Annotated in this window: 53 protein-coding genes and 2 tRNA genes (1 of these 55 only partly in view); 36 read left to right on the top strand and 19 right to left on the bottom strand. The window is 61.8% G+C overall.

The window, feature by feature from the left end:
• Positions 1–9: 9 nt before the first annotated feature.
• From PZ897_RS10340 to rnhA, 7 genes are all read left to right on the top strand, one after another.
• Positions 10–618, top strand: coding sequence for a cytochrome c oxidase assembly protein (locus PZ897_RS10340; RefSeq protein WP_275752188.1), 609 nt, complete (start codon positions 10–12; stop codon positions 616–618).
• Between the two features lie 61 nt (positions 619–679).
• On the top strand, positions 680–1,555 hold the full coding sequence (locus PZ897_RS10335) for a cytochrome c oxidase subunit 3 (RefSeq protein ID WP_275752187.1): 876 nt from the start codon (positions 680–682) through the stop codon (positions 1,553–1,555).
• A 93-nt stretch (positions 1,556–1,648) separates the two neighbouring features.
• Positions 1,649–2,032 (top strand): DUF983 domain-containing protein, encoded by a 384-nt coding sequence (locus PZ897_RS10330; RefSeq protein WP_275752186.1) that lies wholly within the window; start codon positions 1,649–1,651, stop codon positions 2,030–2,032.
• Positions 2,022–2,771, top strand: coding sequence for an SURF1 family protein (locus PZ897_RS10325; protein WP_275752241.1), 750 nt, complete (start codon positions 2,022–2,024; stop codon positions 2,769–2,771). The genes PZ897_RS10330 and PZ897_RS10325 overlap by 11 nt, the downstream gene beginning before the upstream one ends.
• 154 nt (positions 2,772–2,925) lie before the next feature.
• Positions 2,926–3,924, top strand: coding sequence for a 4-hydroxy-3-methylbut-2-enyl diphosphate reductase (ispH, locus tag PZ897_RS10320; protein ID WP_275752185.1), 999 nt, complete (start codon positions 2,926–2,928; stop codon positions 3,922–3,924).
• Between the two features lie 2 nt (positions 3,925–3,926).
• The gene (locus PZ897_RS10315; RefSeq protein WP_275752184.1) at positions 3,927–4,898 is read left to right on the top strand and encodes a homoserine kinase; all 972 of its coding nucleotides are present in this window, start codon (positions 3,927–3,929) and stop codon (positions 4,896–4,898) included.
• A 4-nt stretch (positions 4,899–4,902) separates the two neighbouring features.
• Positions 4,903–5,355 carry a ribonuclease HI gene (gene rnhA / locus PZ897_RS10310; protein ID WP_275752183.1) on the top strand — a complete coding sequence of 151 codons (453 nt, stop codon included), beginning with the start codon at positions 4,903–4,905 and terminating at the stop codon, positions 5,353–5,355.
• A gap of 78 nt (positions 5,356–5,433) precedes the next feature.
• On the opposite strand, the gene PZ897_RS10305 is transcribed toward rnhA, so the two are convergent.
• Both PZ897_RS10305 and PZ897_RS10300 read right to left on the bottom strand, forming a co-directional pair.
• Entirely contained in the window at positions 5,434–5,919 is a 486-nt protein-coding gene (locus PZ897_RS10305) for a peroxiredoxin (RefSeq protein WP_275752182.1), read from the bottom strand.
• Between the two features lie 93 nt (positions 5,920–6,012).
• Positions 6,013–6,885: a protein-disulfide reductase DsbD domain-containing protein gene (locus PZ897_RS10300; RefSeq protein ID WP_275752181.1), complete on the bottom strand. Its 873-nt coding sequence runs from the start codon at positions 6,883–6,885 to the stop codon at positions 6,013–6,015.
• Between the two features lie 163 nt (positions 6,886–7,048).
• Between PZ897_RS10300 and PZ897_RS10295 the strand changes: the two genes are divergently transcribed.
• Positions 7,049–7,657, top strand: a complete 609-nt coding sequence (locus PZ897_RS10295; RefSeq protein ID WP_275752240.1) for a YqgE/AlgH family protein — start codon at positions 7,049–7,051, stop codon at positions 7,655–7,657.
• 90 nt (positions 7,658–7,747) lie between these two features.
• On the opposite strand, the gene PZ897_RS10290 is transcribed toward PZ897_RS10295, so the two are convergent.
• The 4 genes from PZ897_RS10290 to thrC are packed head-to-tail and all read right to left on the bottom strand — an operon-like array spanning position 7,748 to position 14,037.
• Positions 7,748–10,678, bottom strand: a complete 2,931-nt coding sequence (locus PZ897_RS10290; RefSeq protein WP_275752180.1) for an EAL domain-containing protein — start codon at positions 10,676–10,678, stop codon at positions 7,748–7,750.
• On the bottom strand, positions 10,675–11,298 hold the full coding sequence (locus PZ897_RS10285) for a GNAT family protein (protein WP_275752179.1): 624 nt from the start codon (positions 11,296–11,298) through the stop codon (positions 10,675–10,677). The genes PZ897_RS10290 and PZ897_RS10285 overlap by 4 nt, the downstream gene beginning before the upstream one ends.
• 20 nt (positions 11,299–11,318) lie before the next feature.
• Positions 11,319–12,617, bottom strand: coding sequence for a pitrilysin family protein (locus PZ897_RS10280; protein WP_275752178.1), 1,299 nt, complete (start codon positions 12,615–12,617; stop codon positions 11,319–11,321).
• Positions 12,618–12,621: 4 nt separating this feature from the next.
• Positions 12,622–14,037, bottom strand: a complete 1,416-nt coding sequence (gene thrC / locus PZ897_RS10275) for a threonine synthase (RefSeq protein ID WP_275752177.1) — start codon at positions 14,035–14,037, stop codon at positions 12,622–12,624.
• Positions 14,038–14,193: 156 nt separating this feature from the next.
• Between thrC and PZ897_RS10270 the strand changes: the two genes are divergently transcribed.
• Positions 14,194–14,757: a hypothetical protein gene (locus PZ897_RS10270; RefSeq protein WP_275752176.1), complete on the top strand. Its 564-nt coding sequence runs from the start codon at positions 14,194–14,196 to the stop codon at positions 14,755–14,757.
• A gap of 48 nt (positions 14,758–14,805) precedes the next feature.
• On the opposite strand, the gene PZ897_RS10265 is transcribed toward PZ897_RS10270, so the two are convergent.
• Positions 14,806–15,495 (bottom strand): HAD family phosphatase, encoded by a 690-nt coding sequence (locus PZ897_RS10265; protein ID WP_275752175.1) that lies wholly within the window; start codon positions 15,493–15,495, stop codon positions 14,806–14,808.
• 256 nt (positions 15,496–15,751) lie between these two features.
• Here PZ897_RS10265 and PZ897_RS10260 point away from each other — a divergent pair, with 256 nt between their 5' ends.
• From PZ897_RS10260 to PZ897_RS10245, 4 genes are all read left to right on the top strand, one after another.
• The gene (locus PZ897_RS10260; RefSeq protein ID WP_275752174.1) at positions 15,752–16,885 is read left to right on the top strand and encodes a site-specific DNA-methyltransferase; all 1,134 of its coding nucleotides are present in this window, start codon (positions 15,752–15,754) and stop codon (positions 16,883–16,885) included.
• A gap of 273 nt (positions 16,886–17,158) precedes the next feature.
• A complete protein-coding gene (locus PZ897_RS10255; protein ID WP_275752173.1) occupies positions 17,159–17,341 on the top strand; it encodes a CsbD family protein in 183 nt (60 codons plus the stop codon).
• Positions 17,342–17,419: 78 nt separating this feature from the next.
• Positions 17,420–18,538, top strand: a complete 1,119-nt coding sequence (locus tag PZ897_RS10250) for an AI-2E family transporter (protein WP_275752172.1) — start codon at positions 17,420–17,422, stop codon at positions 18,536–18,538.
• Between the two features lie 78 nt (positions 18,539–18,616).
• Positions 18,617–18,775: a DUF3309 domain-containing protein gene (locus tag PZ897_RS10245; RefSeq protein WP_275752171.1), complete on the top strand. Its 159-nt coding sequence runs from the start codon at positions 18,617–18,619 to the stop codon at positions 18,773–18,775.
• 234 nt (positions 18,776–19,009) lie between these two features.
• Here the strand turns inward: PZ897_RS10245 and PZ897_RS10240 are convergent, their stop codons facing one another.
• Together PZ897_RS10240 and mutY are read right to left on the bottom strand one after the other, a co-directional pair.
• On the bottom strand, positions 19,010–19,627 hold the full coding sequence (locus PZ897_RS10240; RefSeq protein ID WP_275752170.1) for an HAD family phosphatase: 618 nt from the start codon (positions 19,625–19,627) through the stop codon (positions 19,010–19,012).
• Complete coding sequence (gene mutY / locus PZ897_RS10235; protein WP_275752169.1) at positions 19,624–20,721, bottom strand: A/G-specific adenine glycosylase; 1,098 nt, start codon at positions 20,719–20,721, stop codon at positions 19,624–19,626. The genes PZ897_RS10240 and mutY overlap by 4 nt, the downstream gene beginning before the upstream one ends.
• Before the next feature lie 170 nt (positions 20,722–20,891).
• On the opposite strand from mutY, the gene PZ897_RS10230 reads away from it, so the two are divergent.
• The 5 genes from PZ897_RS10230 (at position 20,892) to PZ897_RS10210 (ending at position 27,095) form a co-directional block, all read left to right on the top strand.
• Positions 20,892–21,404 (top strand): DciA family protein, encoded by a 513-nt coding sequence (locus PZ897_RS10230; protein ID WP_275752168.1) that lies wholly within the window; start codon positions 20,892–20,894, stop codon positions 21,402–21,404.
• A gap of 176 nt (positions 21,405–21,580) precedes the next feature.
• Positions 21,581–22,339 (top strand): DsbA family protein, encoded by a 759-nt coding sequence (locus tag PZ897_RS10225; RefSeq protein WP_275752167.1) that lies wholly within the window; start codon positions 21,581–21,583, stop codon positions 22,337–22,339.
• Positions 22,340–22,426: 87 nt separating this feature from the next.
• Entirely contained in the window at positions 22,427–25,891 is a 3,465-nt protein-coding gene (smc, locus tag PZ897_RS10220) for a chromosome segregation protein SMC (RefSeq protein WP_275752166.1), read from the top strand.
• Between the two features lie 101 nt (positions 25,892–25,992).
• Entirely contained in the window at positions 25,993–26,418 is a 426-nt protein-coding gene (locus tag PZ897_RS10215; RefSeq protein ID WP_275752165.1) for an antitoxin Xre-like helix-turn-helix domain-containing protein, read from the top strand.
• Positions 26,415–27,095, top strand: a complete 681-nt coding sequence (locus PZ897_RS10210) for an RES family NAD+ phosphorylase (protein ID WP_343217453.1) — start codon at positions 26,415–26,417, stop codon at positions 27,093–27,095. The genes PZ897_RS10215 and PZ897_RS10210 overlap by 4 nt, the downstream gene beginning before the upstream one ends.
• Before the next feature lie 33 nt (positions 27,096–27,128).
• On the opposite strand, the gene PZ897_RS10205 is transcribed toward PZ897_RS10210, so the two are convergent.
• A complete protein-coding gene (locus PZ897_RS10205) occupies positions 27,129–28,271 on the bottom strand; it encodes a DegT/DnrJ/EryC1/StrS aminotransferase family protein (protein WP_275752164.1) in 1,143 nt (380 codons plus the stop codon).
• A 456-nt stretch (positions 28,272–28,727) separates the two neighbouring features.
• Here PZ897_RS10205 and ppdK point away from each other — a divergent pair, with 456 nt between their 5' ends.
• Together ppdK and PZ897_RS10195 are read left to right on the top strand one after the other, a co-directional pair.
• On the top strand, positions 28,728–31,400 hold the full coding sequence (ppdK, locus tag PZ897_RS10200) for a pyruvate, phosphate dikinase (RefSeq protein WP_275752238.1): 2,673 nt from the start codon (positions 28,728–28,730) through the stop codon (positions 31,398–31,400).
• 158 nt (positions 31,401–31,558) lie between these two features.
• On the top strand, positions 31,559–32,647 hold the full coding sequence (locus PZ897_RS10195) for a YeeE/YedE family protein (RefSeq protein WP_275752163.1): 1,089 nt from the start codon (positions 31,559–31,561) through the stop codon (positions 32,645–32,647).
• Here the strand turns inward: PZ897_RS10195 and PZ897_RS10190 are convergent.
• The 3 genes from PZ897_RS10190 to PZ897_RS10180 form a co-directional block, all read right to left on the bottom strand.
• A complete protein-coding gene (locus tag PZ897_RS10190) occupies positions 32,631–33,050 on the bottom strand; it encodes a DUF126 domain-containing protein (protein WP_275752162.1) in 420 nt (139 codons plus the stop codon). The two genes, PZ897_RS10195 and PZ897_RS10190, sit on opposite strands and share 17 nt — an antisense overlap.
• A complete protein-coding gene (locus PZ897_RS10185) occupies positions 33,047–34,288 on the bottom strand; it encodes an aconitase X catalytic domain-containing protein (RefSeq protein ID WP_275752161.1) in 1,242 nt (413 codons plus the stop codon). The genes PZ897_RS10190 and PZ897_RS10185 overlap by 4 nt, the downstream gene beginning before the upstream one ends.
• 200 nt (positions 34,289–34,488) lie before the next feature.
• Complete coding sequence (locus PZ897_RS10180) at positions 34,489–34,935, bottom strand: hypothetical protein (protein WP_275752160.1); 447 nt, start codon at positions 34,933–34,935, stop codon at positions 34,489–34,491.
• A gap of 114 nt (positions 34,936–35,049) precedes the next feature.
• Between PZ897_RS10180 and PZ897_RS10175 the strand changes: the two genes are divergently transcribed.
• Positions 35,050–36,036: a DUF1499 domain-containing protein gene (locus tag PZ897_RS10175; RefSeq protein ID WP_275752159.1), complete on the top strand. Its 987-nt coding sequence runs from the start codon at positions 35,050–35,052 to the stop codon at positions 36,034–36,036.
• Between the two features lie 36 nt (positions 36,037–36,072).
• Here the strand turns inward: PZ897_RS10175 and PZ897_RS10170 are convergent, their stop codons facing one another.
• Positions 36,073–36,987 carry an MBL fold metallo-hydrolase gene (locus PZ897_RS10170; protein ID WP_275752158.1) on the bottom strand — a complete coding sequence of 305 codons (915 nt, stop codon included), beginning with the start codon at positions 36,985–36,987 and terminating at the stop codon, positions 36,073–36,075.
• Between the two features lie 178 nt (positions 36,988–37,165).
• On the opposite strand from PZ897_RS10170, the gene PZ897_RS10165 reads away from it, so the two are divergent.
• The 5 genes from PZ897_RS10165 to PZ897_RS10145 all read left to right on the top strand — a co-directional run bounded on the left by PZ897_RS10165 (position 37,166) and on the right by PZ897_RS10145 (position 39,899).
• Positions 37,166–37,747 carry a biotin transporter BioY gene (locus PZ897_RS10165; RefSeq protein ID WP_275752157.1) on the top strand — a complete coding sequence of 194 codons (582 nt, stop codon included), beginning with the start codon at positions 37,166–37,168 and terminating at the stop codon, positions 37,745–37,747.
• Positions 37,748–37,962: 215 nt separating this feature from the next.
• A tRNA-Gln gene (locus PZ897_RS10160) sits at positions 37,963–38,036 on the top strand.
• A gap of 233 nt (positions 38,037–38,269) precedes the next feature.
• Positions 38,270–38,629: a cupin domain-containing protein gene (locus PZ897_RS10155; RefSeq protein WP_275752156.1), complete on the top strand. Its 360-nt coding sequence runs from the start codon at positions 38,270–38,272 to the stop codon at positions 38,627–38,629.
• Between the two features lie 177 nt (positions 38,630–38,806).
• Positions 38,807–39,214, top strand: coding sequence for a hypothetical protein (locus tag PZ897_RS10150; RefSeq protein WP_275752155.1), 408 nt, complete (start codon positions 38,807–38,809; stop codon positions 39,212–39,214).
• A 169-nt stretch (positions 39,215–39,383) separates the two neighbouring features.
• Positions 39,384–39,899, top strand: coding sequence for a copper chaperone PCu(A)C (locus tag PZ897_RS10145; RefSeq protein ID WP_275752154.1), 516 nt, complete (start codon positions 39,384–39,386; stop codon positions 39,897–39,899).
• A gap of 317 nt (positions 39,900–40,216) precedes the next feature.
• Here PZ897_RS10145 and PZ897_RS10140 read toward each other — a convergent pair whose 3' ends face one another.
• Genes PZ897_RS10140 through PZ897_RS10130 form a run of 3 tightly spaced genes read right to left on the bottom strand, consistent with a single transcriptional unit; the run spans position 40,217 to position 44,530 of the window.
• Positions 40,217–41,428, bottom strand: a complete 1,212-nt coding sequence (locus PZ897_RS10140; protein ID WP_275752153.1) for an HlyD family efflux transporter periplasmic adaptor subunit — start codon at positions 41,426–41,428, stop codon at positions 40,217–40,219.
• A 4-nt stretch (positions 41,429–41,432) separates the two neighbouring features.
• Positions 41,433–43,793 carry an FtsX-like permease family protein gene (locus tag PZ897_RS10135; RefSeq protein WP_275752237.1) on the bottom strand — a complete coding sequence of 787 codons (2,361 nt, stop codon included), beginning with the start codon at positions 43,791–43,793 and terminating at the stop codon, positions 41,433–41,435.
• Positions 43,794–43,804: 11 nt separating this feature from the next.
• Positions 43,805–44,530, bottom strand: a complete 726-nt coding sequence (locus tag PZ897_RS10130; protein WP_275752152.1) for an ABC transporter ATP-binding protein — start codon at positions 44,528–44,530, stop codon at positions 43,805–43,807.
• Between the two features lie 197 nt (positions 44,531–44,727).
• Between PZ897_RS10130 and PZ897_RS10125 the strand changes: the two genes are divergently transcribed.
• The 3 genes from PZ897_RS10125 to mog all read left to right on the top strand — a co-directional run bounded on the left by PZ897_RS10125 (position 44,728) and on the right by mog (position 47,804).
• Entirely contained in the window at positions 44,728–45,453 is a 726-nt protein-coding gene (locus PZ897_RS10125; RefSeq protein WP_275752151.1) for a Crp/Fnr family transcriptional regulator, read from the top strand.
• Positions 45,454–45,604: 151 nt separating this feature from the next.
• Positions 45,605–47,203 (top strand): GMC family oxidoreductase N-terminal domain-containing protein, encoded by a 1,599-nt coding sequence (locus PZ897_RS10120; RefSeq protein WP_275752150.1) that lies wholly within the window; start codon positions 45,605–45,607, stop codon positions 47,201–47,203.
• Between the two features lie 73 nt (positions 47,204–47,276).
• Positions 47,277–47,804 carry a molybdopterin adenylyltransferase gene (mog, locus tag PZ897_RS10115; protein ID WP_275752149.1) on the top strand — a complete coding sequence of 176 codons (528 nt, stop codon included), beginning with the start codon at positions 47,277–47,279 and terminating at the stop codon, positions 47,802–47,804.
• Positions 47,805–47,845: 41 nt separating this feature from the next.
• On the opposite strand, the gene PZ897_RS10110 is transcribed toward mog, so the two are convergent.
• Positions 47,846–51,052, bottom strand: coding sequence for an efflux RND transporter permease subunit (locus PZ897_RS10110; RefSeq protein ID WP_275752148.1), 3,207 nt, complete (start codon positions 51,050–51,052; stop codon positions 47,846–47,848).
• Entirely contained in the window at positions 51,049–52,017 is a 969-nt protein-coding gene (locus PZ897_RS10105; protein WP_275752147.1) for an efflux RND transporter periplasmic adaptor subunit, read from the bottom strand. Before PZ897_RS10105 ends, PZ897_RS10110 begins: the two co-directional genes overlap by 4 nt.
• 315 nt (positions 52,018–52,332) lie before the next feature.
• On the opposite strand from PZ897_RS10105, the gene PZ897_RS10100 reads away from it, so the two are divergent.
• From PZ897_RS10100 to PZ897_RS10070, 7 genes are all read left to right on the top strand, one after another.
• Complete coding sequence (locus tag PZ897_RS10100) at positions 52,333–52,575, top strand: hypothetical protein (RefSeq protein WP_275752146.1); 243 nt, start codon at positions 52,333–52,335, stop codon at positions 52,573–52,575.
• 180 nt (positions 52,576–52,755) lie between these two features.
• Positions 52,756–52,832: transfer RNA gene (locus tag PZ897_RS10095), tRNA-Pro, on the top strand.
• Between the two features lie 401 nt (positions 52,833–53,233).
• Positions 53,234–54,385, top strand: a complete 1,152-nt coding sequence (locus PZ897_RS10090; RefSeq protein ID WP_275752145.1) for an HlyD family secretion protein — start codon at positions 53,234–53,236, stop codon at positions 54,383–54,385.
• A 9-nt stretch (positions 54,386–54,394) separates the two neighbouring features.
• Positions 54,395–55,432, top strand: coding sequence for an FUSC family protein (locus PZ897_RS10085; RefSeq protein WP_275752144.1), 1,038 nt, complete (start codon positions 54,395–54,397; stop codon positions 55,430–55,432).
• Between the two features lie 393 nt (positions 55,433–55,825).
• Positions 55,826–56,128 carry an urease subunit gamma gene (gene ureA, locus PZ897_RS10080; protein ID WP_275752143.1) on the top strand — a complete coding sequence of 101 codons (303 nt, stop codon included), beginning with the start codon at positions 55,826–55,828 and terminating at the stop codon, positions 56,126–56,128.
• Between the two features lie 233 nt (positions 56,129–56,361).
• On the top strand, positions 56,362–56,673 hold the full coding sequence (locus tag PZ897_RS10075; RefSeq protein WP_275752236.1) for an urease subunit beta: 312 nt from the start codon (positions 56,362–56,364) through the stop codon (positions 56,671–56,673).
• Positions 56,666–56,814, top strand: the 5' portion of a protein-coding gene (locus tag PZ897_RS10070) for an urease subunit alpha (protein WP_275752142.1). Its footprint extends 1,561 nt past the window's final position; 149 of the gene's 1,710 nt are visible here — the first part of the coding sequence; its start codon is at positions 56,666–56,668; its stop codon lies beyond the right edge, outside the window. Before PZ897_RS10075 ends, PZ897_RS10070 begins: the two co-directional genes overlap by 8 nt.

Below are 56,814 nucleotides of genomic sequence, written 5' to 3'. Positions count from 1 at the left end.
GAGCAGGCAGTGAACAGGCATCAATCCGACAGCAGCAAGACCAGGATCAGCGCCAATATGCGGATCGTTGTCGTCTGCTCGGCCTTTGTCGTCTCGATGGTCGGCGTTAGCTATGCTGCGGTTCCGCTGTATCAGTTGTTTTGCCAGGTTACCGGTTACGGCGGCACAACGCAGCGGGTCGAACAGATGTCCGACACCATCCTCGATCGCTCGATCAAGGTGCGGTTTGATGCCAATGTTGCCAGTGACCTTCCCTGGGATTTCAAACCGGTTGAGCGCGAGGTCGAACTCAAGATCGGCGAAACCGTCCAGATCGGCTACAAGGCGCGAAACACCTCGAGCGAATCGACCTTCGGTCAGGCGACCTTCAACGTGACTCCGGTGTCGGCTGGTGCCTTCTTCAACAAGATCCAGTGCTTCTGCTTCACCGAGACCGAGTTGAAGCCGGGCGAAACCATGGATATGCCTGTCGTATTTTTTGTCGATCCGGCGATCATTGACGATCCGGACGCCAAACACGTAACAACAATCACGTTGTCCTACACTTTCTTCCCTCACGCATCGGAAAAACCCGTTGCGGCCGTGGCGGAGCCGGTACAAGACAGCAACACTTTGTAAGACCAAACTGCGCCGGACGGGTGGTCCGGGGCGGGAATGATGACCATCGGGGAAAACTGACATGGCCGACGCACATCAAAATCACCACGACTATCACATCATAGATCCCAGCCCGTGGCCGCTCGTCGGTTCCATCGGTGCGCTGGTCATGGCCTTTGGCGCTATCGGCTGGATGCAGGGGCTGAGGGGAGCGGATTCGCTTCTCGGGCTGCCAGTCACCAATCCGGTCACGTTCCTGGTTGGGGTGGCGATCGTGCTCTACACCATGTTCGGGTGGTGGAGTGCGACCGTCAAGGAAGCTCATGAGGGGCACCATACCCGCGTGGTCGGCCTGCATTTGCGCTATGGCATGATCATGTTCATCACGTCCGAAGTGATGTTCTTTGTCGCCTGGTTCTGGGCATTTTTCGATGCCAGCCTGTTTGCTGATGAAGCCCACCAGGTCGCCCGCGTCGCGTTTACAGGTGGCCAATGGCCACCGGCCGGCATCGAGGTTCTCGATCCGATGCATTTGCCGCTCTACAACACGCTCATCTTGCTGTTGTCAGGCACCACCATTACCTGGGCGCACCACGCGCTGCTGAACAACAATCGCAAGGGCCTGATCAATGGTCTGGCCCTGACCGTTGCGCTCGGCATCCTGTTTTCCTTTGTTCAGGTCTATGAGTACGGGCATGCGCCCTTTGCCTTCAAGGATTCGATCTACGGTGCGACCTTCTTCATGGCCACCGGTTTCCACGGATTCCATGTTCTGGTCGGAACCATCTTCCTGATTGTCTGCCTGATCAGGGCGATGAAGGGGCATTTCACGCCGCAACAGCATTTCGGCTTCGAAGCCGCCGCCTGGTACTGGCACTTTGTTGACGTGGTCTGGCTGTTCCTGTTTTTCTCGATCTACGTCTGGGCATCCTGGGGCGCGCCGCTTTACCAAGGCTAGGTCTGGCCTGAAGCCGAGTATGATATGGGGCGACGGGGAAACCTGTCGCCCTGTGCTTTTGTGCGGTACCTGAGGTGAGAAAAGGAAAGCTCGATGAGCAAAGATGAAGCGCATTACCCTCCCGTTGATACGCTGTCTGTTGGACTGCGTGGTCGCTGCCCCCGATGCGGCGAGGGCGCTTTTTTCAGCGGCCTTCTCACGATCAAGCCCGAATGCGGGGTCTGTGGGCTCGACTACAGTTTCGCCGATACCGGCGAGGGGCCTGCCGTCTTCGTCATGCTCATCATCGGCTTTCTTGTTGTTGGCCTCGCCTTGTGGCTTGAGGTCAATTACAGCCCGGCCCTCTGGGTGCATCTGATCCTGTGGATCCCGCTTGCGACTGTGCTGTCTTTGTCGCTGCTCCGGGTCCTGAAGGGGGTGATGGTCGGGCTACAGTACCGTCACAAGGCCGGAGAAGGCCAGATTGATCGTGACTGAGCGGGCAAGAACAGATCCACCGCGCCGGGCGACCCGTTTCTGGGTTGGGCTTGTGCTGCTGCCCGTGGCGCTGGCCATCCTGCTTGCGCTCGGAACCTGGCAGGTCAAGCGGCTCTACTGGAAACAGGATCTGCTTGCCGGCATCGAGCAACGTAGCCAGGCGCAGCCTGTAGAGCTCGATCAGGTCCTGGCGGCGCTGACCGCAGGCGAGGCGATCGATTACCGGGCGGCCCGCGCCTCAGGCCGCTATCTGCACGACAGCGAACGCCACTTCTTCGCAACATTTGAAGGCCAGTCGGGCTATTATGTCTACACGCCGCTGCAGCTTGAGGATGGCCGTTATCTTTTCGTCAATCGCGGCTTCGTGCCCTATGACCTGAAAGAGGCGACGACACGGCCTCAGAGCCTGATCGAAGGCGAACAGCAGGTCACCGGCCTGGCACGCGCCAAGCTGATGGAAAAGCCGTCTTTCCTGGTGCCCGAAAACGATGAGGCCGGCAACATATTCTACTGGAAGGACCTCGATCGGATGGCCGCCAGCACCGGGTTGCCGGCGGATCAGGTGTTGCCGTTTTTTCTCGACGCGGACGCAACGCCGGTCGCCGGCGGACTGCCCAGAGGCGGTGTGACTGTCATTGCCTTGCCCAACAGTCATCTCCAATATGCTGTAACCTGGTACGGATTGGCCCTGGCTCTGATGGGCGTTAGTGTTTTTGCCTGGTTGCGACGAAAATCATGAGGAGGGCTGGCACGTGACTGCGCTGACATGGTACCTGCGGCCACACCGGAATTGAAGCACTGCTGGACGGTATTGGCGGCACTGATTCTGGTTGCAGCCGTTGCGGTCTTGCCTGCGGGTTGAATTCGTGCCCGTTGAACCCGAGATTGATTTCATGAACAAAACCTCCCTGACAATCAGACTTTGCGGCCCGCGCGGATTTTGCGCCGGCGTGGACCGGGCCATCCAGATCGTGGTGCTGGCGCTGAAGAAGTATGGTGCGCCGGTCTATGTCCGCCATGAGATCGTCCACAATCGCTTTGTGGTCGAAGGGCTGGAACAGCTTGGAGCCATTTTCGTTGCCGAACTGGATGAAATTCCGGCGGAACATCATACCCAACCGGTGATCTTCTCTGCCCATGGTGTCGCCAAGTCTGTGCCCGCCGACGCCGATGCCCGCAACCTGTTCTATCTTGACGCGACCTGTCCGCTGGTCTCCAAGGTGCACAAGCAGGCCATGCGGCATGAGCGGCTGGGCCGGCATGTCGTGCTGATCGGCCACAAGGGCCACCCCGAGGTGATCGGCACCATGGGGCAATTGCCCCCCGGTGCCGTCACGCTGGTGGAGACTGCGGCTGATGTCGATGCCCTGGAGCCCGCCGATCCTGCCGCGCTCGGATTCGTCACTCAGACAACGCTGTCGGTGGATGATACGGCAGACGTGATTGCCCGGCTGAATGCCAGATTTCCGCAGATCACCGCACCGGCAGCGGAATCGATCTGCTACGCCACCACCAACCGTCAGGATGCCGTCAAGCAGGCGGCTCCCGGGTGCGATTTGTTCGTGGTTGTCGGTGCTCCCAACTCCTCCAATTCCAAGCGGCTTGTTGAAGTGGCGCTGAAAGCCGGTGCGAAGAAATCGATTCTGCTCCAGCGTGCCCACGAGATCGACTGGGACGCCATCGGCGATATCGGTCTGCTCGGATTGTCTGCGGGGGCGTCTGCGCCCGAGGTGGTGGTGGCCGAAATCATTGACGCCTTCAAATCCCGGTTTGATGCCACCATCGAACTGGCCGAGACCGTTCAGGAAAACGAGAATTTCATGGTCAACCGCGAACTGCGAGATGTTGAACTGACCCCCGCCGATATGGCCTTTGTCAACGGAGCCGGCTGAGCATGGCAGTCTATACCGACGTTAACGAGGAACAACTCAAAGCCTTTCTGACCGAGTATGATGTCGGCACGCTGCTGTCCTACAAGGGGATTGCGGAAGGGGTGGAGAACACCAATTTTCTGCTTCGCACCACCGGCGGCACTTTTATCCTCACGCTTTACGAAAAACGGGTCAATCCCGACCATCTGCCGTTCTTCCTTGGCCTGATGGATCATCTCGCGCTCAAGGGATTGAGCTGCCCGCTGCCAATTCACCGCCGCGATGGCGGCCATCTCGGCGAGCTGGCCGGACGGCCGGCGGCAATGGTGTCGTTTCTCGATGGCGCCTGGCTGCGCAAGCCGCAAGCCCCGCATTGCCGCGAAGTCGGTCGGGCGCTTGCGGCCATGCATGTCGCCGGCGCTGACTTCGCCATCCGCCGTGCCAACGGCCTGACGGTGGCCAATTGGCGCCCATTGTGGGAGGGGTCGCGGGACCGTGCCGATGAGGTTCAGCCGGATTTGAAAGCTGAGATCGATCAGGAATTGACCTTCCTTGAACAGCACTGGCCCGGGCGTCTGCCTGAGGGGGTCATCCATGCTGATCTGTTTCCCGACAATGTGTTTTTCATCGATGACCGGTTGTCCGGGCTGATCGACTTCTACTTTGCCTGCAATGACTTCCTTGCCTATGACGTCGCCATCTGTCTCAACGCCTGGTGTTTTGAAGCCGATGGCGCTTTCAATCATACCAAGGGCATGGCGCTGATCGATGGTTACGTGTCCATTCGCCCCCTGGAGGCGCGCGAAGCGGCAGCCTTGCCGCTGCTGGCGCGTGGAGCGGCGTTGCGCTTCTTTCTCACACGCCTGCATGACTGGCTGACCACACCGGACGGTGCACTGGTGGTTAAGAAAGATCCGCTGGAATATCTGCGCAAGCTGCGGTTCCACCGGCAGGTTGCATCAGGCGCCGAATATGGTCTGCGGACGGGGAATTGACATCGTGAAGCACATTGAGATTTTCACTGACGGTGCCTGTTCCGGCAATCCCGGTCCTGGCGGCTGGGGCGCAATCCTGCGCCATGGCGAGATGGTCAAGGAATTGTCGGGCGGTGAGGCCGAGACGACCAACAACCGCATGGAACTGCTTGGCGCGATTTCGGCGCTGAATGCGCTCAAGAGCGCCTGTGAAGTCGATCTCTACACCGACAGCAAATATGTCATGGATGGCATATCCAGATGGATTTTCGGCTGGAAGAAGAATGGCTGGAAGACCGCTGCCCGAAAGCCGGTGAAAAATGCCGAATTGTGGCAGGCGCTGGATGCGGCCAATCAGCGTCACAAGGTCAAATGGCATTGGGTCAAGGGCCATGCCGGTCATCCGGAAAACGAACGTGCCGATGAGTTGGCGCGCGAAGGCATGGCGCCTTTCAAGGCCGGGACCGCGCGCGGATAGGGCGCCGTCCCGGAGGTGTCGCATTTGGCCAGGCTGCACTGACAGATCTTGTCCGTGCAGCCTGGTCTTGTCAGCTGATCAGAGTTGCTCGAGGAGCGCCACTGCGCCGGAGGTGACGGCCTGTCCCGGCGTGTCCTCGACGTTGAGCGACACCACCTTGCCATCTTCGACAATCATCGAATAGCGTTTCGAGCGAATCCCGAGAGTTCCCGCCGATAGGTCGGTATCCATGCCAATCGCCTTGGTGAAGCTGGCGTCCCAATCCGACAGATAACGCAGCTTGCCGGTGCCATTGGTGGCTTTTTCCCAGGCGCCCATGACAAAGGCATCATTGACCGAGATCACAGCGATTTCGTCGACACCCTTGGCCAGAATCGCGTCTCGGTTCTCAAGGAATCCCGGAAGATGGTTGAGATGGCAGGTCGGGGTGAACGCGCCAGGCACCGCAAAAACCACCACTTTCTTGCCGGCGAAGAGTTCGCTGACCTTGGTCTCGGCCATTCCGTCGGCGGTTTTCTCCTTGAAGGTGGATTCGGGCAGTTCGTCTCCGATTGCAATAGTCATGTCAGCGCTCCCTTTCGTGCCGTTAATGTCAGATCCAATTTAGTCAGCACGAAAAAGAATGCGAGGCTTGCTGGCAACAAAGGAGGCCACGGTTCACTTTGTCGCAGCGAGATTGACATCGATACGTTGCTCAATTGCGCGTGGACCCAGCGTGACGACGATATCCAGCGGCATGGCCGCGTCGCCGGAGAGAGGGGGAAGGTTTTCTGTCTGCACCGACCATCGCACATTCGCACCATCGTCCCGTTCCAGCACCGGCGTGGCAAAGGCGGCGCCGGCCGGTCCGGCGACGAACACGTCCGGTGTGGTCCCTGAGGGCCTGAAGGCAGGAAGACTGGCCTCGATTTCCAGAAGTTTTGTGTCAGCATTGATGGCGACAGGGCCAAGCTTGAAATCCGCAGCGGGCGGTTCAGGCAACAGCGCAAATGCGCTGTCAACTGCCGGCTTGGCAGCATCCTGTCCGATCAGCTCTTCGGGCAGTTCGACAACCAGCTCACCCTGGAACGGCACGCAGATCTTCTCGCAGATGCCGATAAAGGCCAGAGCTCGGATCTCGGCTTCGCCTGAGGCGGTGCGGCGGAACGTCAGCGGAAACCGCACCGGCGCAGTATAGCCCGCCCAGATCGCGTAGCCGTCGTCCACCCGCACCGGCGGCGGGTAGGCCATCTCCTCGAATGCAATGCCATGGCTTTGAGAGAAATCCAGAACTGGCGGAATGCCTGCGCTGCCGGGATCACGCCAATAGGTTTTCCAGCCGGGCTCCAGAACAATGTCGAGAAAGCCCGCAATGGCCCCATCCTGACGCGGCGTCGGATCGATCACCAGCCGCATGCGGCCGCCTTCGGTCTCGGCCCAGTCGCTTTCAAGCGACGAAGCCGGAGCCAGAGAAAGGGCCATTGCAATCGAAAATCCGCCGATGGCGACGGCCAGCCTGCTCGGCGCGGGAGAGTTTGTCTGCTTGATCATTGGGATAGTGTAGCGGATACGATGGTTTCAAATCCATTCAATCCATCCATCACACGTGTCATTTTTGCGTGACCGTCCCTCCCTGCGGCAATTGCCGCTGGGCGAGCAGCCTATTTGGCCTTTCCAAAACGCTGAAACTTGTTAGGCTTGCCTCATGGACGGCATTGCAAACCATTTGACCCAGCGCAATCGGGGATGTCTGGACGGGCATTTCCTGATCGCCATGCCGGGAATGAACGACGAGCGCTTTGAGCGCAGCGTCATTTTTGTATGTGCGCATTCCGATGAAGGCGCCATCGGCTTTATCCTCAACCGCCCGCAGCCCTTGCAGTTTGCGGAACTGCTTGAGAACCTGGATCTTGACAGCCAGCCATGCCCCAAGGAGGGCCCGTCGACAAACCACAATGTGAGTGATTTCCCAATTCAGCTTGGCGGGCCGGTCGATGCCGGCCGCGGCTTTGTGCTTCACTCGGACGACTATATGAGCCGGTCGACCATGCCCGTCAGCGACGATTTGTGCCTGACTGCGACCGTGGATATCCTGCGCGCCATCAAGGAAGGTCACGGTCCCCGGCGCGGGATCATGCTGCTCGGCTATGCCGGCTGGGGGCCGGGTCAGCTCGAGAGCGAAGTCTCGGCCAACACCTGGCTAAGCTGCCCCGCGCTGGACGATCTGGTTTTTGATCAGGATCATTCCGGAAAATACGACCGCGTCCTGGGCCATATGGGCATCACCCCGGCCATGCTTTCGACCCAGGCTGGTCACGCCTGACCCGAAGCTTGGCATAACGCGGCTCAACGGCTCAACGGCTCAACGGCTCATGCGGGTCGCAGCTGCGCCTATACTTCAGTCTGCGTGTTGTCAGTTGGGTTTGGCCACCGGAAACCGCTCCTTGAGCAGTTTTTGAACCGAGTCTGCACCAATCGGCGGGCCAAACAGGAAACTCTGGCCATAGTCGCACCCCATCTCGGACAGCCTGACCGCATCAGCTTCGGTGGCAACGCCTTCGGCAACCACCTGCATCTCCAGCATCTTGGCCAGGGTAACGATTGAACGGATCAGAATGCCGCCCTTGTCCGAAGGGTCGATCACCAGCGACTTGTCGATCTTGATGGTCTTGAACGGGAACCGCGTCAGATAGGCCAGCGACGAATGGCCGGTGCCAAAATCATCAAGCGTCAGCCCGATTCCGGCATCGGCAAGCCGCTGCAGGGTCATCAGCGCCTGTTGCGGATTGTGCATCACCAGGGTTTCAGTCAGTTCGAGCCGGAAATGCTGCGGGTTGCCCTGGCTGGCAGATATCATTTTGATCACATCGTTGCACAGATCGCTCTTGAGCAATTGCGCACTCGAAAGATTGACCGACATGAACACCGGAATTTCGCCAATCGCCTGCCGCCACTGCGACAGGTCTTCCGCCGCCTTCTTGAGCGAATACATGCCGAGTTCGAGGATCAGGTCGGAAGCCTCCGCCACCGGAATGAATTCCGACGGAGGAACCGTGCCGCGTTTCGGATCCTCCCAGCGCAGCAGGGCTTCAAAGCCGGCGATCTCGGCATCCTTCAACTCGACAATCGGCTGATAGACCAGGGTAAGCTCGTTGCGCTCGACCGCGCGCCGCAAATCGCTCTCCAGTCTTTGCCGGTCCGATCCCACGGTTCGAAATGCCGGGCGGAAAGGTTCGATCCTGTTGCCGCCGAACCGTTTGGCCTGATACATCGCCAGCTCGGCGTCCTTCATCAGATCGTCGGGGACAGCGTTGTTTTCCACCCAGGTGAGGAGGCCGATGGAGGCGGTGAGACGTATTTCCTGTCCGGCAAAATCAATCGGCGCCGAGATCGCTTTGGAAATCGCTTCAGCCAGCGCTGCCACCTTGGTCGCGTCCTGTTCCGAGACAAGCACCAGTCCGAATTGGTCGCCGGAAATGCGCGCAAGCGTGTCCTGCGGCTTGAGCAGCCGCTTGAGGCGGCGCGTGATCGCCAGAAGGATGGTGTCGCCCACCGACATCCCGAGTTTGTCGTTGACCTGCTTGAACCGGTCGAGATCGATCATGAACACGCTGGGGCGAATGTCCGAGTTGAGTTCGGCCACGTTGATCATGGTCTGCAGCCGGTCGCGGAACAATTGCCGGTTCGGCAGTCCGGTCAGGTTGTCGTGCACCGCATTGTGCAGCAACCGGTCTTCGGAGGACTTCTGTTCGGTGACGTCAATGACGGTGCCGACACAGCGAATGACTTCACCATTCGACCCCAGCACCGGACGCGCTCTGAGCGCCATCCAATGATAGTGCCCATCCTCGGCGCGCATCCGGAACTGGTGATTGAGACGGCCCTTCTTGTGCTCAAGCAACACATCAAGCGTCGTGCGAAACCGGTCGCGGTCATCGGCATGAATGCGCGGCAACCAGTTGCGGGCCGGGCCCGCCAGCGAACCCGGTGACAACCCCAATTGCGGCGACAGGTCGGGAGAGGTGATGACACGGTCGCGGGTCACGTCCCAGTCCCAGACAGTATCACCCGAGCCCGCCAGCGCCATTGCCTGTCGCTCCATGTCGGAAAACAGACCCTGATGATAGGCACCGCCGGCAAAGGCATGCTGCATCACCGTAAACCCCATCAACAGCACGATCAGCACCAGACCGCCGCCCAGTGCGGGCTGTACGATGTCGTTGGCCAGTTGTCCGGTCACGGTTAACCAGGCCCCAAACAGCCAGCACAGGATGAGTGCCCAGGTCGGGATCAGCATCACAGCCCTGTCGTAGCGGTTGAACCCGAGATAGGTGATCAGCGCCACACCGGCGAGAGCTGTGGCGGAAAACGAAATTCGTGCGATTCCCGAGGCAATCGGCGGGTCATAGATCGCCACGGCGAAAAGCCCGCCCAGTCCCAGGATCCAGGCGACCGTCACATAGGACAGGTTGGTGTGCCAGCGATTGAGATTGAGATAGGTGAACAGGAAGACTACGAGCCCGGTCGCCAGCAGAACTTCGGTCCCCGATCGCCAGATCCGCTCGTCGCCGGGCGTCACGCTGATGAGTTTGGACAGAAAGCCGAAATCGACCGAAACATAGGCCAGCACCGCCCAGGCCAGCGCCGCAGTCGCCGGAAGCATCGACGTGCCCTTGACGACGAACAGGATGGTGAGGAAGACCGCCAGCAGCCCGGCAATGCCCAGCACGATGCCGCGGTAAAGCGTATAGGCGTTGACGGTGTCCTTGTAGGCGTCGGGTTCCCACAAATAGATTTGCGGCAGTTCCGGCGCAGCCAGTTCAGCCACGAAGGTAATGACGGTTCCGGGGTTGAGCGTAATGCGGAAGACGTCGTCTTCACTGCTTTCGACACGGTCGAGGGCGAAGCCTTCGCTGGGGGTAATGCCGAGAATGCGGGCTGAGCCGAGATCAGGCCACAAAATGCCTGACCCGACAAGCCTGAAATGCGGCGCGACAATCAAGCGGTCGATCTGCTCTTCGGTAACATTGGCCAGAGCGAAGACGGCCCAGTCCCCCGAATGTTGCGGCGAACTCGCCCGCACCTCGATGCGCCGGACGATGCCATCCGCGCCCGCAGCGGTGGAAACCTGGAAGGCTTCGCCGCGGCGCTTGTAGATTTCTGTCGTTGCCGTCAGATCAAGCGCCGTGTCGTCACGGTTGATCTTGACCGGTTCGATGGCCTGGGCGGCCGGGACGAAGGCCAGCAGGGTGCAGATGACGACCAGGCCGAAGACGGCCGCAGCACGATCAAGCGCCAGGGCACGCAAGTGCCTGATAGAACTGAAACGGGAACTCTGCTTCATCCGCCGGAACCGGATCCTTTCACGCGCCTCGACTGCCAGTCCTCGGCAATCAGCGCGTAGAGCAAGTGGTCACGCCATGCGCCGTTGATTTTCAGGTAGCCGTTCAAGTATCCCTCACGCCGAAACCCGGCCTTTTCAAGGAGCCGCTGGCTTCTTTGATTATTCGGAATACAGGCCGCCTCTATTCGGTGCAACCGCATCCTGCCAAACACATGGGGAAGGAGGCTGTTGAGCGCGTCGCTCATCAGGCCTTTACCTGCATGTTGCTCTCCCATCCAGTAGCCAAGCGAGCAGCATTCGGCCACGCCGCGCCGGATCGAGCCGAGCGTCACGCCGCCGACAAGCCGGCCATTGGATTTGTGACAGACGAACAAGGGCAGCGCCACGCCTGCGCTCCGGTCAGCATCGTAGCGGCGGATCCGATACCTGAATGCCGCGCGCGTCAGGTCGTCCTCGGACCAGAGCGGTTCCCAGGGTTCCAGAAATGCCTTGCTTGCAGAGCGCAACTGGCTCCATTCGGCATAATCACCGATGACCGGTGTGCGGAGATAGGTCTTGTGCCCCTCGATCCGGAACTCTTCCTGGGTCCGGGTGCGGAAGCGAAACACCGGAGGCGCCATTGCAGGGGTATTCCTTGAATTTACTCGGCAGCAGCGGTTCGTCCGCCGTGCTGGCCAAGTGTCTGAGCCATGTCCGAGATCGAAAGCAGATTGTCCACTGGTCCGATCGCCGACACCGTGATCGGCGTGTCGAAAAACAGCCGGCCCGCCAGTTCGGAAAGCCGTTGCGGTGTCAGATTGGCCAGTCGTTCCATCAGTTCTTCATTGCTGACTGGGCGGCCGAACAGCAACATCTGGCGCGCAATCTGGCTGGCGCGCGCAGCCGGACTTTCCTGCGCCATCAACAGTCCAGACCGGACTTGCGCCCGCGACCGGTTGATTTCCTGCTCCTCGACACCGTCGGCAGTTTTTGCCAGTTCGGACAGGATCACCGGAACAAGCTCGGCAAGGTCCTCCGCACCGGTGGCGGCGTGAACCCCGAACAGGCCTGAATCGGAAAAGCCCCAGTGAAAGGCGTAGACCGAATAGCAAAGGCCGCGCTTTTCCCGGACCTCCTGAAACAGCCGCGATGACATGCTGCCGCCAAGGATATTGGCAAGCAATTGCGAGCAGTAGAAATCCCGGACCTGGAAGGCCCGGCCTTCAAGGCCGATCAGCACTTGCGCGTCCATGAGGTCGCGCTTCTCCCGATAGTCGCCGCCAGTGTATTTCGCCGTCGGAATGGCGCGCAACTGCGCACCGGTCGGCTTGATGGACTGACCGAAGCGGTCGTCAATGAGCTTGACGAATTCCTCATGATCGACCGCACCCGCGGCCACCACAACGATGCGGTCTCCCGTATAATGACGTGCAAGATAGCTGCGGACCTGGTCAGGGGTGAAAGCCTTGACCGTTTCGGGCGTGCCCAGAATGGCCCGGCCAATGGTCTGATCCTTGAAAGCCGCTTCTGTGAACCGGTCATAGACGACATCGTCAGGCGTGTCGTTTGCCGCCCCGATTTCCTGCAGGATGACGTTCTTCTCGCGGGCGAGCTCGTCTTCGTCGATCACCGAATTGGTTAGAATGTCATGCAGGATGTCCACCGCCACAGGGACGTGATCCCGGAGAACCCGGGCGTAGTAGGACGTGGTTTCTGTTGAAGTCGCGGCATTGAGTTCGCCGCCGACATTTTCGATCTCCTCGGCGATCTGGCGCGCCGTGCGCTTGTGGGTTCCCTTGAACGCCATATGTTCAAGCAGATGTGCGATGCCATGTTCTTCAGCGGTCTCGTCGCGGGAGCCGGATTTCACCCAGACCCCGAGAGCCACGCTCTCAAGATGTGGCATTGTCTCGGTGACAACGGTGACGCCGTTGTTCAGACGTGTTGTTCTGACTGTCATATTGTCACTTTCCCCGGTCCATTGTGGCCCGTGTCAATGACAGGATATGGGCTTCCACCGCGTCCTGTTCATTCGGCACTGTGCTGAACCGTTCCTCCCGTTTCATCAGGTCAGAGAGCCACGACGGGAGCGCGGGGTCAATACCACAGGCTTGTTTTACGGCGTCCGGAAACTTGGCCGGATGCGCGGTTGCGAGCGTAATCATCGGTGCGGATGGCTTTTCCATCCGGGCGGCGACGTGAACGCCGACCGCGGTGTGTGGATCAAGAACATACCCGGTTTTTGCCTGAACCTCACGAATGACGGCCTTGACCTGGCTTTCGCTGGCCCGGCCCGCCCGGAATTCCTTGCGAATGGCCTTGAGCGCCGGCGCGGCAATATCGAAGGCGCCCGATTGCTTGAGACTGGACATGGCGCGGCGCACGGCTTCGGGATCACGGGCATTGGCGTCAAACAGCAACCGCTCGAAATTCGACGAGATCTGGATGTCCATGGATGGTGACGTGGTCGGACTGACGCCACGCATCTCGTAGCGGCCGGATTTGAGCGCACGCGCCAGGATGTCGTTCTGGTTGGTGGCAATCACCAGCTTGTCGATCGGCAGGCCCATGCGCTTGGCGCAATAGCCCGCAAAAACATCACCGAAATTGCCGGTCGGAACTGAAAACGAGACCTTCCGGTCCGGGGCGCCAAGTGAAACCGCGGAGGTGAAATAATAGACGATCTGGGCCATGATCCGTGCCCAATTGATCGAATTGACGCCCGAGAGGCGCACCTGATCGCGGAAGGCGACATGGTTGAACATGGATTTGACCAGATCCTGGCAATCGTCAAAATTGCCCTTGAGCGCCATCGCATGCACATTGGCCGCCTTTGAGGTGGTCATCTGCCGCTGCTGCACCGGTGAAACCCTGCCTTCGGGAAACAGGATGAAAATATCGGTCCGGTCGCGTCCGGCAAAGGCTTCGATTGCGGCCCCTCCAGTGTCGCCGGATGTGGCGCCGACGATTGTGGCACGCTCGCCGCGTTCGGCCAGCACATGGTCCATAAGCCGGGCGATGAGTTGCATCGCCACATCCTTGAAGGCCAGAGTCGGGCCATGAAACAGCTCGAGCACGAAGGCGTTTGCACCGCTTTGCACCAGCGGAACGACAGCCGGATGGCAAAAGCCCGCATAGGCCTCGTCGATCATTGTGCGCAGGGCGCCGGGCTCAATTTCACCGGAAGTGAACGGCTGAATCACGCGGAAGGCTATCTCCTGATAGCTCTGTCCGCGCATTGCCCGGATCTCCTTGCGTGTGATGGAAGGCCACTCGCGCGGGACATAAAGACCGCCGTCGCGGGCGAGGCCGGCCAGGAGCGCATCGTTAAATCCCAGTGCGGGTGCATCGCCTCGTGTCGAAATATAGTCCACAGACATGTTCTCCGGTGGTGGACGCGGATCGCGCAAGATGAGATAACGCCGGTCGATTTCCCGCCGCGCGGCTGATATAGACCATGGGCGGTCGTCATGCAAAGGCCACATGTCTGTTACAGGCAATGTCCATTGCTTTGGGTGAATGAAGGTAGGTACATCGTGTCACAAATATTGTTGCGTTTCGCCCCGGTCATGTTGTGTGCCGGCCTGATTGCAGGCTGTACCTCTGCCGATCCGCGTGCTGTTCTCAACCCCGGTGCAAGCAATCAGCAGGCGCCGATTGATCCCGTCACCGGCTCAGAGGTGGTTCAGGGGGCTTGCCCGGCTGTCACACTGCGCGAAGGTACGGCCTACTACACCTCCTACGCCAAGGGTGGTGATGGTGATGCGTCAAAAGTCATTTATCAGTCTTCGATAGCTGACACCACTCGGCAATGCCGGATCAGCGGCGACCAGATGACCGTGACGGTCGTCATCTCCGGCCGGGTCGTCACCGGACCTGCAGCCAAGTCGGGGGAAGTCAATCTGCCGATCCGTGTCGCGGTCCTCGAAGGCGAGAACGTGCTGTACTCGGAACTGCAGACCCAACCTGTGGCGGTGACCGCCGGCGGGCCGGCCGCGCAGTTCATCTTCACCAACGCGACGGTCAGTTTCCCCGCCAGCGCGTCGGCCTCGGCCAAGCTCTATGCCGGCTTTGATCCAGGGCCGTACAACACGCCCTGATCTCGCCGTCACGATCCCTTGCCAGGCCGATGACCGTCGGATGCCGGGTCAGAGCAGCTCAGACCAGCCTGCCAGGGCTTTGACGGTCGCTGGAAGATCGGCCATGCGGTGAATGACGGTTTCCGCGCCGGCTTCGGTCAGCGCGTCGGCATGGCCGGGATAGCTGTGCGAGCCGCCGGTAAAGCCGACCACACGCATGCCCGCAGCAGTCGCGGCCTCGATCCCGTGCACCGAATCCTCGATCACCAGAACATTGGCCGGATCGGCGTCAAATTGCCCGGCGCCGTGAAGGAAGACATCCGGCGCCGGCTTGGTGCGGCCTTCGCCGACATCCTTGGCCGAGTAGATGTGATCGCCGAACAGCCGGTCGATCCCGGTGCGGGCGAGCATCGCCTTGAGCCGGTGCCCGGACGAGTTGGAGCAGATGCAGCGCGGTCCGGCAATGCGCGCGATTGCCGCCGCCGCCCCGTCGATGGCCACAACTTCGGCTGCCAGTTTCTTGTCAAGCAGCGCCTCGGATGCATCCAGCAGAGTGGCTGAAAACGGGATGCTGGCCTCGCGTTCGACTTCAAACAGAATGTCTTTCCATGTCAGCCCGGCAAAGCGCTCGGCCAGTTCTTCAGCACTGATCGGATATCCGGCATCGGTGAGAAGCTTCGATTCCACCTGCGAGGCGATGACTTCACTGTCGACCAGCACGCCGTCGCAATCAAATATGATGAGGTCGAAACCAGACATGAACATGTTCCTGTATTGCACGGCCGATAGGAGGGGGAGGTTGCTCCGGACCTATAGCATGGCGGCGTGACAGGCAAGTGATCGGTGGAGGTGCGAAACCATGATGACGGGCGCAGGAGTGGCCCTGGGCCTGCGAGTTGCTGTTTCGATTGGCGGAATTTCGTTTTGCGCTGACGGTGCGGTCTCGTTCACCAGATGTTTACCCTGTTCGGTAACCATGATGCCCAGTTGTTGCGTTCTGTAATGTGAGTATCAAATGGCCCGATCTGTTTCGCTTTCCGGAATTTCTGCCGTCAATGCCACGCGCCAATCCTGGCTCGACACCATCATCAAGGGTGATTGTGTGGCTGCACTTGAAGCGCTTCCCTCCAATTCCGTCGATGTCATCTTCGCCGATCCCCCCTACAATCTGCAGCTTGGCGGCGACCTTGCCCGCCCGGACCAGTCGATGGTGGATGCGGTCAACGACCACTGGGACCAGTTTGACAGCTTTGCCGCCTATGACGCCTTCACCCGCGCCTGGCTGATGGCCTGCCGCCGGGTGCTCAAGCCAAACGGCACCATCTGGGTCATCGGCTCGTACCACAATATTTTCCGGGTCGGCACACAGCTTCAGGATATCGGCTTCTGGCTGCTCAACGATGTTGTCTGGCGCAAGACCAACCCGATGCCGAATTTCCGCGGCCGCCGTTTCCAGAATGCCCATGAGACCATGATCTGGGCTTCGCGCGACCAGAATGCCAAGAGCTACACTTTCAATTACGAAGCCATGAAGGCATCCAACGACGATGTGCAGATGCGCTCGGACTGGCTGTTTCCGATCTGCACCGGGGCAGAGCGCCTCAAGGGTGCGGACGGCAAGAAAATCCATCCGACCCAGAAGCCCGAAGCGCTTCTGGCCCGCGTGCTGATGGCGTCGTCGAGGCCCGGCGATGTTGTGCTCGATCCGTTCTTCGGGTCCGGCACCACGGGGGCTGTTGCCCGCCGTCTCGGCCGTCACTTTGTCGGCATCGAGCGCGAACAGGACTACATTGATGCGGCGCGTGCCCGGATCGACGCGGTCGAGCCGCTGGGCAAGAACGAACTCACCGTTCTGACCGGCAAGCGCGCCGAGCCCCGTGTCGCCTTCAATGTGCTGATCGAGGCCGGATACGTCAAACCGGGCGATGTGCTGCACGATGCCAAGCGCAAGCACCAGGCCATCGTCCGGGCTGACGGTACGCTGGTCGCCAACGGCCAGGCCGGTTCGATCCACAAGGTCGGCGCCGTGGTGCAGGGGTTTGACGCCTGCAACGGCTGGACCTTCTGGCATGTCGAAACGCCGGACGGTCTCAAACTGATTGACGATTTCCGGGCAACCATCCGTTTGGAGATGGCGCGCGCCGGCTAATTCGCAAACCAGATCCGGCGGGCGTCAAGTACCTTCAGTCACCGCCGGCCATGCAGCGCCCGGGATGTGTTTCACATCCCGGGCGCTCGTCTTTGGCGAGCACGGCAAGCCCAGTCGAGATCGGAGAGGCCGATCGCCAGACGCAGTCGCCAGTTTCAGGCTGCCCGGTGAATTCCGTTTTGAACCAAAGCCGTTCCCGAACGTTTTCACAGGCAAGCCCCCGCTTGCACAACCAGCGCCGCAGGATACGCGGATTCAAAAGGAGATTGTGGCATGGGCGAAATGATCGACAAGACCATGGCTGCCGGTAACAAGGCCGCCGGAGCTGCCAAAGATGCTGTCGGCAAGGCAACCGACAACAAGAAACTCCAGGCCGAAGGCAAGGCGCAAAAGGCCAAAGGCGTAGCACAGCATGCGTCAGGTTCGGCCAAAGGTGCTGTGGGCAACAAGGTCTGATGCTCAGGCCTGAATAGTGGCCAATGGGCCGCGCCCCGCCTGGGGCGTGGCCTTTTCCCTTTTGCGGTGAGGTAGCCGATGAACTCGCAGACAGCTCTGACCACGTCCGACACCACGACGATAAAGCGCGTGCTGATCGGGATCTTCATCGTTCTGATGGCGCAGGTGTTGTTCGTCGCCCAGGATGTGGTCATGCCAATGGTGCTGGGTGTGCTGATTGCCCTGACCTTGAGACCGGTCGTGCGTTTTGCCGAAAAACGCGGCATTCCCTCGGGCATTTCCGCCGTGCTGATAATCCTGTTTCTCGCCGGTGGCCTCGGGTTCGGGGCCTATTCGCTGTCGGGACCGGTTACCGATCTGATTTCGTCAGCGCCCGAAACCGGGGTCAGGATCAGGGCGAAATTCGCCGAGTACCGCGATGAAATCGCCGCGGTGAAGGAAGCGAGCGAGCAGGTCGAGACATTGGCGCAAGGCGCCGATACACCTGCAACCCAGAAGGTGGTTGTCCAGCAACCGGCCTTGCTCACCGCCGCGGCATCCAATGCATTCAGCGGTCTCACCACCTTTGTGGTTGCCCTCATTCTCGCGTTGTTCCTGCTCTCCACCGGCACGCTTTTCTATGAGAAACTTGTCGGCATCCTGCCCTTGATGAGCGAGAAGAAGCGGGCATTGCGTGTCATCTATGACGTTGAACGGCAGGTGTCGCGTTATCTGTTTACCATCACCCTTATCAATGCGGGACTGGGCGCGGCAATCGGCACCAGCCTGTGGCTTTACGGCATGCCGAACCCCATCATGTGGGGCTGTATCGCGGCAATCTTGAACTTTCTGCCCTTTATCGGGGCTTGGGCAGGTGCGGCGGCGGTGGCCGCCACAGCGATGGTGGTCTACCCGACACTTGGAGCGGCATTGATGGCGCCCGCCATCTATTTTGGCCTCACCATGCTGGAAGGCAATTTCATAACCCCGATGATCGTGGGCCGCAGGCTTGAACTCAATATCGTGGCGGTGTTCTTGACCCTCACGGTCTGGGGCTGGATGTGGGGGCTGGTGGGAGCGCTGATGGCTGTGCCCATCTTGGTGGGCGTCAAGGTGCTGTGCGACAATTTTGAATCGATGAACGGTTTCGGTCAATTCCTCTCTGGCCGGCCGGTCACAGAGCACCCGGATGTCCCTGAGGAGGGCCGAACGGACTGACCAGCGAACGACGGAGGGAACCGATTGGTGTCTGGCGTGTTGTACAGACGAAATACAACAACGGAGGACATCTGTGCCATGGGACTTTCAACACTGCTTATCATTATCCTGGTGATTCTTCTGATCGGCGCGGTGCCATCCTGGCCGCATGCGCGCAACTGGGGCTACGGCCCGTCCGGCGTGTTGGGACTGGCGCTCTTGATCGTTGTGATTCTTGCCTTGATGGGCCGCTTGTAACCGGCAAGCCGCCGCCCGGCCGCGTCAGCGCTTGAGCACATGGGGCGCAACAAGGCTCGAAAAGAGGCCCGCCGCCAGTCAGCTGTGCATCTGATCTCACCGCTGTTCTGGTCAGATTGGCAGGAGAGCCGGTTGGCCATTGCGAACCATTGCCGCGCCAAGACCACAGGCATCCACATCGGTCATGCGGCCAGTCGCGCCCTGCGCCCGGCAGGTGCGGTCGATGCCGCCTGATCAGAAGGCCATCAACCGCGTCAGGTCGGCGCGCAGCTTGTCAGCTCCGGTAAACAGCACCGACTGCCACCCGGCGGCAATCGCGCCGTCGACATTCGCCTGGCTGTCATCGATGAACAGGCAGGCTGCGGGCTCGAGATCGAAACTCTTTGCATGAACCTCGTAGATTTCACGGTCCGGTTTGATCAACCGGATTTCGCCGGACACGGTCACGCCGCGCGGCACCTTGAGGAACGGATACATTTCGCGCGCCTGCTTGAACGTGTCGGCAGCAAAATTGGTCAGCATGGTGACGTCGCGGCCCTGCTGGATCAGATCGAGCATGATATCGACGCTGTCGTCATAGGAATGACTGACCATCTCGGGCCAATGGGTCCGGAATGCGCGGATCAGGTCAGCCTTGTCAGGGAACCGGTCGATCAGCAGGGCCTCGGCCTCGGCCCAGTCGCGTCCGCGATCCTGTTCCAGGTTCCAGTCATGGGTGCAGACCGTTTCGAAGAATTCTGCCCGTTCCGCCTCGTCCGGGATCAGCCGCCGGAACGGAATATTCGGATCGTAATGGATCAGCACCTTGCCGATATCGAAGACGATGTGCCGTATTGCGGGAGTCTCACTCATGGTTTGCCTTTTCTGAACCGGTCGGGGAAGGCGGCTTGAAGCACCTTTTTCATGACTGTGGGCAGCGCTTCGCCAGGGAGCGAATCGCCATCACTCCACCAGCCATCATGCTCGGGAGCTGAGATGACAACCGCATGAAAAATCTCAAGCCGCAATTCAAAATGTGTAAACACATGTGAAATCGCGCCCTTGCCATGCCAATCCGCCGCAAAGGGCGCTGCCGCGATGCCGGTCGCGCCGTCGGCACGCACCGTCCAGTTGGTTGTCGGGACCCCGGTCATGCCACCAAGCAGGCCGGTCTCGGGGCGCTTGACCAGAAGCACCGCCCCGTCGGCGCGTTCGGCCACGAAGGCCGCCCCCAGGCGAACCGGTTTTTCCTTCTTTGGCGGCTTGACCGGAAACTGTTCCTGCCGGCCCGACTGGCGCGCCTGGCACAGGTCCATGAGCGGGCACAGCGCGCAGGCCGGGCGTTTGGGGGTGCAAAGAGTAGCGCCCAGATCCATCAGCGCCTGGGCAAAATCGCCTGGCCGTTCGAGCGGCGTGGCCTCACCCACCAGCGGCCTGATTTGGGCCTTGGCAGCGGGAAGCGGCGTTGAAATTTCAAACAGCCGGGTAAACACCCGCTCGATATTGCCGTCGACAACCGCAGCCGGCCGGTCGAAGGCGATCGCCGCAATCGCCGCTGCGGTGTAGGGGCCGATGCCGGGCAGGGCGCGCAAGCCATCCTCGGTGTCGGGAAACTCGCCGCCATGCTCGCTCGCCACCACATCGGCGCAGCGCTTGAGATTGCGGGCGCGGGAATAATAGCCCAGACCCGCCCAGGCCTTCATCACATCCTCGATGTCGGCTGCAGCCAGATCGGTGACGCGGGGCCAGCGGCTTGCAAAAAAGGCAAAATAGGGTTTGACCGCCTGCACGGTGGTTTGCTGCAGCATGATTTCCGACAGCCAGATCCGGTACGGATCGGCGATCACGCCCTCGGCGCGCTGCGACGGGCTGATCCGCCAGGGCAAGACGCGGGCATGCCGGTCGTACCAGGCGAGAAGCCGTGGCGCGATGTCAGGCGGGATGGTGGAGGGCTTGGCAGATGACATTGAACTCATGCAAAGATAGGAAGGACTTGCATTTTGGCAACGCAGGCGCTTCCTGATGTGCTTGTGAGGGATCATGTCCTGCCGCCGCGTCCGGCGCAATCCGGTCCGGGCGCATTTCGGTGCATGAAGCCGCAGGCGGGTTGAAACCGGGTAGTAGCAAGGAGACAGAGGTGGCCAAGCCGTTCACCCGCAAGGGCGTTGTACAGATCGCCGAGATCGCCAACGGTCTGATCGACCCGATTCTGGCCAAGCGCGCCGGCATCAACACCTTGCTGCTGGGGTCCTGGGACGAAATTGCCGGGGAACAATTCGCCGGATGCTCGCGGCCCGAGCGGATTCGCTGGCCGCGCCAGGATGGCCCGGATGAAACCGGCGGCAGCTTTTCGCCGGGCCTGTTGACGGTTGCCTGCGAAGGCGCCCGCGCCTTGTTCCTGATGCATCAGGAGGCGGAGCTGATCTCCCGCGTCAACAGCTTCTTCGGTTTTCGGGCGATTTCGCAAATTCGCATCGTTCAGAAGCCGATCCATACGCCAAGCCGCAAGCCCGGTGCCCGCCCCTTGGATGCCGATGAAACAAACCGTCTTGCCGGAATGCTCGCCGACGTCGAGGACCCAAGACTGCGCGAAGCGCTGACGCGGCTGGGCGCAGGTGTGATCAGCCGCCGGCCGAAACGCCAGGACTGAAACCGGCCACATTCACGGCTCAGTGAACGTCTGGCACTTGTTTGGCCACATTTCACGTTATAGGACTTGGGGCAGAATGGTGTCGTCGGTCCAGAGGCGGCGCTGCACGCTGGTCAGAAGCCAACCGGTTTTGGCTCGTCTGGTACGTTATGTTTTAACAAAAGTGAGTGTTCCGCATGTTCCGTTTGACGTCCCGACTGACCGCCGCCGCGACCGTGTCGCTGCTCGTCCTGACCCTGACGGCCTGTTCGGATTCGTCGGAGCAGTCACCGCAGGCTTCCGGCACGTCCGGTTCTGCCGTCAGCACCGAGACCGCTGCGGTGCCGGCAGTGTCCTCGGAGACCACGGCTTCGACCGCAGCCGCAGCCGAAGCGCCAAAAGCCGATGGCGATGTCGATATGGCCAAGGTTCTGGAACAGGGCCCGCTCAAGGACATGGTGCTGGGGGATGAGAACGCCCCTGTGACCATCGTTGAATACATGTCGATGACCTGTCCGCATTGTGCGTCCTTCCATCAGGAGAATTTCAAGCCGCTGCAGGAGAAATACATCGATACCGGCAAGGTTCGTTTCATTCTTCGTGAGTTTCCGTTTGATCCGCGCGCCGCGGCTGCCATCATGCTGGCCCGGTGTGCGCCTGAAAACCAGTTCTTCCCGATGGTCGATGTGCTGTTCAAGCAGCAGCAGACCTGGGCCACTGCGCCGGATGGCCGCGAAGCATTGCTGCAAATTGCCCGCTTGGCCGGTTTTACACAGGAGTCCTTTGAGGCTTGCTTGACGAACCAGAAACTTCTGGATGATGTGAATGCTGTGAGAACCAAGGCCGCAGACGAGTTTGGCATCCAGTCCACGCCGAGCTTCATCATCAATGGCAAGCGGTATCCGGGGAATATGTCGATTGAAGTTTTGTCGGCGATCATCGACCCGCTGTTGTAAGCGGGTCAGGCATGCCAATCCCTCGCGCCTGTTTCGCGGGGGAGGCTTTGCCGTGCCGATGAGGCAATCTGGCCGGGAGACCCGGTCATGAAGTTCACAAAGCTGCGGGTTCTGGGCTTCAAATCCTTCGTCGAGCCGACCGAATTTGTCATTGAGCGCGGACTGACCGGCGTGGTCGGCCCCAACGGCTGCGGCAAGTCCAACCTGGTCGAAGCCATGCGTTGGGTGATGGGCGAGAATTCCTACAAGAACATGCGCGCCTCGGGCATGGACGATGTGATTTTCTCGGGCTCGGGCAACCGGCCGGCGCGCAATACCGCCGAAGTCGGCCTTTATCTCGACAATTCCGACCGCACCGCGCCCGCCGCCTTCAACAATTCCGACGAGATTCAGGTCACCCGCCGCATCGAACGCGAATCCGGCTCGGTCTACCGCATCAATGGCAAGGAAGCCCGCGCCAAGGATGTGCAATTGCTGTTTGCCGATGCGTCCACCGGCGCCCGCTCGCCATCGATGGTCGGTCAGGGCCGGATCGGCGAGCTGATCCAGGCCAAGCCGCAGGCGCGCCGGCAATTGCTCGAAGAAGCCGCCGGTATTTCCGGCCTCTATTCACGCCGGCACGAGGCCGAACTCAGACTGCGCGCTGCCGAAACCAACCTCGAAAGGCTCGACGACGTCACCTCCGAGCTGGAGGGGCAAATCGAGAGCCTCAAGCGTCAGGCCCGTCAGGCCAACCGCTTCAAGATCTTGTCAGCCGAAGTGCGCCAGGCCGAAGCTACGCTCTTGCATCTGCGCTGGTCGCTGGCCAAGTCTCAGGAAGGCGAGGCCGAAAGCGCGCTGGCGCAGGCCACATCACGGGTGGCGGAACTGGCGCAAGCGCAGATGGAGGCCGCCAGAAGCCAGGCCGTTGCCGCCCATAAATTGCCCGAACTCAGGGATGGCGAAGCCGCTGCCGCTGCGGCCTTGCAGCGCCTGCAGATTGCCCGCACCCAGATTGACGAGGAAGCCGAGCGGATTGTCCGCCGTCGCGAGGAGCTCGACCGGCGGATGGCGCAGCTCAAGGCCGATATCGACCGCGAGGAGCGGCTGATTGCCGACAATGCCGGGGTCATGCAGCGGCTCTCCGCCGAGGAAGCCGAACTGAATCTGGCGCTCGAAGGCAGCGATGAGCGCTCGGCCGTCCTCAAAGCTGCGTTCGAGGCGGCGCAAGCCAAACTTGGCGAAAGCGAGACCTCGCTCGGGGTCATCACCGCCGAACGCGCCGAGGCCGCAGCCGAACGAACCCAGCTTGAACGGACCCTCCGCGAAGTCGGCGAGCGCAAGGCGCGGCTCGACCGGCAGATTGCCAGCCAGGACGCCGATCTTGCCGCGATTGCCGGGCGCATCGCCGGTCTTCCTGATCCCGCCATCAAGCGCCGGGACACGGAGGTGGCCGAAAAGGCGCTCAGCGACGCTGAAGGCACGCTGGCCCGGATCGAGACAGCGCTCGAAACCGCCCGTGAGACCGAGACGGCCGCCCGGCTGCCGGTGACCGAGGCCAGAGCCCGGCTCAACGCCATCGACACCGAAGCCAAGACCATTGCCCGCATGCTCAATGCCGGACAGGGCCCGGAACTTTTCCCTCCGGTGGTCGAGCAGATCAAGGTCGATCGCGGCTATGAAACCGCGCTGGGTGCCGCCCTTGGCGATGATCTCGACCTTCCCCTCGACCCCGCAGCACCCGCTCACTGGGCAAGGATGCAGCTGGATGCTGATGACGCTGCGCTTCCCGATGGGGTGGTGCCGCTCTCGACTCATGTCCGCGCCCCGGCAGAGCTGGCGCGCCGTCTGGCCCATATCGGTCTGGTTGGCGACGCCGATCACGGCCGGGCGTTGCACGGTCTGCTCAAGCCCGGGCAGCGGCTGGTTACCCGCGATGGCGCCGTGTTCAGGTGGGATGGGTATGTGGCCTCCGCCGATGCGCCGACACCGGCGGCGCTGCGGCTGGAGCAGAAAAACCGCCTGGCGGAGCTGAATGACGAAGCCGTCGAGGCGACCAAGGCGTTGCGTCAGGTCGAAGAGGCGCTGGCGCAGAGCGAGGCCGCGGTTCAGGCGCGTGTCGGCGAGAGCCGGACAGCCCGGGATGCGATCCGTGACGCCAACCAGCGGCTCACCCGCGCCCGTGACGAGCTGGCGAGCGCCGAGCGCGCCTCCGGCGAACTGTCCAGCCGCCGCGCGGTGCTGACCGAATCCCGCGCCCAGGTGGGCGCGCAATTGGCCGAAGCGGTGGAAGCCTTGGAACAGGCCGACGGGTCACTCAAGGCCTGTCCGGATCTGGCGGCACTCGACGCCGCCCTGGCGCAGATCAACGCCGAAGTGGCGACCGATCGCGGCGGCCTGGCCGAGGCGCGCGCCGTCCATGAAGGGCTGGAGCGGGAGAATGCCGCCCGGGCACGAAGGCTCGAGGCCATTGCCAGCGAACGGGCAAGCTGGCTTGAACGTGCCGCCAACGCCGAAAGCCATCTCGCCGCACTCCGGGCCCGCTCCGAGGAAGCGGCCACCGAAGTGGCCGGCATCGCCGACGCGCCCGACGAAATCGCCGCCCGTCGCCGCCAGCTTATGCATCAGCTCTCCGACGTTGAAAAACGCCGCCAGGAGGCTGCCGACACGCTTGCGCTGGCCGAAACCGGATCGCGCGAGGCCGACAAACTCGCCACCGAGGCAATCGGAGCCCTGTCGCAGGGCCGTGAGGCCCGCGGCCGGGCGGAAGAGCGGCTGATGGCCGCCCGTGAGCGTCGCGAGGAAGGCGAAGCCCGGATTCGCGAGGCGCTCAATTGCGAACCGCACGAAGCCATGCGTCACACCGGGCTGGCCGCCGACGCGCCCTTGCCCGATCCGGCACCGGTGGAACGCAACCTCGAACGTCTCAAGATCGAGCGTGAGCGGCTTGGCGCCGTCAATTTGCGCGCCGAGGAAGAGCAGACCGAACTGTCGGACCGACTCAATCTCATCGTCACCGAGCGCGAGGACATCATCGATGCGATCAAGAAGCTGCGTGCCGGCATCCAGAGCCTCAACAAGGAGGGCCGCGAGCGGCTGCTGTTGGCGTTTGACGTCGTCAATGACCAGTTCCGGCGGCTGTTCACCCACCTCTTTGGCGGTGGCACGGCGGAGTTGCAGCTGATTGAATCCGACGATCCGCTGGAAGCGGGCCTGGAAATTCTCGCCCGTCCGCCGGGCAAGAAGCCGCAGACCATGACATTGCTATCAGGCGGCGAGCAGGCATTGACGGCCATGGCGCTGATTTTTGCGGTGTTTTTGACCAATCCGGCGCCGATCTGCGTGCTCGACGAGGTTGACGCACCGCTCGATGATCACAATGTCGAACGCTTCTGCAATCTGATGGACGAAATGGCTGCCTCCACCGAGACCCGCTTCGTCATCATCACCCACAATCCGATCACCATGGCGCGGATGAGCCGCCTGTTCGGTGTCACCATGTCCGAGCAGGGCGTCAGCCAGCTGGTCTCGGTCGACCTGCAAACCGCAGAACAATTGCGTGACGCCGGGTAGGCAATCGTGCTGGCCGCCGCGCCGACACGTTCCAGCATGTCGATGTGTTGTTTCCTGCCATATGGCGCGCCATGTTGAGCCATATGGCAAGGATTGTTCCGATGACTGATGCGCACCCCTCTCAAATGGACCTGGCCGACCCGGTGTCGCTCGCGGCAATTGATCCCGCGCGCATGGCCCGGGTGTCCGCCACCACGTTTTCGCGCATCGCCGCCGCCTGGCGCCTGGGCAACGAATCCGCCGCGCAATTGCTTGACATCAGCCCACGCACCTTCGCCCGCATGAAAGCCGCCGACTGGTCCGGCCGGCTCAGCCGGGACCAGCTGATGCGGATCAGTGCTGTGACCGGGCTCTACAAGGCGCTGCATCTCTATTTCAACGATGAGTTGGCCGACCGCTGGGTGACCATGCGCAACACCGGGCCGTTGTTCGCAGGCCGGTCGCCGCTTGAAACGATGGTTGAAGGCGGACTTCCCGCCATTCTGGCAACCCGCAATTACATCGACGCCGTCAGAGGCGGCGCGTGAAACTGCCAGTGGCGGCCATTTCAGCAGAGGCGACGGTGCGGCTGATTCCGACCGCCTATTACAAGCCGCCGGTGATGCGCGCACTTGTCGACGACGCGCAGGATCTTGCCATCCTCGCTGCCATCGAGAGCCTCACCAGCCAGCGGCTGATTGCCGAGAAGACCGGGCTTGCCGGTCTTGATCCACGCGAATTGCTGTTTCGCGCCTGGGGCCAGACCCATGTCAACGCGGCTTTCGCCTACACCCGCCCGGAAGGCAACCGCTTCAACGATGGCTCGCGTGGCGCCTGGTATGCCGGTTTCGAGGACCTCACGGCAATCGCCGAGGTCGCCTATCATCGCACCCGCGAGCTGGAGCGAATCGACTTCTTCGAAGATGAAGCCACCTATCAGGCATTGCTTGCGGGCTTTATGGGGGATTTTCATGATCTCAGCTCAGCGCACAGCGATGCGCCATGGCTTTCCCCGGATACGCCTGTTGCCTATCCGGAAGGTCAGGCGCTGGCGCGGCTGATGCGCGGGCAAGGCGCGCGCGGATTCATCTACCCTTCAGTGCGTCGCCGTGGCGGAACCTGCCTCGTCGCCTTCGAACCGCATCTGGTGCAGAATGTGCGGCCGGGTGCGCGCTGGAAAATGGTTTGGGACGGCAGCCGGGATTACACTGTAACCACGGCCTGAATTCCGTTTCTCATCCACACCATTCCGGCTTTTCTATAGAGCCGAGATCAGCGCCGCCACCACCCGGTCCTGGGTGTCCTCATCCAGATAGGGATGCATCGGCAGGCTCAGAACGGTCTCTGCCAGCCTGTCGGTGACCGGCAGTGAGCCGCCGGCAATACCGTAATGGCTGTAGGCCTCCTGGCGGTGCAGCGGTTTGGCGTAATAGACCGCGCTCGGCACGCCGTCATCCCTGAGCTTCGCCTGGATGGCGTCGCGGTCGACGCTGGCGGGCAGTTTGACTGTGTATTGCGCCCAGACTGACTGCACGCCTTCGGGCACCACAGGGGTGGTCACATGGTCCTTGAGCAGCGCCGTGTAGCGCGCCGCAATGCGGTTGCGGGCTTCGATCTCGTCGTCGAAGATCTTCAGTTTCTCGATCAGCACCGCCGCCTGCATGGTGTCGATGCGGCCGGTCATGCCAACCCGCACATTGTCATACTGGTTGGCGCCCTTGCCGTGAAACAGGATCGAGCGCAACGTGTCGGCAAGCTCGCTGTCGTCGGTGAAGATCGCGCCGCCATCGCCATAGGCGCCGAGCGGCTTGGCCGGAAAGAAGCTGGTGGCGGTCGCCAGCGCCAGCGTGCCGACCCGGCGGTTGTGATAACGCGCGCCATAGGCCTGCGCCGCATCGCCCAGAACCCACATTTTTTCGCGCGCGGCAATTTTCGACACCGCATCATAATCGGCGGGAATGCCGAACAGATCCACCGGAATCACCCCGACCGGTTCGTGGCCGGCAGCCCGTGCATCCGCGATGGCCGTCTCGAGCGAGGCCGGATCAATATTGAAGGTGTCCGCGTCGACATCGACAAACCAGACCTGAGCGCCAAGCCAGGCCACCACTTCCGCGGTTGCCACGAAGGTGAAGGCGGGGCAGAAGATCGCCTGTCCCGGCCGCACATTCTTGGCCATCAGAACCATGGCCAGAGCATCGGTTCCCGATGAACAGGCAACGGCATGCTGCGCGCCGCAATGGGCAGCGAGCTGCGCCTCAAGTTCGGCCACTTCGGGGCCCATGATGAATTGACCATGGTCGAGCACGCGGGCGATCGCGGCGTCGACCTCCGCACGGATACGCAGTTTCTGTGTGCCAAGATCGACAAAGGGGATTGGTTCGCGTGCTGCAGACGACATGATGCTGGTGCCTCGGGGCTCATACGACGGGTGTTTCCGGCAGCGAGCCGTAGAGTCAGCCGGAGTTGACGATCCTGTTAATGCGCCGCGTCAGCCGGGTCCATAGTCAGCTGTCACTCCGGCGTGGATATCGTGCTCCTCCCAATCACTTTGCGTTGCCTCGGGTGATGCTGCGTGACAACCCGCAATCGGCACACATCCCGCTGCTGCGTGAATCCGCTGCCGAATTCCGCCTGTTCATTGATCTGGCATGCGCTCTGCCAACCGGGTGTTCCATCGCATCGATTTAGTCGCCGCCTTGATCGAATTGCGCATTGTAATTCCCCGTCACTGCGGTAAGCAGCCTGTACAAGGGTGTCGGGAGACATGGTCTCCGCAGGATTCGCACGCGCTCCGGGCAGGGCGGGTGACAGGCTGCGGACGCATTCCGGAGCGGACAGAACGGAAGGTTGAGTGATGACGAAGTGGGTCTACACTTTCGGGGACGGGCAGGCGGAAGGCTCGGCTGCGGACCGCAATCTGCTGGGTGGCAAAGGCGCAAACCTCGCGGAAATGTGCAATCTGGGTCTGCCGGTTCCGCCCGGACTGACAATCATCACCGACGCCTGCGTCTGGTATTACAGCAATGGCCGCAAGATGCCGGACGGGCTTGAGGCAGCGGTGACCGACGCTCTGGTCAAAGTCGGCACGATCGCCGGACGCGCCTTTGGCGATCGGCAAAAGCCGCTGTTGCTCTCGGTCCGATCCGGCGCCCGCGCCTCGATGCCCGGCATGATGGATACAGTCCTCAATCTCGGTCTGAACGACGAGACCGTTCTGGCCATCGCCCGCGATTCCGGCGACGAGCGTTTCGCTTTTGACAGCTACCGCCGCTTCATCCAGATGTATGGCGATGTGGTGATGGGCCTCGATCATGAAGTCTTCGAAGATATCCTTGAAGACGAGAAAGCCCGGCTCGGCCACGAGCTTGACACAGATGTGTCGGCTGCCGAGTGGCGCGAGATCATTGCGCGCTACATGGCGATTATCGAGCAAGAACTCGGTGTCCCATTCCCGCAGGATCCGCATCAGCAGCTCTGGGGCGCAATCAGCGCCGTGTTCGCAAGCTGGATGAATGCCCGCGCCATCACCTATCGCCAGTTGCACGACATTCCGGCCTCCTGGGGCACTGCGGTCAATGTCCAGGCGATGGTATTCGGCAATCTCGGCGATCAATCGGCAACGGGAGTGGCTTTTACCCGCAACCCGTCCATTGGCGCCAACCAACTCTACGGCGAATTTCTGGTCAACGCCCAGGGCGAGGACGTCGTGGCTGGCATCCGCACGCCGCAATCGATCACCGAGGCCGCCCGCATTGAATCAGGCTCGGACCGGCCCTCGCTCGAAAAGCTCATGCCGGCGGCATTTGCCGAGTTCGTTGCCATCTGCAACCGGCTCGAACAGCATTACCACGACATGCAGGATCTTGAGTTCACAATCGAGGCCGGCAAGCTGTGGATGTTGCAGACCAGATCCGGCAAGCGGACCGCCAAGGCAGCGCTGAAGATTGCCGTCGATATGGTTGGCGAGGGACTGATTACAAAGGAAGATGCGGTGATGCGGATTGATCCCGCATCGCTCGACCAGCTCTTGCACCCGACCATTGATCCGCATGCCCGCCGCGATGTCATCGGCGCGGGGCTGCCGGCTTCGCCAGGCGCTGCAACCGGCGAGATTGTCTTCACCTCGGAGGAAGCCGTCGAGGCCGCGAAAACCGGCCGCAAGGTGATCCTGGTGCGGGTCGAGACAAGTCCGGAAGACATTCACGGCATGCATGCGGCTGAGGGTATTCTCACCTCGCGCGGCGGCATGACCAGCCATGCGGCCGTGGTCGCGCGCGGCATGGGAACGCCGTGCGTGTCGGGTGCGGGCGGCATCCGCATCGACCTGCGCAACCGGACGCTTGTCTCGCTCGGCACGACCCTCAAGGCGGGCGACGTCATCACCCTTGACGGCTCCTCCGGCCAGGTGCTCAAGGGATCTGTGGCGATGCTGCAGCCCGAGCTGTCGGGTGATTTCGGCCAGATCATGGAATGGGCCGACGCAACCCGGCGGATGAAGGTTCGCACCAATGCCGAAACGCCTGCCGACGCTCGCGCTGCACGCTCGTTCGGTGCCGAAGGCATCGGGTTGTGCCGCACCGAGCACATGTTTTTCGACGGCGACCGGATCAGCGCCATGCGTGAAATGATTCTGGCCGAAGCTGAAGACGGGCGGCGCGCGGCACTGGCCAGGCTGCTGCCGATGCAACGGTCCGACTTTGTCGAATTGTTCGAGATCATGAAGGGCCTGCCGGTCACCATTCGGCTGCTCGACCCGCCTTTGCACGAGTTCCTGCCCAAGACGCCGGAAGAAATCGCCGAGGTGGCAGCGATCATCTGCGTGACGGTCGACAAGCTGAGCCAGCGCGTCGATGAACTCCACGAGTTCAATCCGATGCTCGGCCATCGCGGGTGCCGGTTGGCGATTTCCTATCCGGAAATTGCCGAAATGCAGGCGCGCGCCATTTTTGAAGCCGCGGTCGAAGCTGCCAAGTCCACCGGCGCACCTGTTGTGCCGGAAATCATGGTGCCGCTGGTCGGGCTTCGCGAAGAGCTTGAATTCGTCAAGGCACGGATCGATTCCGTGGCCCGCGAGGTCATCGGTGAAGCCGGCGTCGATATCACCTATCTCGTTGGCACCATGATCGAATTGCCGCGTGCGGCCATCCGCGCCCATGCAATCGCCGAAGCGGCCGAGTTCTTCTCCTTCGGCACCAATGACCTGACCCAGACCACCTTCGGCATATCGCGCGATGATGCCTCGTCGTTCCTGATGACCTATCAGCAGAAGGGCATCATCGAGCAGGATCCCTTCGTCACGCTTGACATCGACGGTGTCGGAGAACTGATCCGTATCGCCGCCGAGAAAGGCAGGGCGACCCGTCCCGACATCAAGCTTGGCATCTGTGGTGAACACGGCGGTGACCCGGCTTCGGTGAAGTTCTGCGATTCGGTCGGCCTGGATTACGTCAGCTGCTCGCCGTTTCGTGTGCCGATAGCCCGGCTGGCGGCTGCCCAGGCGGCGATTGAGAAGTCACGCAACTCCTGACCCGGCCATCAGCAAATCCGGTTTGCGGATTAAGCTTCCACAGTTTCACGGTTTGCGAGAAGAAAAAACCAATCTCCCCCTCCGGGCTGTAACTTCAGACCCTCTCATCGGTCCCGATGGATTGTAGTTTGCTGATACAATTTACGGAGACTGATGCAATGGATCTCGTCCCTCTGATCGACCTTATCGGCGAGCCGCAAACGGCACTTGTTGGCGGACTCGTTCTCGGGCTTGCCTTTGGCGTGTTCGCCCAGCGCAGCCGCTATTGCACCCGCTCGGCGGTCCTCTCCGCCATGGGCGAGAGCGATCTCAAGCCGCTCGCGACCTGGGCTGCGGGCTTTGCAGCCGCCATCCTGGCGGTGCAGCTATTGCTTGGCGCCGACATGCTGGATGTGTCCGAGACACGTTTCTTCTCGACAGCCCAAAGCCTGACGGGCGCGCTCTTTGGCGGCCTCGTCTTCGGCATTGGCATGGTGCTGACGCGCGGCTGCGTCTCGCGGCTGCTGGTGCTCGGCGCCTCGGGCAATCTTCGCGGTATGCTCTCGATTGCCATCGTGGCGATCACCGCACTTGCCACCTACAGCGGCGTGCTGGTGCCGCTGCGCGACAGCATTGGCGGGGTCTGGAACACGGCTGCCATTGGCGGCAATGATCTGCTCGCGCATGCCGGTCTGGATCGCTGGGCCGGAATTGCCCTTGGCGCGGTTCTGGCTGTCATCGCGCTGGGTGTGGCGGCAAAGGCGCGGCTGTCGTTCGCGCGATTGGTGGGCGGAACCATGATCGGCCTTACGGTGGCGGCGGGCTGGTACTTCACCTGGCAGCTTTCGACCCAGGTTTTCGAGCCGATCCAGGCCGAAAGCCTGTCCTTCATCCGTCCGCTCGCCACCACCAGTGAGCTGGCGCTTCAGAGCGGATTTGCCGGGCTCGACCAGGGCGTTCTGCTCGGCGCGGTCATTGGCGCATTTGCAGCCGCTCTGATTTCGGGCGAGTTTCGCATCTCGACATTTTCCGAACCCGGCACGCCTTCGATCTGGCGCTACGCCGCAGGCTCGGTGCTGATGGGCTTTGGCGGCATTCTTGCTGTCGGCTGCACCATCGGCGCCGGTCTCACCGGCGGATCGGTGCTGGCGGTGTCCTCGCTGCTTGGCCTGGCGTCGATGATCACCGGCGCGGCATTGACCCAGCTTGTGCTGCGTTCGACGGCAAGCCGGCAGGCAGACACCGCCGCAGTCATGGCTGCGGAGTAAGCATCGCTGATCCTGCCCCGGCTGTGACCTCAAGCCGGGGCAGGGCGGCCAGCCTCTGCCACTCGGTCTGATTGCGGATGGCGACCACCGGACAATCGATTTGGTAAAGCATCTGCGCCACCAGTGCGCCTGTGGTGATGATGGCATCTTCGACAAGCAGGATGATCGCTGCAGGCGCGGTGCCGAGCCGGATCGCTTCGGCCAGAACCGACGCCCCCGATGATGATCCGCGTCCCCGCTCCATGAACAGGATCGCGCCACTGAGGCAGGCGCCGTGTTGCGGATGAAACCGGTCGATCACCTTGCCGCTTGAGCTGTCAAACCCGCCCCAAAAGCTCAGCGGATCATCCAGTTTCAAACTTGGCCCTCTTGCGGCGCCTTCCACCAGACACTGCGCGCTCATGCCCGCACCACCCGTCCGGCCCTGGCCGAGACAAGCGTATCGGCAAGGGTGCCGAAGGCGACATCGACACCGAGATTGCCTGGCGCGTAATAGGCCCACTTGCCTGAATTGGTCATCACGGCGCCGCTCAGATCGCGGATGATCGAAGTCACATAGGTGCAGGTATCAACCACCACCGTGATGCCGGCCGCCTCAAGCCGCCCGGCACGCCCGTCTGCGCTCAGCCGGTCCCATTCATGGCGGCCGGTATTGACATAGATCGGCACTGAAAATGGCGCCAGATCGAGCATCGGCAGCAACCGGTCAAATTCGGTCAGCGAGAAATGCGGCGTGCCGAGCGCCACCGCGGTCAGCGGCGTGCCGTCGGCGACCGTGCTCAGTGACGCCAGAATGCCGGCGATCTCCTCCGGTCCCAGCCGCGCCACCACGGGAGCCTGCCTGCCGCCGGTTGCCGCAGCAAGATCAGGCGCCTCCGGTGTCAGTCCGACGGCGTGAAACATGGCGACGCTGCCGGAAGAGGCGGCCGCAGCCCCCAGCGCCTTGAGATCGTCCTCACTGGTGCAGCCGGGCAGTCCGGTGATCGCGGCAATGGTGTCGCCGCATTCGCGGCCGACGGCAAGGCCTGCCGCAACCGCAATTCCGCCGGCCTGATCCGGGCTGGCGTCCTTGCATCCGGTAACCGCGACAATGGCTCCGGCGCGCCGGTTCTCGCTCCGGTGCAGGCCATAATCGGGAACCCGCCCGGTCAAGGCGCAAGCCAGATCGATGAAATCGCCATAGCGGTTGGTGCGCGCGCCGATGACGGAATTGGCAAAGACGATGGCATTGGATTCGGCCCAGGCCAGCTGATCACCGAAACCGGGTCTGAGCAAAGTCTGGTAAGGCGCGCAGGTGAAGCTTGGGGTGCAGCCGAGTTCGAGATGGGCTTGCATCAGCCGCTTGCCTGCCGCGCCCAGTGCCGCGTCACCGATGAAAAGCTCTGGATGTATGAGATCGACCGAGCCGACATTCAGTGTCGTGGGAACCTTGACGCGGCCCTCGAGCGCCACGTAGCGCTCGACGAAATCAAGGCTTGCCTCACCGTGATACAGGCAGCCGTCCACATGGGCGCTGGCACAGGGCAACAATCGCTGGGCACCAACAGCTTCGGCGAATTTTAGCACAAGGGTAAACGCATCCGCTGCGGCGCGGCCCTGCCTGCCTTCCAGGATATCATGATCGGTCGCAGTCAAGTCCACCCTGTCATCCCCCCATGCTTCCGGCCCATGCTTCTCGCTGGAGCGCGGAGACTACTGCATGTCGCGTTCAAATGTATTCATTTGGACGATAACGTACATGCAATAATTCAAACAGATACAGCCCGCTTCGCGCATCCAATTGATTGCGCGAAGCAGGCTGTATCTGCAATGGTGCGGTGGCAAAAGGGCAGGTGACGCAATCAGAATTTTTCGAGCACCGCCACGAAGGCCTTGGCAAACTGCACCAGCCCCGCGGTGGTTTCGTCAGCTTCCGCGGTAATCGCCTGATCGCCATTGGCGCTGAGCAGCACCAGCCCGAAGCGGCCGCCGTCGTCCCGTGACAGGCAGACAACGGCGATGCGCTGTGCGCCCTCGGCAAGACCTGACGCCGGCAGATCAAACAGAAACTCGCCATCCACCCTTGTGGCTGCGGCACGCACCGCCGCGCAAAATCCGAGTTCGGCGATATCGTTGAGATCAAGGGCAAGGTCGAGTTCGACCAGATCAAGGGCCAGGGGAGCCGGCTCCTGCATCAGCGGCGCTGACGCGGTCTGGGACGAAGGGTGGGCAAGGCCGGCCTCGGGTATCGGGGTGGATGCAGGCTGCAAGGGGCCGTGCATCGGCAGCGCTGAAGTCTCGGTTGTCATGGCGGATCTCCTTCGGAACGTGGCACCTGTCCGGGTTGATCTGCCCCCCGCATAAAACTTTGCCGTCAAGAATGGCTGAAGTGTGGCGCTTGCCGCCACTGCCCTGAACGGTTAATGAAATCAGCCACAAGCACCCCGTCGCGCATCTCCGCGCTCCACCTGTCATCGAGAGCTGGCCGCGCCATGCCGTTCCGACCGCAACGACCCCATTCCATCGCTGCAACCTGGGCACGCCGGGTCGGCCGTTTTGCGCTGCTTTTGGCGCTTATGGCCTTGATCCTGCACCGGGTAGGCATGCTCGACTTGCCACATGCCGTCGCGGCGGTTTTGCTGGCGGCGGTTGTGGCCGCCTATGTGCTTGGTCTGGCGGTGATCGGCTTCTTCATGCTGTGGCAAATTGGCGCCAAGGGAGGTCATGCTTCCTTCAGCGGCATGGTCATGGCGCTGATGGTGTTGATCCCGGTTGGGCTTGCGGCCGGTCGCTATGTGCAGCTCCCCAGAATCCACGACGTCTCCACCGATGTCATCGACGCCCCCGACTGGCTCGAACCGCCCCCGATCGAAACCTCCTGGCTAGGCCGGAGTGACGGGACGGCGCCGGCGGCAAGGGAGCTGCAGGCCGCAGCCTATCCGCACATCACCGGCCGGCGCTACGAAGGCGCCATCGACCGGGTGCTGCTCGCTGTGCGCGCGGTGGTTGAGGCAAACAAGTGGACGCCGGTCGCCAATGTCGGGCTCGATGTGCTGGTAAACGGGCTCGAGCCCTCGCCGGCAAGCCCGGAAACGGCAAAGCCACCCGAATTCTCCAGCGGTGAGGCGGACCCGGAACGGGTCCCGTTGCCCGCCCCGCGCCCGGACATAGAGAACCAGCCATTGGAGCCGCTGCCGACTTTCGCCGTGCTTCAATACCGGACCCGAACCCTGGTCCTCGGCGTGCCGCAGGACATCCTTATCCGTCTTTCCGAGGAGGAGGAGACCACCTTTGTCGACATGCGCGCCGCCACGCGCGATGGCGATCACGATCTCGGGCTCAATGCCGCGCTGATCACGGATTTTCTGCGGGATCTCGACATCCGCCTGCTCGGGATTGCGGGCGGCTGAAATCGTCGCTTGATCGCCGCACCGTTCGAGCCGGTTTCAGGCCGGGCGGTACTCGCCATGGATCGCTGGCGGACCGTCCGTGACCACTTCGCCGCGGCTTACCAGATCCTCCAGATGCGCCAGCACCGAGAGCGCCGCTGCGCCGTGCAAGCGCGGATCGGTGTCGCGGTAGATCGCCTTCACCATGTCGCCGATCAACCGGTCGCCCTTTTCCACACGGCCGAACACGGTGCGTTCGCGCATCCGCCGGTGGGTCTTGAGGGCGCGGACGAATTGCCGGGGCTGGGTGACCGCGCCGCCATGGCCGGGCAGGTAGGACCGGTCGTCGCGTTCGGCCAGCATGTCGAGCGAGGCCATGAAGTCGCCCATGGAGCCGTCCGGGGGAGCGATGATCGAGGTTGCCCAGGCCATCACATGATCGCCGGAAAACACAAGTCCCGTCTCCGCACCGGTCAGGGCGAAGGCCGCGTGATTGGCGGCGTGTCCCGGGGTGTGCAGTGTCTCGATCGCCCACCCGTCGCCGGAGATCACCTCGCCATGCCTGGCCGAGATGTCCGGCACGAAATCCATGTCGGAGCTTTCCCGCAGTGGATTGATCTCGCCGGTGTAAAGCGGCCGCGCGGCGCGGTGCGGCCCTTCGGCAACCACCACCGCACCTGTGGCGGCCTTGAGCCGGGCCGCCAGCGGCGAGTGATCCCGGTGCGTGTGGGTGACGAATATGTGACTCACCGGACGGCCGGCGATCGCCGCCTCAAGCGTGCGCCAATGGCTTTCGTCCTCCGGGCCGGGGTCTATCACCGCCAAGCTGTCCTTCCCGACAATGTAGCTGTTGGTTCCGTGGAAGGTCATCGGACCGGAATTGGGGGCCGTCACCCGCAATATCTGTTCGGCGACAGGCACCGCGCGTCCGTGCTCGGGGGCAAAGGACTTGTCAAATCTGGGTTCGCTCACGCCGATCTCCGCTGTCTGCCCTGAACCGTGCCTGGAAGGCGGCTCTGGGACATCCGCCACATGTGGACGGTCATGGAATTGGGCCGGACTGTCTTGCTGTCGGGCTGGTAAGTCAATATACCGCTAGCAATGACTGGCAGGTTTAGCCTGCTGTTGCGAAACATCTGGAGAATGATCCATGGCCATTGCCCCCGCCCGTTCCCTCTTTCAATCCCTTGCGCCCGAAGGGGCCGCAGCCCGGTACGCGACCTTTGGCGCACTGGCCATCGTTGGCAGCCTGTTGATCGCGCTCGCCGGCAAGGTCACGGTTCCTTTCTGGCCGGTTCCGGCAACGCTTCAGACGCTGGCGATCTTTGTGATCGCGGCTGCATTCGGCCGCAAACTCGCGCTGGCCACGCTCGCAGCCTACCTGATTGAAGGGGCTGCCGGGCTTCCGGTGTTCACCAATGGTGGCGGTCTTGCCTATTTTGCCGGTCCGACCACCGGCTATCTTGCAGGCTTTGTCGTTGCCGCCGGCCTGACCGGCTGGGCTGCCGACCGCGGTCTTGACCGCAACGCGTTCAAGCTGTTTGCGGTCAATCTGGTGGGCACCGCCATTATCCTGCTTCTCGGCGCCGCCTGGATCGCACTGGCTTTCGGCCCCGAAAAAGCTCTTGCCTGGGGCGTCGGCCCGTTCATTGCAACCGATGTGATCAAGGCTGCCCTTGCAGCCGCAGTGGTTCCAGCCGGCTGGCAGATCGCCACCCTGTTCCGCCGCTAGGCTCAGGTTCCACCTGACGATCGCATGAGCGCAACAGCGTCTCGAATTCGAACCCGCGTGGCCTGCAGGCTGCGCGGGTTTTTCGTTGCCGTGGATAATCCTTGCCAGGAGCAAGTTCGGCGCTTGTGATCCTCTGCGTCATTTGCTATCCCCCGCGTGGCGTCCGGAGTTTACCGGTTGCTTCGGGTGACATATCCTGTCGGCCCGGTCTTTGTTGGGGTATAGCCAAGCGGTAAGGCAGCGGTTTTTGGTATCGCCATCCCTGGTTCGAATCCAGGTACCCCAGCCACTCTTCTCCCGGTCCACAACGGCCAGATGTTTTTCGAAAACCCTCTGGCTTGACTGTCTCGCGCGAGTGTCTTACGCCTGCAGTCGGCGGCATTGATTTCTTTGTCTTAACAATGGCTTGATATAGGAGAGGAAGTCCTGTGTCGGCCTCCATGCATCACGTCAACTCTGCCATCCACGGCGTGTTCGGCTTCTGGTCTGCACAGCAGCCAGATCAATTTCCCAGGGTGTACAATGATCAATTTTGACAGCTTCGGCGACCTTTCCAGTCTGGACCTTGGCGATTTCGCGCCCAAGCCGACAAGTTTCACCGACGGACAGGTCGAGGCCGCCAAACAACTCTGGGCCTCTGAGGATGGCGCGTCCAAGGTCGGTGTGTGGGAATGCACACCGGGGCGCTTTTCCGCTGACCGGACCCAATCCTCCGAAATTTGCCATATCCTCAGTGGCACGGCCACGGTGGTCAGCTCTCAGGGTGGCGACGAACGGCAGATCGGTCCGGGTGACCTGCTTGTCCTGCCGCTGGGCTGGCAAGGTGAATGGACCATCCACCAGAAGCTGCGCAAGACCTATGTGATCACCCAACGGGCCTGATCGCGTTGTTTTGCAGCGCCAACTGGCCTTGTGGGTGCAAGCGCATTTCGGAGGGCTGCCTGGAACTGACGGGCGCAATGGATGGAGCGCACATCTTGTCGCAGCATCCCATGCGGCGCTTGCGAGCTTGATGGCTGCAGTATACTCCTTTTCCAATTCGCAATTCGGGCCAGGGCAATGATCGGCATCGGGCACATTTTCAGCAGAACGGGGTTGGTGCGGCTGGTCTGCGCCCTTTCGCTGCTGTTTGTGGCCTTTGCGCACATCCCTCTGTCGGCCAATGCTTCGGCTGTTGCGCTGCAATTTGCCTATGCGGACGTTGATATCTCCGACTTCATACTGCCCGACGGCACTTTGGCCGATCTGTGCCTGAGAGGCGAGGGCAGCGGCGAGCAGGCGTTGGGCAGCGACTGCGATGCCTGCCGCATCGTGTCGGCTTTTGATCTGCCGGTCCTGCTCGGGGGCTATCTGGCCAATCGGATTTCTGCCCAGGTTCTGCTGGCGCCAGGTCAGAGTGAGCTGGCTCCGCGTCAGGTATTGCGGCCCGGAGCCTCGCCACGCGGCCCGCCCGTTTTTCGGGTCTGAACGCTCGCCTTGCGGGCGGAATGCCGTGTTGCGTCGCGGCTTCCTGCTTCATGTCCGGCCGCCGTCGATAGGCGGCTTGCCCAATTCCCAACATCGCGCCCTGCGTTTTCAGGGCTGATTTCCCGATTTAGTCGCGTGCCGGACTGGTGCGCCAGCAAAGGTAAAACCCATGAACCGTTTTGCAATCACCCTCTCCGCTGCCCTGCTTGGTCTCTCCATGACCTCCGCCCTGGCCCATGATTACAAACTCGGCGACCTTGTGATTGACCATCCTGTTGCCCGTGCCACGCTGCCCGATGCTCCGGTTTCCGGCGGCTATATGACGATCCACAACAGCGGCGCCGAAGCCGACCGGTTGGTCAGCGGCGAGGCCGCCTTTGCCGGGCGCGTGGAGATTCATGAGATGAGCATGGAAGGCGAGGTCATGAAGATGCGGCAGCTTGCCGAAGGTCTGGAGATCCCCGCCGGCGGTGACGTCGAACTCAAACCCGGCGGTTACCACATCATGTTCATCGACCTCGAACAGCAACTGGCCGAAGGCGACAAATATCCGGTCACGCTGGTTTTCGAAAAAGCCGGCTCGCTCGAGGTCGAGTTCTACGTGGAAACCCTGCAGAAAATGCAAGGCCATGACACCATGGATCATGGCACCATGGATCATGGCACCACGAGCCATGGCGGCTGAGCCTGCCGCCTCTGATGCATGGCGCGCAAAAGTGTGCAGCGGTTTTGCGTCAACGGCATGCCTAAACAAAGTGCCTAAAGTGCGTCGCCCGGAACCGGTTTGATGCGACGCTTTTTAGGGGGGAAGATCGGGGTAAGGGTGGCGTTTGCCACCCTTTTCCTGCTGTGCATCGGCTTTCTTGTTGTGCTTGGAGGGCAGCCGACACTGCTGTTGTTTGGCTTCAGCCTTTGTCCTGACATCTGCCCCACCATGCCGTCCCAGATGGCAGGCTGGCATGTCTGTGCCGCCAGGCTGGAAACCGGAGATGGCGATGTGGATCAGTTTGCAGCAGCCCGGTCTATGATCGGGCTTCCCTCGGTCAGCGTGTCGCCGGGATAGAGGATCACCCTGTCTTTGTCGCTCAGACCCGACAGGATCTCGGCGCGCCGGTCGGTCATGTGGCCGATTTCCACCGCTGTGACACGTGCCTGTCCATCTTCCAGTCTGAACACGGCCCAGTTCCCCTCATCGCGATAAAGCGCACTGACCGGGATTTGCAGGCTGGCGTCGGAGGACCAGATGATCAGATCGGCGATCACGCGGAAGCCGTGGCCCAGATCGGCAGGCGGCGGATCCGTGAGCGCGACAATGACATTGACCCGCTGTTCGGTAATTCCCAGTGCCGAGATCTTGGTAAAGCCTGAGGGTTCGATACGCTCCACCTTTGCCTGCAATGTCTCAGACCCGCCCCAGTCGCTGATCAGCACCTTGCTCCCTGGCCGCACCTTGACCGCATCCGCGGACAGCACGTCCACGATAATCTCGAGATCGGTGGGATCGCCCACTTCGGCGATCAGTTGCCCGATGGTTGCAGGCTGTTCGCTTTTGGCGTTGAGCGAGAGAATGATTCCGTCGATAGGCGAGGTGATGTCGACACAGCATTCGCCATTGGCGGCGGCGATCGGTGTTTGTCCGGGCTGCGCCATTCGCGCCTGCGCACTGGCAAGCTCGGCGCGCCGCAGCGCGATCATCGCCCGCGCCGATTTCACCTGCGCCTCGGCAAGGTCGACCTCGCCCACCAGCCGCTCCAGCGTGCTTTCTGACACGATGTTGGTTTCCGCCAGTTTGCTCGCGCGTTCAAGGCTGGCGCGGGCAAGATCCCGCGAGGTCTCGGCGCGTGTCAGTTCGACTTCGGCGACCGCAATGCCTGACCGCGCGGCGTCGATCGCCGCCATCAATTCTGTTCGCGTGCGGGTGTCGATGAATGGAGGATCGAGCGGATGGATCGAGCTTATGCGTTCGCCGGCGCCGATTGCATCGCCGACCGCGTGCTCGATCCGGTCCAGATGCCCCGCAATCGGCGAAGAGATCGCATAGACGTTGCGGATGCGGGTGATCCCGTCCTCTTGTACGCTCACCTGCATCGGCGCGGTGATTGCGGGGGCGAGGTCGACGAGGGTTGGGTTTTGGCGGAAGGTGACATAGATCGCACCGCCAATCACTGCGGCGACCACAAGTCCAGCGAGGCTTCGGGCGAGCACAGAGGCCATGGTGTCAGTCCCTTGTTTTCAAGACGCGAATGAGATCAAGCCGGTCGATGCGCCGGCGCACGATCAGCGCCGACACCAGTGCGGCGCCCAGCACCACGAGGCTCGACAGGGCATAGGTTGGTGGGGTGATGACCAGCGGGATTCGGAACAGGTCGCTTTCAAACCCGGTGGCGACGAGCTCGGAAAAGCCACGGCCGATGAGCCAGCCCAATGGTTGTGCCAGCACCACCATGACGCCGAGTTCGGTGAGCAGCACCCTGGAGACTTCCCCGTTGGTGAAGCCGAAAACCCGAAGGCTTGCCAGTTCGCGGGCGCGTTCAGAGAGCTGGATGCGGGCTGAATTGTAGATCACCCCGACGGTGATGATAATGGCCAGCGACACATAGACAGTCACGCTGATGCCGATATTCTCCTCGATCATTGCGCGGAACTTTTCTCTGGAAACCCCTTGAAGCGCCACCGAGGCGATCGCGGGCGTTTGCTTGACCGCATCATAAAGGTCTTCAGTCCGGTTGTCGTCAATGATCACCCGTGCACCGGAAATGCGCGCAGCCTGCCCCGACAGGCGGTCGAGCGCCCCCCGGCTCATGTTGGCGTTCAGCCCGATGTAACTGTTGGTGACGCCGACCAGGGGAACCAGCACACGGCGCTCCTGACCGTTCCTGAGCTCCACCTCGACCGCGTCCCCCGGCCTGAGATCCAAATGGCTTGCCAGCCGTTCCGACAGCAGCAGGCCGTTCGGAGGCAAGCGGACAGGCCTGAAGTCCCGGTCGAGCACCCGGCTGATATCTGTGTGGGGATCGGTGCCGATGATCTGGACCTGGCGCGACAGGTGACCGTGCCTGAGTGTGGCGGCTTCGGCTCGGAACGGTTCGGCGGCGATCACACCGGGCAAATGCGCCACCGACCGGATCGCATCTTCCGACTGGCTCGCAGCGAAGGTCAGCGTCGCGTCCTGCCGGTCGGCGCGAAACCAGACTGTGTCGATCATGCTGTCGATGGAATCAAACGCAAACAGCGAGGTGATCAGCAATGCCACCGGCAGGGCCGTCCCCAGTGTGGTCAAGGCTGTCCGGACAGGCCAGCGCACCAGATGCCGGAGCGCCATGACGGTGAGGTGCGAGAACAGCGGCCGAAACCCGCTATCCGCGCCGCCGAACAGGCTGCGATACCGCGTCGGAGCCGGCGGGCGCATCGCCACCGCCGGCGGCAGCCGCACTGCGCCCCGGATGGCATTGGCGGCGCCTGCAAGCGCCGCGGCGAAAGTGACCAGCGTGGCGATGACATACAAGTCGGGTCGCTGCGAAAACACCAGGAAGGGAAATGAGAAGAACTCGCTGTAAAGCGACGCCATGCCATGGCCGAGACGGGTGCCGGCAACTGCGCCGATGATCACGCCGGCAACAGAAATGACCAGCGTCAGTTTGGCGTAGTGCCAGGCGATGCCCGAATTGGAATAGCCGACGGCTTTCAACAGCCCGATCTGTTCGCGCTCGAGCGCAATCAACCGCGACAGGATCATGTTGACCAGAAACGCCGAAATGAACAGGAAGATCGGCGGAATCACCTGCGCCATGGCTTTGAGCTGCACCAGTTCGGCATCCAGAAAGGCGTCCGAGGGGTGATCGCTCCGGTCATGGGCGGCGACGCCGCCATAGGGCTTCAGGATCGCATCGAGGCGTGCCATCACCTGCTTCTTGTTGGCGTGGCGTGACAGGGTCAGGGAAACGCTGTTGAAGGCGCTCTGCATGTCATAAGCGCCGTCAAGCGTTGTGCGGCGCATATGGACAACACCGTAACGTTTCTGGTCTGGCACGATGTCTCCCGGCCCGATGGCATAGACATGCTCGGGAGACAGTGTGACGCCTGTAATCCTGAGCTGCCGCTTGCGGCCGTTGATCAGGGCGGCAAAGCTGTCGCCGGACCGAAATCCGTGCGCTTCGGCAAAGGCTTCGATGACCGTCACTTCATCGGGTCTGCCCGGCTCCGGCAGGCGTCCGGAGCGCAGATAGAGCCGGTTGACGGCAGCCTCGCCGTGGTCGGGGATTGAAATCAACTGGCCGGTGGCGGGCTCCGCCATGCCGTCAATGTCGATGATCACCGGATGGACGATGCGTGTCGCCACCGCTGCAACACCATCAATTGCGGCGATTTTTGTCCCGAGGCTTTCCGGCGCACGGATCGCTGTTGCAAACACGTGGCCAAATCGGGTCCGGTCATAAAACGCCGCCCGGGTGTCCTCCAGCGCCCGCGTTGCGCCCAACGCCAGGATCAGGGTCATCACGCCGCAGGCCATCACCAGCGCCACCGCCAGCGATTGCGCCCACAGCCGCACAAGATCCCGGACCAGTTTGCGGTCAAGCATGCTCAAGGCATTCACCAGCTCACCTCCGACGGCTTTACCCGGACCGGGTTGATGTCGCACGCGGCAATCCGGCCATCCAGGAACGAGAACACCCGGTGGGCGATCTTCCTGATCCCGGCATTGTGGGTGATGATCGCGGTGGTGGCGCCGGTCTCCTCATTCGCCCGGGCAAGGGCTTCGAGCACGATGATGCCGGTGGCCGAATCAAGCGCGCCGGTGGGTTCGTCGCAGAGCAGGACTTCCGGTCGCTTGGCGATCGCGCGGGCAATGGCCACGCGCTGCTGCTCGCCACCTGACAGTTGCGCCGGAAAATGATGCATGCGGCTTTCCAGCCCGACCAGCGCCAGCGCATCATCCGGGGTCATCGGATTGGCTGATACTTCCGTGATCAACGCCACATTTTCCCATGCCGTCAGGCTCGGAATCAGGTTGTAGAACTGGAACACGAAGCCGACATGGTTGCGGCGGTAGGCGGTGAGTTCGCGGTCGTTGGCGTCGGCCAGCTCCTGGCCCCTGAATTTGACTGATCCGGCTGTTGGCCTGTCCAGGCCACCGATTATGTTGAGCAATGTCGACTTGCCGCTGCCTGACGGGCCCAGCAGCACCGCCATCTCCCCGGCCTCCAGTTTCAGGTCGACGCCATTGAGCGCCCGCACCTCAACCTCGCCGGTGCGGTAGATCTTGGTCAGACCGGAAACTTCGAACATCGGCCCTGGCGTGTCGGTGTCTTGTTTCATGGGATGACAGTAGCCTTGCTGTCTGCGCCGTCCTTGATTCCGGTCAAGGTGCGCGGTTGTGTATAAAGCATATGCGTGCCACCATATATATCCATGTGTTGTGTTACAAAACGCAGAGAGGGGTCATCGGATGCGACAACTTTTTTCTTTGGAAGCTGTGCAGGCGCGATTAGTGTAAGCTTGACCTAAGGAGTCACATGGATATTCCGCGCAAAGACGTTCACAATTCGGACACGCCGCTGCTGTGCCAGGCCTGCGAAAGCCGTCATCGCGGGGTTTGCGGTGCGTTGACCAGCGATCAGTTGCTGCGATTGAGCAAGCACTCCACCCGGCGGTCGGTGGAGCCCGGCACCGAGCTGGTTGGTGAAAGTCTGCAGGCCAAAAGCTACTCCAACATCATATCCGGGGTGGTGAAGCTGTCGAAAATGATGGCCGATGGCCGTCAGCAGATCGTTGGTTTGCAGTTTGCCCCCGATTTTCTCGGCCGCCCGTTCCGGGCTGAAAACGGCGTCAGCGCCGAGGCCGCGACGGATGTGAAGGTCTGCTCCTTCCCCAGGAATGTGATCGAACGCATGATCGGTGAAATGCCGGAGCTCGAGCACAAGCTGCTGGAGCAGACGCTGACCGAGCTTGATGAAGCGCGCGACTGGATGCTGACGCTGGGGCGCAAGACCGCCGCCGAAAAAGTCGCGAGTTTTCTTCTGCTCATTTCCACCCATGCGTTTCCCGACAATGAAGCGGAGTCGGTGGCGTTTGATCTGCCGATGAGCCGCGTCGATATCGCCGATTTCCTCGGATTGACCATGGAAACCGTCAGCCGGCAATTGACCAAATTGCGCAAGGACAACGTCATCCATATCGTCAACAACCGTCATGTCAGTGTGCCCGACCTGACCCGGTTGTCCGACCGCGCCGGCTATTGACACGAAACGCCGGGTCGATAATCTTTGGCCCTTACGCGCTTTACCTTTGCGTCAATTGCTGTTGGACGTCCTGCATGTCGGGTCAAAAGTGAGCTGTGAACGCGTGTAGCTTCAGGCTTCCTGTCTGGGAGGCTTTTGGGAGGGGGCTTGCGTGGAATTCGATTATGTCATTGTTGGCGGCGGATCGGCCGGATCGGTGCTTGCGGCGCGATTGAGCGAGAACCCGGCGGTGAGCGTGTGCCTGCTTGAAGCCGGGGGCGAGGGCAGGGGCCTGCTCGTCCGCGCGCCGCTCGGCATCATTGCGATGATGCCCGGACGGATCAACAACTGGGCTTACGAGACGGTTCCGCAGCCTGGTCTTGGCGGTCGGCGGGGTTATCAGCCGCGCGGCCGGGCGCTGGGCGGCTCGAGCGCCATAAACGCCATGCTTTACACCCGGGGTCACCCTTCCGATTACGATGACTGGGCCGAGGCCGGTTGCGACGGCTGGGGCTGGGAGGATGTGCGGCCGCTTTTTCTCCGGTCGGAATGCAATGTCCGCGGAGCTGATGCCTTTCACGGCGATGGCGGACTGCTGCAGGTGGCCGAGCAGCAAAGCCCGAGGCCGATCAGCCGCGCCTTTATCGAGGCCGCAGCCGAAGTCCAGATCCGTCGAAACGATGATTTCAACGGCGCCGATCAGGAAGGGGCAGGTCTCTACCAGGTCACCCAGTTCTGGCGTGACGGCAAACAGGGGGAGCGATGTTCGGTCGCCGCCGCCTATCTGCATCCGGTCATGAATCGGCCGAATCTCAAGGTGATGACCGGCGCCCATGCCACCGGAGTGGTGCTCGATGGCCTGCGCGCCATCGGCGTCGCTTACCGCAAGGGCAAGGCTGAGCATCAGGTGGCAGCCCGCGCCGAGGTCATTCTGTGCGGCGGCGCGTTCAATTCGCCGCAACTGCTGATGCTTTCGGGCATAGGGCCGGGCGAGCACCTGCGCTCCCGGGGCGTCGAGGTCCGCAAGGATCTGGCCGGCGTGGGTCAGAATCTGCAGGATCATCTCGATTACATCTATGCTGCCAAGACCCGGGATACCGATGTGCTGGGTCTTGGCGTGATCGGTGCCTGCAAGCTGGTGCGCGATGGTCTGCGGTGGCGGCGTGACGGGACCGGGGTTTTCGCCTCGCCGGGGGCGGAGGCGGGGGCTTTCCTCAAGTCCGATCCCGGACTTGACCGCCCTGATCTGCAACTGCATTTCGTTGCCGCGCTGGTCGATGATCATTCCCGCAAACTGCATATGGGCTATGGCTATTCCTGCCATGTCTGCGTGCTCCGGCCGCACTCGCGCGGCGAGGTCGGGCTTGACGGTCCCGATCCGATGCGGCCGCCCAGGATCGACCCGAAATACCTGGCCGATCCGCGCGACGCCGAGCTGATGCTCAAGGGGGCAAGACTGACCCGCAAGATCATGAACGCGCCATCGATGCGCAGATACCGGAGCAGGGAAGTCTACACCCGCGAGGGCATGGATGATGCCGAGCTGATGGATCATATCCGTGCCCGCGCCGACACGATCTACCATCCGGTCGGCACCTGCAGGATGGGCCGCGATCGCATGGCCGTCACCGATCCGCAGCTCAAGGTTCATGGGGTTGAGAACTTGCGCGTGGTTGACGCCTCGGTGATGCCGACCCTGATCGGCGGCAACACCAATGCTCCCACGGTGATGATCGCCGAAAAGGCAGCAGACATGATATTGGCGCGGTGACCGGCGGGTGCTTGCCGCCCGCACCGCCGCTTGTTAGAAACCTGCACCTTCCCCGCATAACCCGGAGCATCCCATGACTGTCCGCATTGCCGTTCTCACAGTGTCTGATCGCGCCAGCCGCGGTGAGTATGAGGATATCGGGGGACCTGCGGTCAAGGCGTGGCTTGAGAGGGTGATGTCGAGCCCGTGCGAGATTGCCATTCACGTCATCCCCGACGGTCTGGAAAGTGTCCGCGACACGCTGATCCGGCTGTGTGACGAAGACGGCGTCGACATGGTGCTGACCACCGGCGGCACCGGCCCGTCGCCGCGCGATCTGACGCCTGAAGCGATGAAGGCGGTGATGGAGAAGGAATTGCCCGGTTTTGGCGAACTGATGCGCAAGGTCAGCCTTGAAGTCGTGCCCACGGCAATCCTGTCGCGCCAGACAGCCGGCACCCGCGGCAAGACCCTGATCGTCAATCTGCCGGGAAAGCCGGGGTCCATCGACACCTGTCTGACGGCTGTGTTCCCGGCGATTCCGTTCTGTCTCGATCTCATCGGCGCCGGCCGGATCGAAACCCATGACGAGATCCTGAAAGCATTCCGCCCGTCAAAATAACGGGCGGAAGCGGGCTCAAGTTTGGATCGTGATCGTCCGGCTCAGCTGCGCAGCACCCGGTAGATTGCCGGGATCACCAGCACGGTCAGCGCCGTCGATGAAGCCAGTCCGAACAGCAGCGAGATCGCCAGGCCCTGAAAGATTGGATCGGTCAGGATCACAGCCGCGCCGATCATCGCCGCCAGCGCAGTCAGGATGATCGGCTTGAACCGTATGGCGCCCGCCTCGATCAGCACCGGCGTCAACGGCGTGCCCTCGACATGGGCATGGCGGATGAAATCCACCAGCAGGATCGAATTGCGCACGATGATGCCGGCCAGCGCGATGAAGCCGATCATCGACGTGGCCGAAAACGGTGCGCCGAACAGCCGATGGCCGAACAGGATGCCGATAAAGGTCAGCGGCACCGGTGTGAGGATGACCAGCGGCGCTTTGAACGAGCCGAACTGGGCGACCACCAGAATGTAGATTCCCAGCAGCGCCACACCGAAGGCGGCGCCCATGTCGCGGAAGGTGACCCAGGTGACTTCCCATTCCCCGTCCCACAACAGGGTCGAGATCTGTTCGTCTGCGGGCTGGCCGTTGAGCGCGATCACCGGCTTTTCCAGATCTGTCCAGTCCATCGCGTCAAGCGCATCCTGCACCGCCAGCATGCCGTAAAGCGGCGCTTCATAGGCGCCGGCCATCTCGGCCATCACCATTTCCGCAGCCCGGCCGTTGTGACGGAATACCGGAAACGAGGACGGCTCGACCGAGACTTTCACCACGTCGCCAAGCTCGACGATGCTGCGGTCGCCTGGCAGCACATTGGCCGGGATCGGCGTGGTCAGGAAGCTTTCATTGACGATGCGTTCGGCGCGCGGGCGTTCGAGCCGGATCGGAATCGGCATGCGACCGCCGCCACGGTGGGAATAGCCCACAGTTTCACCGCTGTTGAGGATCGCGATGGTGTCGAACACGTCCTGTTCCTGGACCTTGAAGAATTCCAGTTCGTCGGTGGAAATTCGGACCCGCACCCGATCGGCCGGCTGGCCCCAGGAATTGTCGATGTCGACAATGAAGTCGGCGGCGCGGAACGCGTCTTCCACCCTTCCGGCGACCATGCGGCGGGTTTCGGCGTCGGGCCCGTAGATTTCGGCCAGCAGCGTCGCCATCACCGGCGGGCCCGGCGGCGGTTCAACCACTTTCAGGCTGGCGCCATCAGGCAGCGGAATGCTGGAAATGCGGGTCCGGATATCCAGCGCGATCTCGTGGCTTGATCGGTCCCGCTCGCCCTTTGGCGTCAGATTGAGCGCCACATCGCCCATCCGGCTTTCCGAACGCAGGAACGAGTGCCGCACCAGGCCGTTGAAATTGAACGGCGCGGCAGTCCCGGCGTGGGTCTGGACTGACTTGACCTCCTCCAGTTCCAGCACCGCGCGCGCCACGGCCTGTGCGATGGCGTCGGTCGATTCCACCGAGGTGCCCTCGGGCATGTCGATCACCACCGAGAGCTCTGACTTGTTGTCGAACGGCAACAGCTTGACGGTCACATCCTTGGTGTAAAACAGCGACAGCGAAGCAAGCGTCATGATGCCAACGACAAGCAGGAATATCCAGGAGCTGGCCTTGCTGGCAAGCACCGGGCGAGCCGCGGCCCGGTAGAGCTTGCCAAGCGTCCCGCCGGCTTCCTCGGCTTCGACCGGACCATGATGCAGCGGCGCGGTGCCGGCGATCTTGAGCATCAGCCAGGGCGTCACCATCACGGCGACAAAGAACGAAAACACCATCGCTGCCGAGGCATTGGCCGGAATCGGGCTCATATAGGGACCCATCATGCCTGACACGAACAGCATCGGCAGCAGTGCCGCCACCACGGTCAGCGTGGCGACAATGGTCGGGTTGCCGACTTCGGCGACGGCTTCGATGGCCGCCTGTTTGCGCGCGCGGCCATCACCCATGCCCCAGTGCCGGGCGATGTTTTCGATCACCACGATGGCGTCATCAACCAGGATGCCGATGGAGAAAATCAACGCGAACAACGAGACGCGGTTGAGCGTGTAGCCCATCACCCGCGAGGCAAACAGCGTCAGCAGGATTGTCACCGGAATGACAATGGCCACCACCAGCGCCTCACGCCAGCCGATCGCCAGCCACACAAGCGCGATGATGGACACCGTGGCCAGACCCAGATGATAGAGCAGCTCATTGGCCTTCTCATTGGCGCTCTCGCCATAGTCGCGGGTCACTTCCACCGCCATCGACTGTGGAATCAGCGAGCCTTCCAGAGTTTCCGTGCGTTCGAGGATCTGGTCGGCCACCTGCACGGCATTGGCCCCGGCGCGCTTTGCGATTGCCAAGGTGACCGCGGGTTTGCGGTCCAGGCCGTCCTCGGAGCGGGTCACCGTCGCGACGATCCGTGCGGTGCTGTCGGTGGCAAAGGAGATATCGGCCAGATCGCGGACATAGACCGGCCGCCCGTCGCGCGTCGTGATCAGCAGATTGCCGATCTCCGCCGGTGCATAAAGCGTCTCGCCCACCATCAGGTCGGCCGACTTGCCTTCAAGCGTCACCTGACCGGCGGGGAAGGCACGGTTGGCGCCTGAAACCTTCGCCGCAAGTTGTTGCAATGTCACGCCATTGAGCGCCAGCCGGGCGGGGTCGGGCGCAATCCGGATGATCTCGTCGGTGTCGCCAACCAGATAGGTCAGCCCGACATTGTCGATCTTGGAGAGTTCGGTTCTAAGTTCGCGGGCCACCCGGGTCAGGTCATTGGAGGAGACCGCGTCGCCAGCTTCCTTTGATGGGGTCAGGGTGAGTGAAACAATGGCGACATCGTCGATGCCGCGACCGACGATCATCGGTTCGGGCACACCCACCGGAATCCGGTCGAGATTGGCGCGGATTTTGTCATGCACCCTCAGGATGGCTGAATCGGTCTGTGTCCCGACCAGGAAGCGGGCAGTGACCAGCACCGTGTTGTCCGATGTCTGCGAATAGACATGCTCGACCCCGTCGATGCTCTTGACGATGGTTTCGAGCGGTTCGGTCACCAGCTTGACCGCGTCGTCGGCCTGCAGTCCCGGCGCGCTGAGCATGATGTCGACCATCGGCACCGAGATCTGCGGCTCCTCCTCACGCGGCAAGGTCATCAGCGCCACCATGCCAAAGGCGAAAGCCGCCAGCAAAAACAACGGGGTGAGGGGAGAGACGATGAAGCCGCGGGTCAGATGCCCGGCAATGCCCAGATGGGCCGGAGGGGCCTTCATGGCAGCACCACCCTGTCACCGGCCGAAACACCGCTGATGACTTCAATCAGTCCGGCATTGACGCCATCCTGCGCCGCGCCAAGAATGATGCTGCGCTCCACGGAAACACCATTATGGTCTTCGACCGAGATGAAGTCGATGCCGTGGCGGGTGACGACGGCCTGCATCGGCACCAGCAGCGCACTACGGCTTCCGATCGGCACTTCGACCAGAAGGCGGGCGTTGACAAAAGCGGTGTCGAGCTTGTCGACCTCGACATCGGCAATCACCCGGCCATTGTCGATCTGCGGATAGATCTTGGCCAGACGCCCTGTGGCTTCGCCGTCAGCGGTGGCAATGCGAATCTCGGCGCCGGCCTGCAAGTCACCGGCAAATCTCTCCGGCACGGCAAGCCGCAGAAAAAACCCGCCCGACCCGATGGTCGCCACCGGTTCGCCCGGCATGATCACCGAACCGCGACTGGCAGGCACTGTCAGCACCCGGCCATCGGCCGGCGCGACAACCGCGCCTTCGCTTTCCTGCTGGGTCAGCACTGCACGGCTCGCCTCGGTGGCGGCGATCTGGTTTCGGGTCACCTCGACATCGGTCGACAACTGCGCCAGCCTTTGTCGCGTGACGACCCCGCGTTCGACCAGCGTTTCGCCGCGCTGGAATTCCGCGATCGCTGTGTCAAGCTGTGCCGCAAACGCCGCTAGCTGCGCATCGAGCGCGGCGATTTGAAAGGCAATCTTGTCATCCTTGACCAGCCCGATTTCCTGCCCGGCGGAGACCAGATCGCCTTCGCTGACGCTCAGTTGCTCGATCACGCCGCCGATCCGCGCCCGCGCCGGCACGATGTCGCGCGATTCGACCCGCGCCTGCACGGCCTTCCATTCGGTGATGTCCGTCGGCGAAAGCGTCAGGGTCGCGGCCCCGGCAACACTGGCCGAGGCAAGGATGAGTATGGCAAGTCTGAGAAAAATCATGGTTCGCCTCGTAACAAGCGGGGTGGGGATCCTGCAGCGACATTGGCCCAATTGCCAGGAGCTGTCGTTGCGCGAGATCAAGCGTCTGGTGCCCGGTCGGAATCTATATAAGCGCTTATATATGAGATCGCAAATGTAAAGTGAAACGCCGGTTTGACCCGATGGCCGGGAGAAGCGAATGCGGTCCTGGCATTGACTCGCAGGCCATGGCAGGCCACGCAGGTCCTGTGGTGCGCTGACCCCGACAATGCAGGCTTTGCCGATGGCTTGCTCGGGCCGGCGCCATTCAGATTGTCAGACAAGGAGAGACCAGAGATGAGATGGGTCCTGATTGATTTCCGTCACCCGTTTTTCCGTCCGCTTGCACGACGGATCGTCATATTTCTTTTCGTGGTGATCTGGACGGTGATTGAGTTCTTTGCTGGATCCCATGCCTGGGTCGTGTTTTTTGCCGCTCTCTCCGCCTATGTCGGGTGGGGACTTTTCCTGTCCGGGCAGCCGGATGAGCCACTTGAAAGCCAGGACGGCAGCCCGAAGCCGCCGCAGGATGAAGACTAGGGAGATTGCACCGGTGAATGCCTGTCAGGTTCACATGCAGTGATGGCAATTCCTGCGCGCCTGGATAATTCGGGCGATAGAGCGCCGTGCAGACCACGCAGCACGCAGCACGGAGCACGGTTTTTCTGACAAAAAGCTTGAAGCAGTCACCTGGCCGGTCTATAAGCCAGCCGCTGGTCACGGAGTGTAGCGCAGCCTGGTAGCGCACGTCGTTCGGGACGACGGGGTCGGAGGTTCGAATCCTCTCACTCCGACCAGACTTTTCAACAGCTTATCCTTTTGACGATATTGACGGTGGACCGATATAGGGCCGAAACGGTCGATAGGCGTCCGCCGCCGCGCGCCATGCAATTGCCCGCACCGCGTACCGTTCGGCGCCTGGAACAGCCGGTCTGCGACTTTTTTGGCGGCGACAAAGCCCGGCCCCGTCACCCTTGCCGCAATCGCCTGCTGCTGCCGGTCGCCTGCGCCGGAAAATCCCGGATGTTTGCACTCACGAAGCCCATCCGGATTGGTTGAGGACAGCCCGCAAGGTTTAGATCTCGTCCCTCGATTTCGCATGCACCAGGCCGGGCAATCCGAAATCTCAGAGCTGTCTGTTGCACTTCATTCCTGCGACCGCCATTCTGGACGCCGGACTTGAGCAAACGAGGCATGGATGACCGATAAATCCGAACCACCAGTGCCGCCGGGCGAGCCTGCAGACGCCGCTGCCAACCCCGCGCCAAAGGATGTGTCGCCACCGCGCAACCCGACAGGACTGATTGCGCTGGGCGTCGTTTTGCTGCTGCTGGGGCTGACGATTGTGTATGCGCTGTCGGACCGCTTGGCGCCGGCTTCCTCGCGCGGCATTGCCTCGGCCCATGTGGCGCAGATTGCCCCGCGTGTGTCGGGCGAGGTCATCAATGTTCTGGTCCCCGATGACGCGGTGGTGCAGGCAGGCGATGCGCTGTTTACACTCGATGCACGGCCTTTCGAACTGGCGGTACGCCAGGCGGAAGCCAGTCTGGCCTCGGCGACGCAAGGGGTCGATGCCTCCAGCGCATCCCTGGTGGCGGCACAGGCGGCAGTGACCCAGGCGCGGACCAATCTTGACACCGTGCGCGCCGATGCCGACCGCACCTTCCGGCTGGAAGATCGCGGCATTGTGGCCAAAGCCCAGGGCGAAAACGCCCGTGCCAGGGTCAAGGACGCCGAGGCGCGCTTGCAAACCGCCGAGGCCAACCTTGCCTCCGCCCGGGCGCAGCTGGGGCCGAAAGGGGCGGACAATCCATCCATCCTGGCAGCGGCGGCGCAGCTGGAGCGGGCACAATATGATCTTGCTTCCACAACAGTTCGGGCCCCCCATTATGGCGTGGTGACCAATGTGACCCTGACAGCAGGACAGTTTATTGGCGCCGGCAATCCGGCGATGACCTTCATCGACGCCGGCGCGGCATGGATCACCGTCGATCTGCGCGAAAACCAGTTGCAGGCTGTCGCTGCGGGCGATCCTGTGCATTTGCTGTTTGATGCGGTGCCGGGACAAATCTTTGATGGCCGGGTGCAAAGCGTGGCCTGGGGCATCAATCCGGGGCGGACGGCGCAGGGCGGCCTTGTGGTCAACCAGCCGTCGAACCGCTGGTTTGAGCCCGCGCGACGGATTCCGGTGCGGATCGAGTTGAACGGCGGGATGGAGGCGCGGCCGCCGCAGGTACGGGTCGGCGGCAAGGTGCATGCGGTGATTTTTACCGCCGGCACCGGCAACCCGATTGCGCTGCTTGCACGCGGCCTGCAATGGGCGCGGTCCTGGACCAGCTACCTGCACTAGGAGGCTGCGATGTATGTCACCCCCCGGCCTGATCTGCGCGAGGATCCGCTGTATGCGGTGCGCTTTGCCGCGATCGGCACCCTGGCCTATGCCGCGATTCCGGTGCTTGATCCGGCCATGCCGCCGATCATAGCAGCCTTGCCGCTGGGCCTGATTGCCGCCCAGCGCAAGGCGTTCAACCCGCTCAGAGCCATCGCCGGACCGATTGCCATGATCGTGATGGCCTTTGCTCTGGCCTGGCTTGTAAGCCTGCTGCGCCCGATGCCGCTGGTCTATATGGGCGCGATGTGGCTGGCCTATTTTGTGGGGTTTCGGCTGATCTTGCAAACCGGGGCGCAGGCCGGAATGCTGATCGTGATCATGGTGGTCTTGATGTCGATCCTGGGCATGCATGGCGCGGCCACGGTGGAGGCGCTGCGGGACGGGTTCCTGCAGGCGGCCCTGGTGGCGCTGATCCTTGCGCCGCTGGTCTATTTTCTGCTGCCGCCCCGAACCCGCGAAAAACATGTCGATGAGCCGACGCCGACTGCCGGCAATGTGACGCTGGGGGCGGCGATCCGGGCAACGGTTTTGCTGGGGCTGAGTTTCTGGCTTTATGCAGTGATGCAGCCTTCGGACATGATGATGGCCATCATTGCCGCGATGGTGCTGGTGTTCCCGACCCGCCACGCGGTGTTCTTTGAGGCCTGGCAGCGCATCCGCGCGACATGTTATGGCAGTGCGCTGGCCCTGGCCATTCTGTGGGGCTTCACGCTGACAGAGCATCTTTCAATCCTCTTGGGCATGATCTTTCTCGGCGGCTTGTGGTTTGGCAACCGGATGCTGCAAGGGACGCATCCGAGCATGGTGTATCAGTACGCATTCTCGGTGGCGCTGGCATTGATTGCCGGGGCGCTGTCGACGCAAGAAGCGGGCTATGCGGTCTTTACCCGTCTGGTGCTGACGCTGACCGGGGCCCTGGCGGCTGCGGTGACGGTAGCCGTGCTTGATGCTGTGTTTGACTGGCACCGGGAGCCGGAGCGCCGGCAGCTTGCGGAGCCGGCATAAGCCGGCGCGGCCGATGAAACAGGTGCGGCTGCGCGCTGCAGCAATCCTGGGTTGCCGATTTGAGCGGGGCTTTGAGAAGGTCAGCATCCTTGCCGGCTTAAGCCCGCGCCACTGTTCACATTTTCCAGCGCGCCGGGCGATTTGCAGATGACATGGTTCGGCGCCTTGTTCTATCGGGCTTCGCTGCTCGATCAATCCTTCTGTCGCAGTTTGACGAAGCCAAATATATTTCTCTCCCGCGTCGATTCGGCATGAGTATCCGTTGACCTGATACAGAGACGGTGCACTAATGTTTGCATGAGCGAAGCGCCGCTGACGTCACTTGATCAAGTGGAATGTCGCCGCTGCAATGCCGGCGATGATTTCGCCAAGACAAGCGTGGAAAGGATATACATGCTTCTCAGTATGCAGGAACAGGAACGGTTGATGATCTACACCGCCGGGAAGCTCGCAATTGAGCGAAAGGCGCGGGGTCTCAAGCTCAATCTTCCCGAAGCCACAGCGTTGCTGACCTCGTTTGTGCTCGAAGGGGCGCGGGACGGCAAGACCGTTGTCGAGCTCATGGAAGCGGGCCGTCACGTGCTTGGCAGTGATGACGTGATGGAAGGCGTGCCGGAAATGCTTGCCCAGGTGCAGGTCGAGGCAACATTCCCCGATGGAACCAAGCTTGTGACGCTATCGGAGCCAGTGCGATGATAAAAAAACCAAACCCGTTCGAAGTTCCAAATCAGGACGTTGCAGATCCGACCAAGGCACAACACGCGTCTGACGATCCGGGCCGGATTTATGAGGCCGCCGACGCCGAGGCGAGCGAGGGCCGGACACGCTCATCCGGGGCGCATTCACCCAGTGAGCCGCGGCGCCCCGGTGCCGGACAACGCCAGGCGCCGCGCACGCAATCAGCCGATGCGCTGGGCCTGTCCGGGCCGATGGTTCCTGGCGAAATCCTGTATGGAGATGGCGATATCGAAATCAATTCGGGGATGCCGGTCACCACGATTCGTGTCGTCAACGCTGCCGATCGTCCGGTGCAGATCGGCTCGCATTATCATTTTGCCGAAGTCAATGATGCGCTGGAATTCGACCGGAAGGCAGCCTGGGGCAAACGGCTTAACGTGCTGTCGGGCGGCGCCATGAGATTTGAGCCCGGAGCGGTGGAAGAGGTCGAACTGGTCCCGATCATGGGGCGGAGAATTGTCGCCGGATTGCGTGGACTTTGTGGAGGGCCTCTCGATGAGTAAGATCCCCCGGTCGGAATATGTCGCCTCCTATGGTCCGACCAAGGGCGACCGCATCAGGCTTGCCGATACCTGCCTGTTCATAGAGGTGGAGGAAGACCGGTGTGCCGGCGGTGATGAGGCGGTTTTCGGCGGTGGCAAATC

Source organism: Hoeflea sp. YIM 152468 (assembly GCF_029210485.1).
Taxonomy (GTDB): Bacteria; Pseudomonadota; Alphaproteobacteria; order Rhizobiales; family Rhizobiaceae; genus Hoeflea.
The sequence above is the reverse complement of the archived record's forward strand: the minus strand, read 5'-3'. Positions and strand labels throughout refer to the sequence as shown.

Bases quoted from the DNA above. Each gene is read 5' to 3' on its own strand.
- mog (WP_275752149.1), top strand. From the start codon at position 47,277: ATGACTGTCCGCATTGCCGTTCTCACAGTGTCTGATCGCGCCAGCCGC.
- PZ897_RS10260 (WP_275752174.1), top strand. From the start codon at position 15,752: ATGGCCCGATCTGTTTCGCTTTCCGGAATTTCTGCCGTCAATGCCACG.
- PZ897_RS10195 (WP_275752163.1), top strand. From the start codon at position 31,559: ATGGATCTCGTCCCTCTGATCGACCTTATCGGCGAGCCGCAAACGGCA.
- PZ897_RS10125 (WP_275752151.1), top strand. From the start codon at position 44,728: ATGGATATTCCGCGCAAAGACGTTCACAATTCGGACACGCCGCTGCTG.
- PZ897_RS10205 (WP_275752164.1), bottom strand. From the start codon at position 28,271: ATGTCGTCTGCAGCACGCGAACCAATCCCCTTTGTCGATCTTGGCACA.
- PZ897_RS10085 (WP_275752144.1), top strand. From the start codon at position 54,395: ATGTATGTCACCCCCCGGCCTGATCTGCGCGAGGATCCGCTGTATGCG.
- ureA (WP_275752143.1), top strand. From the start codon at position 55,826: ATGCTTCTCAGTATGCAGGAACAGGAACGGTTGATGATCTACACCGCC.
- PZ897_RS10315 (WP_275752184.1), top strand. From the start codon at position 3,927: ATGGCAGTCTATACCGACGTTAACGAGGAACAACTCAAAGCCTTTCTG.
- PZ897_RS10165 (WP_275752157.1), top strand. From the start codon at position 37,166: ATGGCCATTGCCCCCGCCCGTTCCCTCTTTCAATCCCTTGCGCCCGAA.
- PZ897_RS10280 (WP_275752178.1), bottom strand. From the start codon at position 12,617: ATGACAGTCAGAACAACACGTCTGAACAACGGCGTCACCGTTGTCACC.
- PZ897_RS10290 (WP_275752180.1), bottom strand. From the start codon at position 10,678: ATGAAGCAGAGTTCCCGTTTCAGTTCTATCAGGCACTTGCGTGCCCTG.
- PZ897_RS10215 (WP_275752165.1), top strand. From the start codon at position 25,993: ATGACTGATGCGCACCCCTCTCAAATGGACCTGGCCGACCCGGTGTCG.
- PZ897_RS10225 (WP_275752167.1), top strand. From the start codon at position 21,581: ATGTTCCGTTTGACGTCCCGACTGACCGCCGCCGCGACCGTGTCGCTG.
- PZ897_RS10110 (WP_275752148.1), bottom strand. From the start codon at position 51,052: ATGAAGGCCCCTCCGGCCCATCTGGGCATTGCCGGGCATCTGACCCGC.
- PZ897_RS10240 (WP_275752170.1), bottom strand. From the start codon at position 19,627: ATGAGTGAGACTCCCGCAATACGGCACATCGTCTTCGATATCGGCAAG.
- PZ897_RS10330 (WP_275752186.1), top strand. From the start codon at position 1,649: ATGAGCAAAGATGAAGCGCATTACCCTCCCGTTGATACGCTGTCTGTT.
- PZ897_RS10100 (WP_275752146.1), top strand. From the start codon at position 52,333: ATGAGATGGGTCCTGATTGATTTCCGTCACCCGTTTTTCCGTCCGCTT.
- PZ897_RS10300 (WP_275752181.1), bottom strand. From the start codon at position 6,885: ATGATCAAGCAGACAAACTCTCCCGCGCCGAGCAGGCTGGCCGTCGCC.
- PZ897_RS10335 (WP_275752187.1), top strand. From the start codon at position 680: ATGGCCGACGCACATCAAAATCACCACGACTATCACATCATAGATCCC.
- PZ897_RS10105 (WP_275752147.1), bottom strand. From the start codon at position 52,017: ATGATTTTTCTCAGACTTGCCATACTCATCCTTGCCTCGGCCAGTGTT.
- smc (WP_275752166.1), top strand. From the start codon at position 22,427: ATGAAGTTCACAAAGCTGCGGGTTCTGGGCTTCAAATCCTTCGTCGAG.
- PZ897_RS10075 (WP_275752236.1), top strand. From the start codon at position 56,362: ATGGTTCCTGGCGAAATCCTGTATGGAGATGGCGATATCGAAATCAAT.
- PZ897_RS10175 (WP_275752159.1), top strand. From the start codon at position 35,050: ATGAAATCAGCCACAAGCACCCCGTCGCGCATCTCCGCGCTCCACCTG.
- PZ897_RS10180 (WP_275752160.1), bottom strand. From the start codon at position 34,935: ATGACAACCGAGACTTCAGCGCTGCCGATGCACGGCCCCTTGCAGCCT.
- PZ897_RS10265 (WP_275752175.1), bottom strand. From the start codon at position 15,495: ATGTCTGGTTTCGACCTCATCATATTTGATTGCGACGGCGTGCTGGTC.
- PZ897_RS10135 (WP_275752237.1), bottom strand. From the start codon at position 43,793: ATGCTTGACCGCAAACTGGTCCGGGATCTTGTGCGGCTGTGGGCGCAA.
- ispH (WP_275752185.1), top strand. From the start codon at position 2,926: ATGAACAAAACCTCCCTGACAATCAGACTTTGCGGCCCGCGCGGATTT.
- PZ897_RS10090 (WP_275752145.1), top strand. From the start codon at position 53,234: ATGACCGATAAATCCGAACCACCAGTGCCGCCGGGCGAGCCTGCAGAC.
- ppdK (WP_275752238.1), top strand. From the start codon at position 28,728: ATGACGAAGTGGGTCTACACTTTCGGGGACGGGCAGGCGGAAGGCTCG.
- PZ897_RS10255 (WP_275752173.1), top strand. From the start codon at position 17,159: ATGGGCGAAATGATCGACAAGACCATGGCTGCCGGTAACAAGGCCGCC.
- PZ897_RS10305 (WP_275752182.1), bottom strand. From the start codon at position 5,919: ATGACTATTGCAATCGGAGACGAACTGCCCGAATCCACCTTCAAGGAG.
- PZ897_RS10150 (WP_275752155.1), top strand. From the start codon at position 38,807: ATGATCGGCATCGGGCACATTTTCAGCAGAACGGGGTTGGTGCGGCTG.
- PZ897_RS10145 (WP_275752154.1), top strand. From the start codon at position 39,384: ATGAACCGTTTTGCAATCACCCTCTCCGCTGCCCTGCTTGGTCTCTCC.
- PZ897_RS10190 (WP_275752162.1), bottom strand. From the start codon at position 33,050: ATGAGCGCGCAGTGTCTGGTGGAAGGCGCCGCAAGAGGGCCAAGTTTG.
- PZ897_RS10155 (WP_275752156.1), top strand. From the start codon at position 38,270: ATGATCAATTTTGACAGCTTCGGCGACCTTTCCAGTCTGGACCTTGGC.
- thrC (WP_275752177.1), bottom strand. From the start codon at position 14,037: ATGTCTGTGGACTATATTTCGACACGAGGCGATGCACCCGCACTGGGA.
- PZ897_RS10130 (WP_275752152.1), bottom strand. From the start codon at position 44,530: ATGAAACAAGACACCGACACGCCAGGGCCGATGTTCGAAGTTTCCGGT.
- PZ897_RS10285 (WP_275752179.1), bottom strand. From the start codon at position 11,298: ATGGCGCCTCCGGTGTTTCGCTTCCGCACCCGGACCCAGGAAGAGTTC.
- PZ897_RS10250 (WP_275752172.1), top strand. From the start codon at position 17,420: ATGAACTCGCAGACAGCTCTGACCACGTCCGACACCACGACGATAAAG.
- PZ897_RS10245 (WP_275752171.1), top strand. From the start codon at position 18,617: ATGGGACTTTCAACACTGCTTATCATTATCCTGGTGATTCTTCTGATC.
- mutY (WP_275752169.1), bottom strand. From the start codon at position 20,721: ATGTCATCTGCCAAGCCCTCCACCATCCCGCCTGACATCGCGCCACGG.
- PZ897_RS10140 (WP_275752153.1), bottom strand. From the start codon at position 41,428: ATGGCCTCTGTGCTCGCCCGAAGCCTCGCTGGACTTGTGGTCGCCGCA.